This is a genomic window from Rheinheimera soli (assembly GCF_031457405.1).
GTDB classification, from domain to species: Bacteria; Pseudomonadota; Gammaproteobacteria; order Enterobacterales; family Alteromonadaceae; genus Pararheinheimera; species Pararheinheimera soli_A.
In genome coordinates this window covers 978,520-1,036,190 of the sequence record NZ_JAVDWR010000001.1, presented here as the reverse complement: position 1 = coordinate 1,036,190, position 57,671 = coordinate 978,520, and the positions used below count along the sequence as shown (strand labels likewise).

46 protein-coding genes and 1 tRNA gene (1 of these 47 running past the window's edge) are annotated in these 57,671 nt (G+C 46.0%); 36 read left to right on the top strand and 11 right to left on the bottom strand.

Translation table 11 applies throughout. The annotated features are described in order from the left end of the window. The 4 genes from hrpA to J2W69_RS04670 all read left to right on the top strand — a co-directional run. Window positions 1-785, top strand: partial view of an ATP-dependent RNA helicase HrpA gene (gene hrpA / locus J2W69_RS04685; RefSeq protein WP_405047868.1) — the 3' portion only. It extends 3,136 nt beyond the left edge of the window; 785 of the gene's 3,921 nt are visible here — the last part of the coding sequence; its start codon lies beyond the left edge, outside the window; it ends in the stop codon at window positions 783-785. A 111-nt stretch (window positions 786-896) separates the two neighbouring features. Further along, complete coding sequence (locus tag J2W69_RS04680; protein WP_310275021.1) at window positions 897-1,283, top strand: response regulator; 387 nt, start codon at window positions 897-899, stop codon at window positions 1,281-1,283. A 134-nt stretch (window positions 1,284-1,417) separates the two neighbouring features. Next, on the top strand, window positions 1,418-1,717 hold the full coding sequence (locus tag J2W69_RS04675) for a PilZ domain-containing protein (protein ID WP_310275019.1): 300 nt from the start codon (window positions 1,418-1,420) through the stop codon (window positions 1,715-1,717). 270 nt (window positions 1,718-1,987) lie between these two features. Continuing rightward, window positions 1,988-2,638 (top strand): hypothetical protein, encoded by a 651-nt coding sequence (locus tag J2W69_RS04670; RefSeq protein WP_310275018.1) that lies wholly within the window; start codon window positions 1,988-1,990, stop codon window positions 2,636-2,638. Window positions 2,639-2,718: 80 nt separating this feature from the next. Here the strand turns inward: J2W69_RS04670 and J2W69_RS04665 are convergent, their stop codons facing one another. Then, on the bottom strand, window positions 2,719-3,294 hold the full coding sequence (locus tag J2W69_RS04665) for a YceI family protein (RefSeq protein ID WP_310275016.1): 576 nt from the start codon (window positions 3,292-3,294) through the stop codon (window positions 2,719-2,721). A 75-nt stretch (window positions 3,295-3,369) separates the two neighbouring features. Then, a complete protein-coding gene (locus tag J2W69_RS04660; RefSeq protein WP_310275014.1) occupies window positions 3,370-4,560 on the bottom strand; it encodes a class I SAM-dependent rRNA methyltransferase in 1,191 nt (396 codons plus the stop codon). A gap of 87 nt (window positions 4,561-4,647) precedes the next feature. Here J2W69_RS04660 and J2W69_RS04655 point away from each other — a divergent pair, with 87 nt between their 5' ends. Continuing rightward, entirely contained in the window at window positions 4,648-5,658 is a 1,011-nt protein-coding gene (locus J2W69_RS04655) for an NAD(P)H-quinone oxidoreductase (protein WP_310275012.1), read from the top strand. A 146-nt stretch (window positions 5,659-5,804) separates the two neighbouring features. On the opposite strand, the gene J2W69_RS04650 is transcribed toward J2W69_RS04655, so the two are convergent. Both J2W69_RS04650 and metG read right to left on the bottom strand, forming a co-directional pair. Further along, complete coding sequence (locus J2W69_RS04650) at window positions 5,805-7,205, bottom strand: MFS transporter (RefSeq protein WP_310275010.1); 1,401 nt, start codon at window positions 7,203-7,205, stop codon at window positions 5,805-5,807. Between the two features lie 55 nt (window positions 7,206-7,260). Next, complete coding sequence (metG, locus tag J2W69_RS04645) at window positions 7,261-9,324, bottom strand: methionine--tRNA ligase (protein ID WP_310275007.1); 2,064 nt, start codon at window positions 9,322-9,324, stop codon at window positions 7,261-7,263. A gap of 144 nt (window positions 9,325-9,468) precedes the next feature. On the opposite strand from metG, the gene apbC reads away from it, so the two are divergent. From apbC to J2W69_RS04615, 6 genes are all read left to right on the top strand, one after another. Then, window positions 9,469-10,560, top strand: a complete 1,092-nt coding sequence (gene apbC, locus J2W69_RS04640) for an iron-sulfur cluster carrier protein ApbC (protein WP_310275005.1) — start codon at window positions 9,469-9,471, stop codon at window positions 10,558-10,560. Window positions 10,561-10,562: 2 nt separating this feature from the next. Then, on the top strand, window positions 10,563-11,153 hold the full coding sequence (gene dcd / locus J2W69_RS04635) for a dCTP deaminase (protein ID WP_008897353.1): 591 nt from the start codon (window positions 10,563-10,565) through the stop codon (window positions 11,151-11,153). A 224-nt stretch (window positions 11,154-11,377) separates the two neighbouring features. After that, the gene (locus J2W69_RS04630; RefSeq protein ID WP_310275002.1) at window positions 11,378-12,265 is read left to right on the top strand and encodes a DMT family transporter; all 888 of its coding nucleotides are present in this window, start codon (window positions 11,378-11,380) and stop codon (window positions 12,263-12,265) included. 203 nt (window positions 12,266-12,468) lie between these two features. Beyond that, window positions 12,469-14,031: a DUF3300 domain-containing protein gene (locus J2W69_RS04625; RefSeq protein ID WP_310275000.1), complete on the top strand. Its 1,563-nt coding sequence runs from the start codon at window positions 12,469-12,471 to the stop codon at window positions 14,029-14,031. Window positions 14,032-14,108: 77 nt separating this feature from the next. Next, window positions 14,109-15,035 carry a class A beta-lactamase, subclass A2 gene (bla, locus tag J2W69_RS04620; RefSeq protein WP_310274999.1) on the top strand — a complete coding sequence of 309 codons (927 nt, stop codon included), beginning with the start codon at window positions 14,109-14,111 and terminating at the stop codon, window positions 15,033-15,035. Window positions 15,036-15,108: 73 nt separating this feature from the next. Beyond that, the gene (locus J2W69_RS04615) at window positions 15,109-15,684 is read left to right on the top strand and encodes a glutathione S-transferase family protein (protein WP_310274997.1); all 576 of its coding nucleotides are present in this window, start codon (window positions 15,109-15,111) and stop codon (window positions 15,682-15,684) included. A 56-nt stretch (window positions 15,685-15,740) separates the two neighbouring features. Here the strand turns inward: J2W69_RS04615 and J2W69_RS04610 are convergent, their stop codons facing one another. Next, complete coding sequence (locus J2W69_RS04610) at window positions 15,741-17,582, bottom strand: ABC transporter ATP-binding protein (protein WP_310274995.1); 1,842 nt, start codon at window positions 17,580-17,582, stop codon at window positions 15,741-15,743. A 335-nt stretch (window positions 17,583-17,917) separates the two neighbouring features. On the opposite strand from J2W69_RS04610, the gene J2W69_RS04605 reads away from it, so the two are divergent. Beyond that, window positions 17,918-18,583 carry a hypothetical protein gene (locus tag J2W69_RS04605; RefSeq protein WP_310274993.1) on the top strand — a complete coding sequence of 222 codons (666 nt, stop codon included), beginning with the start codon at window positions 17,918-17,920 and terminating at the stop codon, window positions 18,581-18,583. Between the two features lie 45 nt (window positions 18,584-18,628). On the opposite strand, the gene J2W69_RS04600 is transcribed toward J2W69_RS04605, so the two are convergent. The 6 genes from J2W69_RS04600 to J2W69_RS04575 all read right to left on the bottom strand — a co-directional run bounded on the left by J2W69_RS04600 (window position 18,629) and on the right by J2W69_RS04575 (window position 22,219). Further along, a complete protein-coding gene (locus tag J2W69_RS04600) occupies window positions 18,629-18,955 on the bottom strand; it encodes a hypothetical protein (RefSeq protein ID WP_310274991.1) in 327 nt (108 codons plus the stop codon). Next, complete coding sequence (locus J2W69_RS04595; RefSeq protein WP_310274989.1) at window positions 18,952-19,443, bottom strand: hypothetical protein; 492 nt, start codon at window positions 19,441-19,443, stop codon at window positions 18,952-18,954. Before J2W69_RS04595 ends, J2W69_RS04600 begins: the two co-directional genes overlap by 4 nt. A gap of 2 nt (window positions 19,444-19,445) precedes the next feature. Next, on the bottom strand, window positions 19,446-19,796 hold the full coding sequence (locus J2W69_RS04590) for a hypothetical protein (RefSeq protein WP_310274987.1): 351 nt from the start codon (window positions 19,794-19,796) through the stop codon (window positions 19,446-19,448). Between the two features lie 286 nt (window positions 19,797-20,082). Then, entirely contained in the window at window positions 20,083-20,586 is a 504-nt protein-coding gene (locus J2W69_RS04585) for a cytochrome b (protein ID WP_310274985.1), read from the bottom strand. A gap of 530 nt (window positions 20,587-21,116) precedes the next feature. After that, window positions 21,117-21,193, bottom strand: a tRNA-Pro gene (locus J2W69_RS04580). Window positions 21,194-21,283: 90 nt separating this feature from the next. Next, on the bottom strand, window positions 21,284-22,219 hold the full coding sequence (locus J2W69_RS04575; protein WP_310274983.1) for a sodium-dependent bicarbonate transport family permease: 936 nt from the start codon (window positions 22,217-22,219) through the stop codon (window positions 21,284-21,286). A 96-nt stretch (window positions 22,220-22,315) separates the two neighbouring features. On the opposite strand from J2W69_RS04575, the gene J2W69_RS04570 reads away from it, so the two are divergent. The 24 genes from J2W69_RS04570 (at window position 22,316) to J2W69_RS04455 (ending at window position 57,597) form a co-directional block, all read left to right on the top strand. Beyond that, the gene (locus J2W69_RS04570) at window positions 22,316-23,278 is read left to right on the top strand and encodes a LysR family transcriptional regulator (protein WP_310274981.1); all 963 of its coding nucleotides are present in this window, start codon (window positions 22,316-22,318) and stop codon (window positions 23,276-23,278) included. 74 nt (window positions 23,279-23,352) lie between these two features. Further along, on the top strand, window positions 23,353-24,231 hold the full coding sequence (locus tag J2W69_RS04565; protein ID WP_310274979.1) for a DMT family transporter: 879 nt from the start codon (window positions 23,353-23,355) through the stop codon (window positions 24,229-24,231). Window positions 24,232-24,386: 155 nt separating this feature from the next. Beyond that, complete coding sequence (locus tag J2W69_RS04560; RefSeq protein ID WP_310274978.1) at window positions 24,387-25,652, top strand: endonuclease; 1,266 nt, start codon at window positions 24,387-24,389, stop codon at window positions 25,650-25,652. Window positions 25,653-25,796: 144 nt separating this feature from the next. Continuing rightward, complete coding sequence (astE, locus tag J2W69_RS04555) at window positions 25,797-26,849, top strand: succinylglutamate desuccinylase (protein WP_310274976.1); 1,053 nt, start codon at window positions 25,797-25,799, stop codon at window positions 26,847-26,849. 289 nt (window positions 26,850-27,138) lie between these two features. Continuing rightward, window positions 27,139-28,323 carry a thiamine pyrophosphate-dependent dehydrogenase E1 component subunit alpha gene (locus tag J2W69_RS04550; RefSeq protein WP_310274974.1) on the top strand — a complete coding sequence of 395 codons (1,185 nt, stop codon included), beginning with the start codon at window positions 27,139-27,141 and terminating at the stop codon, window positions 28,321-28,323. Then, complete coding sequence (locus tag J2W69_RS04545; RefSeq protein WP_008897370.1) at window positions 28,323-29,300, top strand: alpha-ketoacid dehydrogenase subunit beta; 978 nt, start codon at window positions 28,323-28,325, stop codon at window positions 29,298-29,300. The genes J2W69_RS04550 and J2W69_RS04545 overlap by 1 nt, the downstream gene beginning before the upstream one ends. Before the next feature lie 10 nt (window positions 29,301-29,310). Further along, the gene (locus tag J2W69_RS04540) at window positions 29,311-30,879 is read left to right on the top strand and encodes a dihydrolipoyllysine-residue acetyltransferase (RefSeq protein ID WP_310274971.1); all 1,569 of its coding nucleotides are present in this window, start codon (window positions 29,311-29,313) and stop codon (window positions 30,877-30,879) included. Window positions 30,880-30,984: 105 nt separating this feature from the next. After that, window positions 30,985-32,811: a protein kinase domain-containing protein gene (locus J2W69_RS04535; RefSeq protein ID WP_310274969.1), complete on the top strand. Its 1,827-nt coding sequence runs from the start codon at window positions 30,985-30,987 to the stop codon at window positions 32,809-32,811. A gap of 14 nt (window positions 32,812-32,825) precedes the next feature. Continuing rightward, the gene (locus J2W69_RS04530; RefSeq protein ID WP_310274967.1) at window positions 32,826-34,652 is read left to right on the top strand and encodes a M1 family metallopeptidase; all 1,827 of its coding nucleotides are present in this window, start codon (window positions 32,826-32,828) and stop codon (window positions 34,650-34,652) included. 69 nt (window positions 34,653-34,721) lie between these two features. Continuing rightward, window positions 34,722-35,402: an SIMPL domain-containing protein gene (locus J2W69_RS04525; RefSeq protein WP_310274965.1), complete on the top strand. Its 681-nt coding sequence runs from the start codon at window positions 34,722-34,724 to the stop codon at window positions 35,400-35,402. Window positions 35,403-35,509: 107 nt separating this feature from the next. Beyond that, window positions 35,510-35,983 (top strand): GAF domain-containing protein, encoded by a 474-nt coding sequence (locus J2W69_RS04520; protein WP_310274963.1) that lies wholly within the window; start codon window positions 35,510-35,512, stop codon window positions 35,981-35,983. Beyond that, window positions 35,980-36,288, top strand: coding sequence for a hypothetical protein (locus J2W69_RS04515; protein WP_008897376.1), 309 nt, complete (start codon window positions 35,980-35,982; stop codon window positions 36,286-36,288). Before J2W69_RS04520 ends, J2W69_RS04515 begins: the two co-directional genes overlap by 4 nt. 6 nt (window positions 36,289-36,294) lie before the next feature. Then, on the top strand, window positions 36,295-37,017 hold the full coding sequence (gene proQ, locus J2W69_RS04510) for an RNA chaperone ProQ (protein ID WP_310274960.1): 723 nt from the start codon (window positions 36,295-36,297) through the stop codon (window positions 37,015-37,017). 16 nt (window positions 37,018-37,033) lie between these two features. Next, a complete protein-coding gene (gene prc / locus J2W69_RS04505) occupies window positions 37,034-39,052 on the top strand; it encodes a carboxy terminal-processing peptidase (RefSeq protein ID WP_310274958.1) in 2,019 nt (672 codons plus the stop codon). Window positions 39,053-39,158: 106 nt separating this feature from the next. Further along, complete coding sequence (gene nhaC, locus J2W69_RS04500; RefSeq protein ID WP_310274957.1) at window positions 39,159-40,649, top strand: Na+/H+ antiporter NhaC; 1,491 nt, start codon at window positions 39,159-39,161, stop codon at window positions 40,647-40,649. 73 nt (window positions 40,650-40,722) lie between these two features. Next, on the top strand, window positions 40,723-43,305 hold the full coding sequence (pepN, locus tag J2W69_RS04495) for an aminopeptidase N (RefSeq protein WP_310274955.1): 2,583 nt from the start codon (window positions 40,723-40,725) through the stop codon (window positions 43,303-43,305). 1 nt (window position 43,306) lies between these two features. After that, window positions 43,307-43,528 (top strand): DUF2835 family protein, encoded by a 222-nt coding sequence (locus J2W69_RS04490; protein ID WP_310274953.1) that lies wholly within the window; start codon window positions 43,307-43,309, stop codon window positions 43,526-43,528. A 303-nt stretch (window positions 43,529-43,831) separates the two neighbouring features. Further along, window positions 43,832-45,982: a DUF1302 domain-containing protein gene (locus J2W69_RS04485; protein WP_310274951.1), complete on the top strand. Its 2,151-nt coding sequence runs from the start codon at window positions 43,832-43,834 to the stop codon at window positions 45,980-45,982. Between the two features lie 20 nt (window positions 45,983-46,002). Beyond that, a complete protein-coding gene (locus J2W69_RS04480; RefSeq protein ID WP_310274949.1) occupies window positions 46,003-47,364 on the top strand; it encodes a DUF1329 domain-containing protein in 1,362 nt (453 codons plus the stop codon). Between the two features lie 76 nt (window positions 47,365-47,440). Beyond that, window positions 47,441-48,460: a WD40/YVTN/BNR-like repeat-containing protein gene (locus J2W69_RS04475; RefSeq protein WP_310274946.1), complete on the top strand. Its 1,020-nt coding sequence runs from the start codon at window positions 47,441-47,443 to the stop codon at window positions 48,458-48,460. A 1-nt stretch (window position 48,461) separates the two neighbouring features. After that, entirely contained in the window at window positions 48,462-50,780 is a 2,319-nt protein-coding gene (locus tag J2W69_RS04470) for an efflux RND transporter permease subunit (RefSeq protein ID WP_310274944.1), read from the top strand. A gap of 237 nt (window positions 50,781-51,017) precedes the next feature. Further along, entirely contained in the window at window positions 51,018-55,853 is a 4,836-nt protein-coding gene (locus tag J2W69_RS04465; RefSeq protein ID WP_310274942.1) for an NAD-glutamate dehydrogenase, read from the top strand. Window positions 55,854-55,955: 102 nt separating this feature from the next. Next, window positions 55,956-56,969: a quinone-dependent dihydroorotate dehydrogenase gene (pyrD, locus tag J2W69_RS04460; protein WP_310274940.1), complete on the top strand. Its 1,014-nt coding sequence runs from the start codon at window positions 55,956-55,958 to the stop codon at window positions 56,967-56,969. A 109-nt stretch (window positions 56,970-57,078) separates the two neighbouring features. Then, entirely contained in the window at window positions 57,079-57,597 is a 519-nt protein-coding gene (locus tag J2W69_RS04455; protein ID WP_310274938.1) for a cell division protein ZapC domain-containing protein, read from the top strand. The last annotated feature ends 74 nt before the right edge of the window (window positions 57,598-57,671 follow it).

Genomic DNA, 57,671 nt, shown 5'->3' with positions numbered 1-57,671 from the left:
AAATCAAAGCTTATCCGGCCTTGGTGGATAACAAAGATTCGGTATCTATTAAGTTATTGGATAACGCCGAACAAGCGGCTGAACAAAGCAAACTGGGTTTGCGCCGCTTAGTGCTGTTAAACGTGCCATCGCCAGTCAAATACCTGCAGGAATCCTTGCCGAACAAAGCCAAGCTGGGTTTGTACTTTAATCCTTTTGGCAAAGTGCTGGAGCTGATAGACGACTGTATTGCCGCTGGTGTCGATCAATTGATCAGTGAGCAGCCCTGGCCTGAAACAGAAGCTGATTTCACCTCAGTGAAGGAAAAAATTCGCGCAGAACTCGGTGAAACAGTGCTTCGTATTGCATTGAAAGTAGAGCAGATTTTAACCCTGGGCCACGAAATTCAGAAAAAACTTAAAGGTAAAGTTGAGTTAAAACATGTGCAAGGCCAGGGGGAAATCAAGCAACATCTGGATTCCTTATTGTTTAAAGGTTTCGTCAGCACTCATGGTGCGGCACGTCTGGATGCTATTTTGCGTTATTTACAGGCACTGCAAAAACGTCAGGAAAAACTGCCTGTGGATCCAAACCGCGACCGATTAATGTCACACGAATATCAAAAGGCAGCAGATGCTTATCAGAATTTACTGGGGAAGTTTGCCGGCCGCAGTATTCCGGAGCCGGTGCTGGCTATTCGCTGGATGCTGGAGGAACTTAAAGTGTCGTTACATGCTCAGACTTTAGGCACACCTTATCCTGTGTCGGTAAAACGTATCTTGCAGGCCGTTGCAGAGTTAAAGTAAAGTAAATTTTTTAGAAAAAAATGTGGCTGTTTTTTGGCAAATCGCTAAATAAGCCATACACTTAGTTCAGGCGCATCGATGCGTTGGAATGGAGACACAAGGATGCAGACAATGGAACTGAAGCAAAAAAAGGTCATGATAGTGGACGACGAAGACTTTATGTTTCGCCTGCTTGAACTGGCTTTGTCGCCTTTTTACCAACTGTGTTATGCCAAAAGTGGAGTGGAAGCTTTACAACTGGTGTTGCAACAACAACCGGATCTGGTAATGATGGATATCTGTATGCCGGGCTTAGATGGGTTGGACACCTGCCGCTTATTGAAAAACGCCCCTGAAACCGGTCATATCCCCATTCTGATAATGTCGGGCCTGGATACTCCACGCGATGAAATGATAGCGCTGGATGCCGGAGCCGACGCTTTTGTCAGTAAGCCTATCAGTGCCAAGCATATTCAGATGCTGGTGGATGATTTACTCTGCAGCCATATGCATAAGTAAGCTGAATAAAAGCCTTTACACTGGCCTGTTGCCGATCTATAAAAGATATCAATTCAAAACATTAGACCCAAAGTAACTGGAATTGCAGCAAAACAGCTGTGGCTTCGGCTACGAAGGGGAGGCAGTAAAAGTTTATGTTAGGCCACAGTGATAAACGCAACTACTACCGAATGATGGTGAATGCTCAGGTGCAGTTAATGATTAACGATCCTGAATCTGGCCGGGTGATTAACGCCATTTGCCGCGATTTAAGCTCCACTGGTATGTCGCTGGAAATAGACGAACCGCTGGAAATGGGCATTTTGCTCTACATCAAAATGGAAAGTTCCAACCCCAGTTTCCCCCCTTTATCCGCCCACGCTAAAGTGATGCGCTGCGCTCAGGAGCAGGAAGATTGCTATCAGTTGGGTGTGCAGATTATAGAACTGAATTAATAGGGCCGATGTTTTTTAGTAGTATTTGCAGCTGAAACCTATAAACATTACTGCTGCTATTGTAAACTCCTCTCAATGTTAAACTTGATTGTAGAAGGATGGAATATGTTTGATCTTCAGACTTCGTTGGACGAAAGACTGGCTGATTTAAAGTTCAAGAGCAAAAAAAAAGAACTCACCCCAGAGGCACGGGAAAAAATTAAGCAGTCGTTGAAACGGTCAGGAATACTTAACGCTAGCGGAAAAGTAATCAACAGAGTCATCTCATAAATGTATATTTCTCCTGGCTTAGTTGTCGGCTTTCATGGCTGCGATAAGTCAGTTTTTGACGGTGTTGTCAAAAATGGAGAAGTCCTGGGTAGTAGTGAAAACGCCTATGACTGGCTCGGGCATGGTATCTATTTTTGGGAAGGGAGCTATGAACGTGCACTTGAATGGGCAAAGGACAGTAACAAAGTTAAAACTCCCGCTGTTATTGGAGCTTTTATAAAGCTAGGATATTGTATTGATCTTCTTGATTCCGCCGATGTCGCAAAAGTCAAAAAAGCTTATGAAATTCTGAAGTTGGAACTGCAAACTATAAATAAAACGCTCCCCGTGAATCAAATTGTCCAAGACGGTATAAATATGGTCAGAGAACTTGATTGCAAGGTTATGATGCATCTCCAGCAAATCAATAATGAAGCTATCGCCAAGGAGCTTGGTCTTGCAGATACCTCAGGAACAAACATTCGAAAAATAAGAAATCATCAAAGCTTCATTGATTCTGTCCGTGGAATGTTTCCTGAGGGGAAGGATCTTTATCCAAATGCCGGATTCCGGGAAAAAAATCACATTCAACTTTGTATAGTGAATCCCAATTGTATCTTGGGTTATTTTGACCCCAGACAACGCAATGTGAATTATAAAAAAATCGTTTGATGATCAGCTTCTACATTTGAGGCGAGGATAAAACAGCCACCAAACGGTGGCTGTTTCACAAATCAAACTAAACCAAAAACCTACTTCACCAATACCAGACTAAAAGTAGTGGGTACCATGGGGCTGATGCTGTTCAGGCCTGCCAGTTCACGTAGTTTTTCTACACCGGCGTTTAATTTGAATTTATTTACGTCCAGCATAATTGGCGCAACAGTTGTGACTACCAATTGGCTGTCTGACACTTTGGTCACTTTTACTTTGGCCATCAGGCTTTGGCTTTGAGTGAGTAAGGTCAAATCTAACGATTGATCCACAACAACGCTGTCACCGGTTTTTAAGCCAGCTAACACTTTATTGTCTACTTTGCCTTTGGCATTGATAGTTGCGTATTGTTTGGCCGCTAACACATGCTCCAGAATACGTTCGTTACGAATTGGAATGATGGTGTCTATGCTCATGACCGGGATCGCCACTGAAAATTCACCTGCTGACGTCAGCTTGCCTGTGAGTTCTTTAAAACTGTGGGTTTCGGCTACTACTTCATTTTTCACAGACACAAAAGTCAGGCTGGATTGCTCGCTATTGACAGACCAGTCGGCCGCAGCGGAAAAACTTAAGGCCGCAGCCACTACTAAAGCTAATTTTTTTATCGTCATCGAACACTCCTTAGTTGATGGACTGGGGCAAAAGCCCCAATCAGAATACTTTTTAAATACCATTCAAAGTACGGTTCAAAATACCTTGCAGACTAAACCTTTCAGATAGCGACCTTCAGGGTAGAAGCTGGCAATAGGGTGGTCGCTGGACTGACTGAGTTTCTCGATAAACAAACAATCTTTGTTCGCATCCAGTGCTGCGTCGGCCACTATTTTTTGAAACAGCATTTCTTCCATTAAGCCTGAGCAGCTGAAGGTCAGCAACAAACCACCTGGTTTCACCAACTGCATAGCCACACGGTTGATGTCTTTGTAACCACGGGCAGCTTGCATCAGTTGGGCTTTGCTGTCGGCAAATTTTGGTGGGTCTAAAATCACCATATCAAACAACTTGCCTTGCTCTTTGTATTCGCGCAGCAGTTTAAACACGTCCTGTTTGACGTTGCTGGTTTTATCCAGTTCCATATCATTAAGGGCTAAGTTGCGTTCTGCCGTTTTTAAGGCTAAATCCGACATATCGACGTTAGTCACATGCTCTGCACCACCTTTTAAGCAGGATAAAGCAAAAGTGCCGGTGTAGCTGAAGCAGTTCAGTACGGTTTTGCCTTTAGCCAGACGGCCAGCAGCAGCGCGTGAATCGCGTTGATCCAGATAAAAACCTGTTTTGTGGCCGTTGATCACATCCACCAGAATCTTCATGCCGTTTTCCAGAATGACCACTTCGCCGCTTTCACGAGGTAAATGCAACCAGCCTGTGACAGGTTTTAAGCCTTCTTTTTTCCGTACATCCACATCTGAACGCTCGTAAATGCTGACATCAGGGAAAGTTTGTTTTAATGCTTCTACTATTAATTCACGGTTTGCATCGGCACCAGCGGATAACAGCTGACAGACCAGCACATCAGCGTATAAATCGACAGTGACACCTGGTAAACCGTCAGATTCAGCAGCTACTATACGTAAACCGTTGGTTTGCGTTAGGTCGTACATATCCTGGCGCACAGACCAGGCGCGCTGAATACGGCGGGTGAAAAAGGCCTGATCGATCTGTTCTTTTTCGTTAAAGGTCCAGGCGCGTACCCGAATTTGCGAGTCGGCTGAATAAGCACCGCGGCATAACCATTTGCCATCGTGGGTGAGTACATCTACAGTTTCGCCCGAATCTGGTTTACCTTTGACCTGCAATACCGCTTTAGAAAATACCCAAGGGTGGCGGCGTCTTAAGGATTTTTCGCGTTCGGGTTGTAAAATGATACTGTGAGACATAGGTCAACTCTGTAGATGGGCAAGGGGCGCTATTTTAGTGAAGAGCGCGCAAAAGCTAAAGCAAAACTATGAAAAGGACTCACTAAATTGATACAAAACCATGTTGTACCCAGTCAGATGATGGCTATTGAGGTGATTAACCCCGGTTCTCAAAGCCAGTTACAGCAGGTAACGGTGGCTGTTCCTCAGGTAAAAGCAGGGCAAGTGCTGGTCAAAGTGGCCGCTGCTGGTATCAACAGGGCTGATTTGTTGCAGCGCACTGGCTTATATCCGCCGCCACCAGGTGAATCCGATACCTTGGGTTTGGAAGTCGCGGGCACTGTAGTAGCTGTGGCTGATGATGTTTCAAAAGACTGGCTGGGTGAGGCTGTATTTGGCTTAGTGCCTGGCGGTGGTTATGCCCAGTATGTGGCAATGCACTCTGAGCATTTAATTAAAAAACCAGCAACTTTAGGTATGGCCGAAGCTGCAGCCTGCGCCGAAGTGTTTTTAACTGCCTTTCAGGCCATGCGTGTTGTCGGGCATTTGCCGGATCAAGGCGCGTTATTAGTGCATGCAGGTGGTAGCGGTGTCGGAACTGCAGCTATACAGTTGGGCAAAGCTTCAGGTTGTTTTGTGGCTGTCACTGTAGGTTCAGATGAAAAAGCCAAAGCCTGTTTAGCCTTAGGGGCGGATTTTGCTGTGAACTATAAAACCCATGATTTTGCTGTGGAGTTAAAAGCAGCACGGCCACAAGGTTTTGATTTGATAATCGATCCTGTCGCAGGCGATTACATAGTTGAAGATATTCAGCTGTTGGCACTGGATGGTCAGATCATTGTACTTTCTATGCTCGGTGGCCGTATGACCCCGGAGCTGGATTTAGGCCTGATGCTGAAAAAGCGTGGTCAGCTGCTGTGTTCAACACTTAGAAACCGGACTGATGGCTACAAAGCTGCATTGATCAGCGATTTTAATCAGCAGTTTGGTAAGGCTTTGGCTGAAGGTAAAATTAAGCCTGTACTGGCGCAAAGTATGGACTGGTCGGAAGCAGACAAAGCGCATCAGTTGTTGGCGTCCAATGCCGTAGTAGGCAAACTGGTACTGACACTGTTTTAACCCCTTCGTACTTGAAGCTGCAGCTTTGTTACCTGCGCGCCTTCGCCCCAGTCACATAGGTAAACTATGCTCCTGGGGTCTCAAGCACTTGTCGCCTAACTGCAACTCCAATTACTTTGGGTTTACTTTAGGTAAAGCAAGACTACTTATGCCGGTTTGTTTTTATCTGGCTCAGCTTCGGCTACTGCTTCCACTTCAACAGTTTCAGTGTCTGCAACAACTTCACTTTCACTCTCCATACTGCTCAATTCCTGATCCGCAGTTGGTAAGTCGGCTTCATGCAGATGAGGTTGTACCATCTGTTCCTGCACCATTTGCTCGTCAACCCGGGGATCTAAGGCTGCAGCTAAAGGAGAGGACATTAAGTCACCGGACGCCATGACATAATCTTGTGGCACTTCTTTATTCTGTTGTTTCTGCTGATAATTGACATGAGTTAAACGTAAAAACAGCAGCAGGGTACAAAGTGCCATAAAACCATACAACATGCTGTTACCCACCAGTTGCATAAAGCTGGACGCTATTAAAGGCCCTATACAAGCGCCCATACCAAAGGTCAGCAAGATAGTGGCGGACAAAGCGACCCTATGTTCCTGCTCCACATTCTGATTGGCCAAAGCTGTTGCCAGTGGGTACAAGGTAAAGGCCAGAATACCAAAGGCAAAAGTGAAGATAAGCTGCAAAATACCGCTTAACGGCAATATGGCAATACAAAGCACAACTATGCCTAACAACACTGTATTAGTGCGGATTAAACGGCTGCGTTTGATTTTGTCTGACAACCGGCCCATAGGCCACTGCGCCACTAAACCTGCAACCACAGTAGTGGCCATATAAGCTGCCACTTGTTCTGTACTGGCACCGCTATGGGCTATATAAGCCGGAGCCAAACCATAAAAGGAGCCAACAATAACGCCAGCCATCGCAATAGTGGTGAGCGACTGCGGTACTTTTTGCCAGAATAGTTTTATTTTCAGCGGCGCTGGCTGTAAAGGGGCAGGGTGAATACGGCGTGTTAAGGCCAAAGGCACAATACAAAGCGCAAAACACATAGCCACTATCAGCAAAGGTTTTAGTGTCAGTTCCGGGTTTAAGCTAATGGCCAGTTGGCCCAGCACTAAACCTAAATAAGAGACAATCATATAACTGGCAAAGACTGTGCCGCGGTTTTTGCTGTCGGCTTGCTCGTTCAGCCAGCTTTCCAGCACCATATACATGCACATCATGCCCATGCCGACCATCAGGCGCAGCACCAGCCAAATAGCTAAATCGTCTATCAGGGCATGGCCAAGCGCGCTTGCTGTGGTAATACCGGCGCTGGCAACAAAAGCACGGATATGACCAACACGGGCTATTAAACGGTGACCAATTTTAGAACCTGCGACCAAACCCAGATAGTAAGCCGACATCATGCCGCCTATCCAGATTTGGGCAGCCGAGTCTGCGGCAAGGCGTAAGCCTAAATAAGTGGTCAGTACCCCAGAGGCGAGTACCATCAATAAAGTGGCAAAATACAACGAAGAAAACGAACGCAGAATGTTAGACATGCTTTTCCTTGTCACAAAAAAGGCGGGCGATTTACATCTGACCCGCCCGTATTTTCTACTTAACGCGCATACCTGGTGTTGCGCCATCATCTGGAGTTAACAGGAAAATATCACTGCCACCAGGGCCAGCGGCCATCACCATGCCTTCAGACAGACCAAAACGCATTTTACGTGGCGCCAGGTTGGCAACCATGACTGTCAGACGGCCTATTAACTGCTCTGGCTGGTAAGCCGATTTAATACCTGCAAACACCTGACGTTGCTCGTTGCCTAAATCCAGTTGCAGTTTCACCAGTTTGTCAGCGCCTTCCACATGTTCAGCGTTGATAATGCGGGCAACACGTAAATCCAGCTTGGCAAAGTCGTCAATATTAATGGTTTCGCCTATAGGTTCGATAGCGCCATCTGCCGGAGCAACAGCAGCTGCTTTGCATTCTGCCACAACAGCCTTAGCGACCGGAGCCGCAGCTGTTTGCTGCAGGTTTTCTTTCGAGCTTTCGACCATAGCTTCTACCTTTGTCATATCTACACGTTGCATCAATGGCTTAAACACATTGATGCTGTGATTAGTTAATGCGGTCTGATAAGTCGACCAGCTTAATTCGTCATTTAAAAACAGTTCCACTTCTTTCGCCATAGCTGGCAGTACTGGTTTTAAGTAATGCATTAAAACGCGGAACAGGTTAATGCCCATGGAACAGACCAAATGCGCTTCGGTTAAGGTCGCTTCATTTTTTGCCAGCACCCAGGGCGCTTTGGCGTCTATATACTGGTTGGCTTTATCAGCCAGCGCCATAATTTCACGGATAGCACGGGCAAATTCACGTTTTTCAAAACTGTCGGCAATGGTTTCGCCAGCAACTGTGAACTCGGCCAATAAAGCGGGTTCTGCAATCTCGGCTGTTAACTTGCCATCGAATTTTTTGCTGATAAAGCTGGCGCAGCGACTGGCGATATTCACCACTTTACCTACTAAATCTGCATTCACTTTTTGCGCAAAGTCTTCCAGATTTAAATCCAGGTCGGTGATATTGCTGGTGAGCTTGGATGCAAAGTAATAACGCAGATACTCCGGGTTTAAATGCTCAAGATAAGTGCGGGCTTTGATAAAAGTCCCCTTAGACTTAGACATTTTTGCACCGTTGACTGTGACAAAGCCATGAGCATAAACAGAGGTCGGTTTACGGTAACCTGCACCCTCTAACATAGCCGGCCAGAACAGGCTGTGGAAATAGATAATGTCTTTACCGATAAAGTGGTAAATCTCAGCCTCTGAGTCTTTTTGCCAGAACTGGTCAAAGTTCACGCCTGTTTTATCACAGTAGTTTTTAAAGCTGGCTAAATAACCGATAGGAGCATCCAGCCAGACATAAAAAAACTTGCCTGGAGCGCCTGGAATTTCAAAACCAAAATAAGGCGCGTCTCGGCTGATATCCCATTGTTGCAGGCCTTCAGTAAACCATTCCTGCAGTTTATTCGCCATTTCGTCCTGCAATGAACCACTGCGGGTCCAGTCTTTTAGCATTTGCTCAAAAGCAGGCAAGTCGAAGAAATAGTGTTCGCTGTCTTTTAATACCGGAGTGGCACCTGAAACCACTGAACGTGGGTTTTTAAGTTCCACCGGGCTGTAGGTTGCGCCACAGGAATCACAGCTGTCGCCGTTTTGATCCAAAGCACCACATTTAGGGCAGTCGCCTTTAACAAAACGGTCCGGCAGGAACATTTGTTTTTCCGGGTCAAACAACTGGCTGATGGTTTTGCGTTTGATATAACCACCCTGGTCCAGCTTGGTATAGATATCGCTGGCAAACTGGCGGTTTTCTTCGCTGTGGGTGCTGTGATAGTTATCAAAACCTATTAAAAAGTCCGCGAAGTCGGCCTGATGCTCTTGTGAGGTTTGGGCAATCATCTGCTCAGGGGTAATACCCAGCTGTTGAGCCTTGAGCATAATAGGGGTGCCATGAGCATCATCGGCACAAACAAAATAACACTGATGACCACGGGCTTTTTGGAAACGAGACCAGATGTCAGTCTGAATATGTTCCAGCATATGACCTAAGTGAATGGGGCCATTGGCATAAGGTAAAGCACTGGTGATAAGAATTTTGCGTTGTGTCATCGATAACTCATAGATATATCACTGAAAAAAGTGGCTTAATGATACAATAGCGCGCGTTAAAGCGCACCAGTTCAAAAGCAGCAAAGCGCTGGATCGGTAGCAAAAAACAGAGTTTTTACTCTGTACAGCAGATTGAGTGACACGATGTGGTTTAAATGGTTTAAAAAATCAGCAGAACAGCAACCGTCCAGTGATGGTATGCCGCAAATTTTAGCTAAAACTTTGGCGGAATTTCAAAGCAGCGAATTTCCTATGCCGCTGGATAGTTTAATTCAGCAGGCACTTTTTAATGCTAAACAGAATAGCCTGAGTTTAACGCTGAAATTCCCATGGGCTTCTTTGGCTGATGAATTATTACCTGAGCTGCAGCAGGTGCAGCCGGGTGTTACGCTGGAACTTCAGCATCAAAACACCGCAGAGCCAGCGTATCGCAACATCAAGCAAGTGATTTTGGTGGCATCGGGCAAAGGTGGGGTAGGTAAAAGCACTACTGCCGTCAATCTTGCTGTGGCTTTAGGTTTAGAAGGTGCAAAAACAGGGCTGCTGGACGCCGATATTTATGGTCCTTCTATTCCCACTATGTTGGGTTTAAAAGACGCCAAAGCTGAATCACCTGATGATAAGCATTTATTGCCTAAAGAAGCCGCTGGTATTTATCTGCAGTCGATAGGCTTTTTGGTTGACCCGGAAAATGCCTCGGTCTGGCGTGGCCCTATGGCCAGTCAGGCGTTGTTGCAGCTATTAAACGAAACCTTGTGGCCTGACTTAGATTATTTAATTGTCGATATGCCACCAGGCACAGGCGATATTCAGCTGACCATGTCACAAAAATTGCCGGTGACAGGGGCTTTAATAGTCACTACGCCGCAGGATGTGGCCTTGGCCGATGCACAAAAAGCCATTGCTATGTTTCGCAGCGTGAATATTCCGGTGCTCGGATTGGTAGAAAACATGAGTTTTTACCAGTGCAGTCACTGCGGTGAAATCGATGATATTTTTGGTACCAACGGTGGCTTAGAGTTAGCAGAACGCTATCAGGTGCCTGTACTGGGTCAGCTACCCTTACAAAAACAAATACGCCAGTCTTGTGATGCCGGAACGCCAATTGTGCTGAACCCAGCCGAAAGCGGTACTGGTTTTTACCGGGCTATAGCACGACAACTGAGCTTTGCTTTATATTGGAACTCCCAGCATCAGCAAGCAAAGCAACCCGAAATTATTTTTACGGATGATTAACCATGAGATTGTGTGACCGCGACATTGAAGCCTATTTAGATGAAGGCAAGATCCAAATTACGCCACGGCCAACACCAGATATGATCAGCGGTGTCAGTGTGGATATTCGTTTAGGCCATAAATTCCGCACTTTCCGTGCTTATGCCGCTGCATTTATTGATTTAAGTGGTCCACGCGAAGAAGTGGATCATGCGTTAAATTCAGTAATGAGTGATGAAATTGTATTAACAGATGACGAAGCTTTTTTCCTGCACCCGGGCGAACTGGCTTTGGCTATTACGCTGGAATCCGTCACTTTGCCAGCGGACATAGTCGGTTGGTTAGATGGCCGTTCTTCATTGGCACGTTTGGGTTTAATGGTGCATGTGACTGCGCACCGTATCGATCCGGGCTGGTCTGGCAATATAGTGCTGGAATTCTATAACAGTGGTCGTTTACCGCTGGCGCTTAGACCCAATATGAAAATTGGTGCTCTGAATTTTGAAACTATGACAGGCGAAGCTGCCCGTCCTTACAACAAAAGACTGGATGCGAAGTATCAACAGCAGACAGGTGCTGTGGCCAGCAGAATAAGCCAGGACGATCAGAGTTAGTAGTTAATCTGGCCCAGAAATGAAAAAGCCCATACAAAAGTGGTATGGGCTGAAGCAATAAAGCAAAAATGAAGCGGGGTAATTATGCAGTATATCTGCATAGCTTCGCAACCCGGCTTTTTTAGATTTTTTCATCTTTTTGCGTTTTAACTGCATATTTAAGTAAAAAATCAAAAAAATTTTCAATTCAAAGTTCAGCAGCCCATGATTTACAGGAGTTTTTAATGCAGCCTGCCAGTTTTATTCGTCTGTTCAGTTTGGCCGCTATTTGGGGTTCCTCGTTTTTATTTATGCGTATTGCAGTCGGAACTTTAGGACCTGCGGCTTTGATGACGGGCAGGGTGTTATTTGCTGCTGTGTTTTTAGCAGGAATGGGCTGGTTACTGAAAAAGCATCAACTGGATCTAAAAAACAACTGGAAGCATTTTTTTATTCTGGGCTTTTTTAACTCGGCATTGCCATTTTTACTTTTTGCTTATGCCGCTCAAACCTTAACTGCTTCTGTGTTGTCTGTGCTCAATGCCACAGCTCCTATCTGGGGCGCTTTGATTGGTATTCTGGTCTTCAGGCAAGGTCTGAATTTACGTATTCTGCTCGGATTGGTATTGGGTATTAGTGGTGTCGCTATTTTGGTAGGTTTTGATCCTGTAGTGTTGGAACCAGGTGCTTTAGTGGCAGTATTTTGTGCTGCAGCTGCGGCTTTTTGTTATGGCATAGCCACTCATTACACCCGACTGGCAAAAACTGTCGCACCTTATACCAATGCACATGGCAGTATGTGGACCTCCACTTTAATGTTGGCGCCTGTAATGCTGTTGTTTCCTGTGCAAGCGGATATCAGCGTCAATGTGGCTTTTGCTGTGCTGGCGCTTGGCGTGATTTGTACCGGTGTGGCTTATTTATTGTATTTCCGCTTAGTACAGGATGAAGGTGCTACTCCGGCTTTAACCGTCACCTTTTTAATTCCGGTATTTGGCGTATTCTGGGGTCATGTGTTTTTAGATGAAGCCTTAGGCTGGCATACTTTTGTAGGAGTGGCTGTGGTGATCACCGGCACCTCTCTGGTGACAGGCTTTAAACCTTCAGCACTTTTCAGAGTCAAAGCTTCATAACCTGATAGTCAGTACAAGTCCGGTCTAAGTTTTACATGCTTCGCCTGCATATAAAGAGGCAAAGCTCATTCAGAAGCTGTTCAGGCATTTATTGCTATAACCTCAGGCAAGCTGGTGATAAAAGCATCAGGCTAAAACGAGTTTTTAGAGTGTGGCGTCGGATCTCGCGACACTTTTATCCGTAGATCCGAATTGTGGTGGCCATGGCTATAACGTGGCAGGAGCGTACTATGCATGCCTTGATGAAATGCTTACCTTTGCTTTCAGTGGCTTTATTCCCAGCCTTGTTGGTTGCTCCTGTTGCAGCACAACAAACCGCCAGTGCAGGCAGCACAGTGCAAAGTTTTAGCCAGGCTGAGCTGGACGCTATGCTTGCTCCTGTGGCTTTGTATCCGGACACAGTGTTGTCGCATGTGTTAATAGCGTCAACCTATCCACTGGAAGTGATTAAAGCCCATCGTTGGGTGGAAGAACACCCTGGTTACAGTGCTGAAAAAGCACTGGACGAAGTGGAAGATATGGACTGGGATCCAAGTGTAAAAGCTTTGGTACCTTTCCCACAATTGCTGCAACGTATGAGTGATGACATTGACTGGACTCAACGTTTAGGTGATGCTTTTTTAAGTCAGGAAGCGCAAGTGATGACCAGCATCCAGACGTTACGTACCAAAGCCTATGCTTCAGGTAATCTGGATAAGCAGCAACATATTAAAGTGGTGAGGGAAGAAAAAACCATCATCATTGAATCTGCTTCACCAAAAGTAGTGTACCTGCCTTATTACGATCCACAAATTGTCTACGGACCATGGTGGTGGCATAGCTACCCACCTGTCTATTGGCATGTGCCTGCAGGTTATGCTGTGCATCGTGGGTTTTCCTGGGGTGTGGGTATTCATATTACTCCGGGATTCTACTTCAGTAGTTTTCACTGGCCGCGCCGGCAAATCGTTGTGATCGATCATCGTCATCATTGGCGTGATCCTTATTACTATCGTAGTCATCAGATTGTGCATCATAAAAAGTCACATCACTGGCGCCATAACCCGCATCACAGACGCGGTGTCAGCTACCATGCAGGCTATCAGCCAACCCGTGAGTTCAGCGGCAACCGTAGCTATCAAAACAGAGAGCAGCAACGTGAATGGGCGGCTCAAACCCGTGAAAATAAAGGTTATGCACCGGATCGCAAGTTTAATAGTGAAAAAGCTCAGCGCTTTGATGACAAAGAACGCAAGTTTGCGTCTGAACGCCCGGCAGACAGGTCGGTAATAAAGGATAGAAATGGAACTCAGTCACTGGATCATGAACAGCGCAGACGTATGGAGTTAACCCGGGATAAAGCTGGCGCCCCGGTTTTTAATGCTGACCAGAGAGCACAAAGACAAGAAGTGCAGGCCCGGGTTGACAGACCCTACAGCGGGGATGTTAAACAACGACCAGATTCTGCAGTGGTAAGGGAAAGGATTAAAGAACAACATTCGCAGCCTGTTGCAGTGAAGGCAGAGAGGAACTATCAGACACCTCGTGCCGAGGAGCAGCCCAGAGCTGAGCGCAGCTACCAGGCACCCCGGGTTGAACAGCCTCGTATCGAGCAACCCAGAGTTGAACGCAGTTACCAGGCTCCCCGTGTTGAACAGCCGCGGAGCGAGCAGCCCAGAGTTGAGCGCAGCCACCAGGCACCTCGTGTTGAACAGCCTCGTGCAGAGCAACCCAGAGCTCAGGTTCGGGAGATGCGCAGTTCGGAAGGCCGCAGGCAAATTGAATAATTAGTCATGGTCAGAATAAGAGGGCAGCTGCGGCTGCCTTTTCTATAATCAATAGAAAGTATAATAAGGATAGCCCTATGAACTTAATAGCAAAACCGGTTTTGAAGGTCACAGCTGTGTTGGTCCTGACGCTGAGTTCATTTGTTGTTTCTGCACAATCCCCTTTGTTAAAAGAGCAAATTGAAACCATAGTGACAGGCAAAAAGGCCACAGTAGGGGTTGCGGTGTGGGGGCCTGATGATCTGGAGCCTTTGCTGGTGAATCCTTTTGAAAAGTTTCCGATGCAAAGTGTATTTAAGCTGCATTTAGCATTGCTGGTGTTACATCAGGTGGATCAAGGCAAACTGGAATTGAGCCAGTCAGTGGCAGTAAAACGTGCAGAGGTATTACAAAATACCTGGGCTCCTATGATGAAAGATTATCAGGGCGACGAATTTACCGTCACCATTGAGCAACTGCTGCAGTATTCAGTGTCGCACAGCGATAATGTGGCCTGTGATCTGTTGTTTGAACTCATTGGTGGGCCTGCGGCTCTGCATGCATATATTCAGTCTTTGGGGATCGCAGAAACTGAAGTTGTGGCCAATGAAGCACAAATGCATGCTGACGATCAGGTTCAATATCAGAACTGGACATCAATGAAAGCTGCCGCCCGGATCTTAAAAAAGTTTCAACAAAAAAAGCTGTTGTCTGAAACCTCTCAGGCCTTATTGTGGAAATGGATGGTTGAAACCACCACAGGGCCAGCGCGATTAAAAGGCTTGTTGCCTGCAGATGCAGTAGTAGCGCATAAAACCGGTACTTCAGGTGTCAGAGTTGGAAAAACAGCAGCAACCAATGATATGGGGGTCATTATGCTGCCCGATGGCCGGGCTTTGCTGGTCGCTGTTTTTGTGAAAGATTCAGCCGAATCAAACAAAATTAATGAAGCTATTATCGCGCAGGTAGCCCAAGCCGCCTATCAGTTTGAACTGAAAAAGCTCTCTGCAGTGAGTCCAAATTAAGCCTGGATCAGGGCTATCGAAGCCGGTTGCTAAGGTTGTACACTAAAGCCCTGATCTGAAAATGGAGTAGGTTATGCAGTTATTAGGTTCTGTGGCTTCGCCTTTTGTGCGTCGGTTACGTTTAGTGCTGGCTGGTCAGCCTTATCAGTTTGTCGCCTTAAATATTTTTGAATCGGAAGGACGTTCTGTACTGGTGAAACATAATCCGGCCCGTAAAGTGCCGGTGTTGGTTGACGGTGAGCAGGTGATTTTCGATTCAGCTGTGATCTATCGTTATTTAGCGCAAAAGTTAAATTTCAAACCATTAAGCTGGGATCAGGAAAACAGCCTGACCACTATTAACGCTTGTACAGATTCGTTGGTTGAGCTGTTGCTTTGCACGCGTTCAGGTTTTGATGTGAATGAAGACAAACTGTTTTTTAATTTGCAGCACGAGCGTATTCAGGCCACGCTGGAAGCGCTGGAGCAGCAGATCAAAGCAGGGCAGTTTGGACAGTGGGACTACACAGCTATTAGCTTGTATACCCTGGTCGACTGGATATTATTCCGGGATTTAGTAGATTTAAAACCTTTCCCGGTGTTACTGCAGTTCAGAAGTGAACACTTAAAGCAGCCTATGGTGGCCGAAACCGATCCACGCTTAAGCTAATAAAAATGGGGTCATATCACATTGTTAACTGTTAACAATGTGATATGACCCCATTTTTATTCCACTCCAATAAAACCGCCGGTTTGGTGCGCCCATAACTGAGCGTAAATTCCACCTTGGGCTATCAGTTCCTGATGGCTGCCTTGTTCAACTATACGGCCCTGATCCAGCACTATCAGTCTGTCCATCGCTGCAATAGTAGATAAACGGTGCGCTATAGCTATTACAGTTTTACCTATCATAAGCTGGGTTAAACTTTGCTGAATAGCCGCTTCTACTTCAGAATCCAGCGCTGAAGTGGCTTCATCCAGAATAAGAATAGGGGCGTTTTTCAGTAACACCCTGGCTATAGCAATACGCTGACGTTGACCGCCAGACAATTTAACGCCACGTTCACCCACCTGAGCATCATAACCACTGTTGCCTTTCAGATCGGTCAGTTCCTGAATAAAAGTATCAGCTTCAGCTAAACGCGCGGCTTCCATCATTTCTGCTTCAGTAGCACCAGGGCGACCATACAGAATGTTTTCCCGCACTGTGCGATGTAATAAAGAAGTGTCCTGAGTGACCATGGCAATATGAGCGCGTAAACTTTCCTGTGATACGGTTTTAATGTCCTGGCCATCTATTAAAATCTGGCCTGAGTTGACATCGTAAAAACGCAGCAGCAAGTTCACCAGCGTGGATTTTCCGGCACCGGAACGGCCAACCAAACCAACTTTTTCGCCAGGTTTAATAGATAATTCCAGGCCATCAATCACAGGACCCTGTTCGCCGGCTACTTTGCCGTAATTAAAGTTCAGCTGTTTAAATTCAATCTGGCCTTGTGCCACCTGAATAGGCTTGGCATCAGCTGTATCGACTATTTGCTGAGGTTGCGAAAATGTGGCAATACCATCAGCCACAGTGCCAATGTTTTCAAACAAGGCACTGACTTCCCACATGATCCACTGTGACATACCGTTCAAACGCAAAGCCAGACTGACGGCTATCGCAATAGAACCTACAGTGACAGCGTTTACAGTCCAGAGCCAAATGGCCAGAGCTGCAATAGAAAACACCAGCAAGTAATTCAGGCACTGCACACTGACATTCAGCCAGGTCGCTAAACGCATTTGCTTATAAACAGGCACCAGAAACAGCTGCATACTGTCGCGGGCATACTCTGACTCGCGGCTGGTATGAGAAAACAGTTTAATGGTGCTGATATTGGTGTAGCTGTCGACAATACGGCCTGTCATTTCTGAACGGGCGTCGGCCTGTTCTGTAGCCACCTGCTTCAGGCGGGGCACAAAATAAAATTGCAGGCCAGTGTAGAGCACTAACCAGGCCAGCATAGGCAAGACCAGACGCCAATCTGAATCTGCGATCAGATACACCATAGCGCCAAAATACACCACCACATACACCATCACATCTAAAAGCTTGGTAGCAGTTTCACGCACGGCCAAAGCGGTTTGCATCACCTTGGTTGCAATACGGCCGGCAAATTCATTCTGATAAAAACCCAGGCTTTGTTTCAGTAAATAGCGGTGCGCCAGCCAGCGAATGGACATAGGGTAGTTGCCCAAAATGGTCTGGTGAATAAGTGCCGAGTGTACAAACACTAAAACAGGCAAAACCACCAACATCACTACTGCCATAGTGATCAGGGTATCTTTTTCTTCCTGCCAGAAGGTTTCAGGATTTTTATTCACCAGCCAGTCCACCAACTGCCCCATATAACCAAATAAGGACACTTCCAGCGCTGCCAGTAAAGCGGTCGCTATAGACATCAGGATCAGAGGCAGCACCATACCTTTGCTGTAATGCAGGCAAAATGCAAACAAGCCCGTAGGAGGTTGTGTGGGTTCGTCATCAGGGAAGGGTTTGGTTAATCGTTCAAAAAAGCCCAGCATAAAAATCCTCGGAGGCGACGAAAAAGGCGGCTATTGTACGTGAAAGTATAAGCAACAGATGTAACTATTTGATGAAAGCCTGTTTTACCGCGATGGCTTTATTCAGGCAAATTCAATGCTGTTCCTTTTTTGTTTTCATCACGGGCCTTGAGTTTCTAAAATATATACAAAAAAAATATGAAAAAACCAAAAGTATGGATCGCTCAGTAACTCAGCAGCTTATATTTTAAATTGAACCTGTAATGGGTAAATATCTGAAAATTTATAACTTAACCCTTGTTTTACTGGCTTGCAAAGACGAATAAGCTTCCTACACTCAACCTAAAGAGTACCTGATGAAAGGTGTTGTCTCGTACCAAAGGAGTGTTGAAATGGATGCCAAAGAAATACTGTTGCATGTAAAGCAAGCGGAATTGCAATGTGAACTGATTGTCGAGGCTGGTCAGGAACTGGACAGAGCCATCAAACAATTACAGGATTGGTCTGAAGACTGGGACTGCCAGCGTCGTGCCTGCGAAGACATGTACGATGCGGTGCATTTAATCCTGATCCACAGCTATCAGTTATCCAGAATTTTCTGGCCAGCGAAATGTTGTGGAGAATTAGGTCTGGATTTGTGCCACAGAGCCATGACGTTACGTAGTGAAATCAACCTACCTGATCTTCGTCATCCTTTGCGTAATGAGATGTTATGGCGTCATGCCGCTGAACTGGACCATTCGGTACGGGATACGGGGGCGATGCGTCGTTACAACGCTCATCACTTAACCAGCTTTAATCAGGTGATCACCTGGATGGACAATGAAGCCATGTTTTGCTGGCTTGAACCAGGCAGTAAAACTTTTGTTTTCCACACCGAAGAATTTGCTCTGTCAGAACTGCTGGATGCGGTACTGCAACTGCAACAGGATATTCAACACTACATAAAGAAGCAGCATCAGCCAAACCTAAGTCTGGCAAAACCTGCGTTTTATCAGTATGAAAAACAGTGGGCCAACTAACATCAGGCAATTACAAAGAAGTGACTAAATAGCGTTCAGAGAAGGCTATTTAGTCAGCCTTATAAAACCATAACTTTGAATATCCCGCACTTTATTCTGTTGCAGGCTTTCAGCCACTTCAGCCTGAAAGTCTTCAACATACAGATGCAAGTCGTCCTGAAACTGCTCCTCAAGCTTATTGCGTTCATCCATTTGACGGGTTCTTTGCACATAAAAAGCCTGCATACAAAGCTTATGAGCTCTTTGATCCATTTGCTGCGAAACTATTTGTTCTATTTCACTGACGGTCAAGTTACGACAGGTCTTCCTGTAAAAGAAAATACCGCAGGCCAGCAATACAGTGAGAGTTATCAGCGATACAATCTCAATCATAAGACGATTCCTTTTCTGATTGCCGCTATTTCCTTTGCTAACCAAAGTGCGGTCATGGGTACTACAGAGATATTGATGGCAACTATCCCATATTTATACATGGCAGAAAGCAAGTCGGTTTCAAAAACTATCCTGTCTGCAAAACGGAGCAACTGCATTGAACATAAGGCTAAAAAACAGATCATAATGTAGCGGGTTAACTTGCTGGCTGGGATCTCATGCACAGCGTGGACTTTATAGATACCCCACACACATAATATCTCAATGGTTCCCCATGTAAGATACCAAAAGGAAGAGCCTAGTATTACGTGATTGGTCGATACAGCCATCACAAAAGGTTGAATCAGGTCCATAAACAAATTGCCTACAACCCACACTGTTAAGGCAATCCGTGAAGACATATCCAGCTTGTAAAATACAGAGACAATCAGCAGTAAAAAAGTGCCTACCCAGAATAGTTTGTCTACAGTGTATGCAAAATCCCCCACTGTTATTGCACCTGGTCTTTACCTTTGTCGCCTATAGGTGGTTCATTACCAGAACCGCTGCCAAAAGTGCTGATAGGAGGCTCGTTACCAGAACCGCTGCCAAAAGTGCTGATAGGAGGCTCGTTGCCAGAACCGCTGCCAAATGTTCTGATAGGGGGTTCATTACCTGAACCACTACCTAAAGTCCCGAATTCAAGCTCCGCTGCAAGTTTAGCTTTCGCTTCTGCGGACAAGGTGACGGTATCTGCTGCAGAAGGGGTTGTAGCAGTTGTCGTTTTGGCTGGAGCAACTGGAGCCACTGGCGAGGCTATTGATGTTCCTGCTGCAGTTGGGGTATTCAAATTGACTTGCATAACGGTTCCTTACTGTTGTCACTAAATCAAGTACGAATGTACACGAACTATTTATTAAAAATCCAATATTTTTTTACAATTGAACAGAATTCAGATCCGAATATAGCCGAAAGCTGAAATGCTACGGACCTTATGCTCTTTTCATCACAGAGCCAGCTCCGCCTGATAGTCCTCAACCTATAGATTCACGTTACCCACCATTTGCTGGAGAGGTGTCTGGAGTTTTGGAATAGGGGTGATTGTGGTACTCGTTAGCGTGAGGAATGCAGAACCTATTGGGCCTGATTTACCGTTTCGCGTACATAGCTCCAGCAACATGCAAACCAATAAGCCACCAAAATACTGAAATAAAAAACAGATGAATTTCAAGTAGCTGACTGTATTGTTTAATATTTTTATGGTCTGGCGAAGAAAGCTCCACACCCAACAAATGTAGTGAAAGTTCACTTTCGCCTGCCATCATCACTCCCGAGACGGCTAATGCAAATACGACTGCATAAAGCAGAAACTGGATGGCTGAGATAAAGCTGTTATGGAGCTTATTCTGTATTAAATTCCTGGGGATCTGAGCTTTGAATAGTGTGGCCCAAACAATTCTGAATACCAGCACAAGCAGCAGTATAGCTCCAACCAAGGCATGCACTTCAATCGCATCTTGCCTGTGCTCCATTTGGCCTTTGACACGATAATCCAAAAGATGGATCTGAGACCCCATATTCAAAAGCATAAACAGGATCAACAAGGATGATATCCAGTGAAGCGCTCTGTCTACGATATAAGCTTTTGTCATTGTTCGTCCCTGGTGTTTTTTGTGTTTTGGTTTTGGCCTATGTCATGACCTTTCCAGCAACGCTTTAATCTATTACTCGATCAATGGTCAGTTGTGGGTATCATCAAATTTTTCGGGATAACCAAAGCATAATATTTAATAAAAACGCTAAGATTTTCAAAGCACATCCTTGTTTTGGAAAAATATGCCACTCGTTATGCATCGCTATTTACAACCCAACAGCAATGCTTTGACGGTGTTACTTGCGTCACAATTTAAGTTTTTTTGTTTTTGAATTCAACAACGTTTGAGAAATTACTTCAGAAAGTGAAAAACTATGCAGAGACTTTGGAGTGTCATTTGAAAAAGTTGCTCACACAGAACAAAGTTACAATTCTACATAGAGCAAGGCCTCATGGCCCAAGCGTTTAGGGAAAGTCAAATGTCACTATCGAAAGTCAATCAACAACATTTCAAAGCAGTGGAGATATTCAATGAACGATACAGAGTTTAAAAACACATATAACTCATCGAATGAAAGGGGAATTTAATGGTCGGTACGAGAGGATTTGAACCTCCGACCCCTTCACCCCCAGCGAAGTGCGCTACCAAGCTGCGCTACGTACCGACGTTGGGCCTTATAGTACTGCTTTAACCCATAAATGCAATGCCCCTTGGTGTGACTGCGTTTTTTTTGTTCGCTTTACAGCACCTTAGGTTAATTTCCAACCGCCAATTCCACCCAATGCTGGTACACAGGGATAGCCAAAAGTACATTGACAGGGAAAGTGATGCCTAAGGACGCCATCATCGCCAGACCTATATTGGCGTCAGGTATACTGGCCCGCACTGCGGCTGGTGCTGCTATATAAGAAGCACTGGCGGCTAAAGTGGTCAGAACCAACAAAGTGCCCTGAGGTAAATCCAGTAGTAAGCCAAAAGCTAAACCTAAAGCTCCTAAAGCAAAAGGGGCCAGTGCTGCAAACAACATTAAGCGCCAATGTTGCAGCGGTAGCGGGTTACAGACTTTGGCAGTGCACAGGCCCATTTCCAGTAAAAACAGCGCCAGCATGGTTTTAAAACCACCAATAAGGGCAGGAGCTATAGGCTCTAAACCTTCAGGCCCGTACAAATAACCAATCAATACGCCACCACCGAGCAGTAATACGCCACGGCTGGTTAAGGCTTCGCGCCAGATCTGAGCTTGTTTACCCTGACCTTTTAAAGCGCCGTATAGCCCTAACATAATGACAATGGCCGGTAATTCCAGCATCACCAGATATAAAGTGGTTTCAGGTAATAATGGCATGCCGGATTTTTCTGCCAGAGCCAACACCACAGCAAAAGTACCGGCGCTGACAGAGCCGTAATGGGCGGCAATACTGACGGAGTCGGAATTATTCAGTTGCACCAGGTAACGTAACAGCGGGTAACACAAAAGCGGAATAATTAAACCTAAAGCACCCACAGCCAACAGATCAGGCAGCATACCGCTATGGGCCTGACCATGCAGTGCCATACCTCCTTTAAGGCCCAGCACCAGCATCAGCAAAATAGATAAGGTTTCGTAAATAGACTGAGGAACCTTTAAATCTGACTTTAATAAGCCCGCAACAAGGCCAAAGGCGAAAAACGCAATCACAATATCCGGCATAACCCAACTCCGTAGCTGTTATTGGCTGGCGATTGTGCCTGCCTTTGGGTATATTGTATAATTAATTGTTTACTAGTTTGGTATTGATGATTATCTATGGATGTGCGGCATTTAAGTTTCAGATTACTGCAGGTTTATGTGCAGGTGGTGCGTCTGGCGTCTGTGTCGGCGGCCGCGCGTTTATTGCATTTAACCCAGCCTACTGTCTCCTTACAGCTTAAAAAGCTGGCCGATGAAGTAGGGCAACCTTTGCTGGAATACCGGGAAGGAAAAGTGCATACCACTTATATTGGGGATGCGTTGTTTCAGGCGGCATCCGATGTATTAAGCCGCTTTGATGACTTTTCCTCTTTGTTGGAGGAGGCCAAAGGCGGGCGTAGTGGCACTTTGAGTTTAGGCATAGTGACCACAGCCAAATATGTCATGCCCATTATTCTGGGTGCTTTTGATAAAACCAACCCCAAAATTGAAGTGACCTTAAACGTAGGCAACAGGGCTCATATTCTGAACCGATTTGGCCATCAGGATGATGATTTATATCTGTTTAGCCAACCGCCAAGCGGTGAGCTGGTGCAGGCATGCCGTATTATTAAGAACCCGCTGCAACTGATAGCGCCTGCGGATCACTGGGCATCCCGTTATTGTGAAGAAGGCGGTGAGCTTGATTTTGCAGAACTAAAAAACGAGCGGTTTTTAATGCGTGAACCAGGCTCTGCCACCCGTATGCAATTTGAGTCCTGGTTGAGCAGTCAGGGTGTTGAGTTGTCTAAAACCATGCAGATTGAAAGCAACGAAGCCATACGACTCAGTGTCGCCAGCGGTTTAGGCCTTGCGGTGTTATCTGCCTATACTTTAGGCCAAAGCAATGAGCAGTTTAAGGTGTTGAAGGTGAGGGGTTTTCCGCTGAATAGCCATTGGTATCTGGTGGCGCGCAAAGACAAAAGACTGAGCGCTTCAGCACGGCGTCTGATCCAGTTTATGGCAGCACATCTGACCGACTGCATTGAAACGCAGTGGGTGGTTGAAGATATCGCTTTGCTAGATGAGCATTTCAGCTAAAACAGCGGGTAAAAGCTTTGCCTTCATTCTCTGAACAAGGCATCATTTTGTTTTACTGATTTTTGGAAGTCTGCATGTCTTTATGGATCTTTTTTACGCTGCTGGCTGCTTTTATGCAGGCAATGCGTAACGCCTTACAAAAACAACTGAGTAAAGACGTACCAGTGATGGGCGTAACTTTAGCGCGGTTTATTTATGCCGGGCCTTTAGCGCTGCTGTATTTAATTGGGCTTTACCAGTGGCAGGACTATGCCATACCAAACTTTAGTGTCTGGTTTGTGTTTTATGTGCTGGCAGCGTCGACCATGCAAATTCTGGCAACAGCCTTGATGGTGGTGCTGTTCCGGCTAAAAAACTATGCCATAGGGGTAGGACTTGCCAAAAGCGAGGCTATTTTGGCTGCTATTGTTGGGGTGATGTTTTTTGGTACCTACATCAGTCCTTTAGGTTGGGTCGGCGTTTTTATTGGTGGTGTCGCAGTGTTTTTGCTGACCGGAGCTACCAGCATTCATTCTTTATCTGCTAAAACTCTGGCCCTGGGTTTGGGCAGTGGTTTAGCCTTTGCGCTGACCTCTTTGTGGGTGCGTGAAGCCAGTCTCACCCTTGGTTTGCCATTTTTGCCAGCAGCTGCCTGGGTACTGTTTTTTGTGATCACAACCCAAACCATAGTTTTATTGCTTTATCTGGCTCTGAACGACAAAACCACCTTAGTCAAACTATGGCAAAGGCCACAACTGACGTTGGCCACCAGTTTTACCAGCTGTTTAGGTTCCTTAGGCTGGTTTACTGCGATGAGTCTGCAGGCTGTGGCTTACGTGAAAACACTGGGGCAGGTTGAAATACTATTTACATTGCTGATTTCGGTGCTGGTGTTAAAAGAAAAATTAAAACGTCAGGATCTGCTGGGCCTGGCGTTCATTGTGCTGGCTGCTGTGCTGGTGATGTGGGCTTAGTGCTCTAATGATCAAAAAGTAAACATTTTGTGTTGAATTTAAGCAATTTGTCATATACCTGAGCTAGTCTTGTTTGTGCTCTGACGGAGAAGCAGAGCCTTTTTGGGGGCAGGAAGCATAACCTCACACCATAACAAGAACTTACAGGATCACTCATGAAACAGATCACAACCTTGTCACTGCTTGCTGCAGCCTTTTATTGCAGCAGCAGTTTTGCCAGTTTGCTTATCACCGAAGTACTGTACGATGCCCCCAACAATGACGCTACTGAAGAGTTTGTTGAGCTTTATAACAACAGCTGCACAGCCATTAACCTGCAAGGCTATAGTTTGCAGGACAATGGTGGCAGCTTTAATTTATCCGGCACTGTAGCGCCACGCAGCTATTTTCTTGTGGCGAAAAATACTGCGGCTATGCAGGCCTTGTACGGGGTCACACCGCATTTATCCGGTTTGACCCTGGCATTTGGTAATAATGGCGATTATGTCAGACTGAAAAACGGCAGTACCGAAATTGATGCTGTGGGCTGGGAAAATGGCTTACCCGGCTGGTCGATCAATGCCGTGGATAAATCTATTAGCCGCAATAAAACCACAGATAATAATCTTGTGTCTGATTGGGTTGTGTCTTCCAATTATGGCAATCCTGGAACAGGAGTCTTTACTGCAACTTGTAGTGGCGGTGGCACAGGCCCTGTGATCAATCAGCCTACCTATTATGCTGCTGCTGCGGGGAAAACCGGCAGCGAACTAAAAACCGCACTGAACTCTATTTTACGTGGGCATCTGCGTTTAACTTATAGTCAGGTGTGGGATGCGTTGTCTTATACAGACGAAGATCCAAACAATACCAACAATGTGATTTTGTTGTATGCAGGTCGCTCTCAGGCTAAAAGCTTCCGTGCTGGCTTAAGTAATTCACAAGATGCCTGGAATCGTGAGCATGTCTGGCCAAAAAGTCATGGTTTCCCAAGCGAAAGCCAATATGCTTACACTGATATTCATCATTTGCGGCCTGCTGATGTGTCTATTAACTCCAGCCGTGGCAATAAAGACTTTGATTTAGGTGGTACGCCACTGACTGAAGCCCCGGAAAATAAAACCGACAGCGACAGCTTTGAACCCCGTAATGCGGTCAAAGGTGATGTGGCCCGTATGATGTTTTATATGGATGTACGTTACGAAGGGGGTGACGAAACGGGCACTCCCAACCTGATTTTACGCAACTATATTCCAGCCAGCAGTGCCACCACTGAAATGGGAAAACTTTGTGTATTGCTGCAATGGCATATTCAGGATCCGGTCGATAGTTTTGAAAGCCGTCGTAATAACCGTATTTACGAATGGCAACAAAACCGCAACCCCTTTATCGATAACCCACACTGGGCTCAATCAATTTATGGCGCCAGCTGTGGTTTATAACAACAGGCTGTAAGTCCGGACAAAGCTGCTTTGTGATAAAAAGCAGCTTTGTTTTTCTGGTCTGCTTTTGGCCTGCATTGCTTTGGGTATAGAATAGGGCGCATTAAAAAACAAAGCGTTTAAGCGCTAGCCTATGGAGCATCTATGAAGCCTGAAGAGTTGCAGCAGCAATTGCAGCACCACCCTGATTTTTTAAAACTCACCTTAGCCCATCCCAATTTTTTACCTTTTGCCCGCTACCAGCTAAAAAACGGCACAGATATTCAAATCTGGGATACAGGTGTGATCTATTGCCAGCCTAAGCAGTTCGGCCAGCAGGATATAGTGCTTTCAAGCGGTGTGCACGGCAATGAAACCGCACCGGTGGAGCTTTGCTCTGAATTGCTCAATAACGTATTGACGGGGCAGTTGCAACTAACAGAACGTGTGTTGTTTTTATTTGGCAACCCACCGGCTATGAATGCGGGGGTGCGTGAAATTCAGGATAATTTAAACCGCTTGTTTTCAGGTCATCACAGCAAAGAACCTGGTGTACAAAGCGCTGAGCGCGAGCGAGCGAAAAAGTTAGAGACCTATGTGCTGAAGTTTTTTGAAGATGCGCCAGAAGGTTTACGCGAACGTAAACTTTATGATCTACATACGGCCATTCGCGGTTCACGTTTTGAAAAGTTTGTGGTCTATCCGTTTTTGCATGGTGAAAACTGGAGCAAAAACCAGTTTGAGTTTTTAAAAGCCTGTGGTGCCAACACAGTGCTTTTAATGCAAACACCGGCCAGCACCTTTAGTTATTTCGCCGCCCAAAGCTGTAAGGCGCATGGTTTTACCATCGAGCTGGGTAAAGCCAGGCCTTTTGGTGAAAATGATATGAGCCGTTTTGCTGAAGCAGCGGCGGCTCTAAGAGCTCTTATTTCCGGCGGAAAGCTTGCCACCACTGAGTTTAACGAAGCGGACTTTAATCTGTACGAAGTACGTCGTTCTATCAATAAAACCACTGAAGCCTTTAAGTTGCATTTTGCCGACAATATTGAAAACTTCACCAGTTTTGATGTCGGCACTGTGCTCGCCAGTGACCAGGACGTGGAATACAAAGTGGAAGTGGAAGGCGAAGCCGTTATTTTCCCTAACCCAAAAGTAGCCATTGGTCAGCGCGCTATACTGATGGTTAAACCTGTTTCTGTGGCAGGAAAAGTGAGTTGAGGCTTCGTCAGAAAGGGCTTTAGAGTAAAAAATGGCTGACAGCTGGTGCATCTTCACTACATAGACCAGCTGTTTTTATTTGTGCCTCTGGTTGCAATGCAGTTTACGTAAAGGTAAAGTTGCGGCCGAAAAATAGAAGAAAATAGCGATACTGATTAAAACACGTAAAACAAAAAATAATGGTCAGGGCAAACGGGGAAACGCAATTCAGTTACCACGAGTGGTCACCAAGCCACCAGGCGTTTAAACCTTTGTCACAGTCTGACGGATACAACCAAAAGAGACACCTATGACTAACCCCAATAACGCAACCATCTCTACAGTGCACACAGCTGAGTTTACCAGCGGTCACGCGTTACAAATTCCTACGCTGCGTATCCTGCAGGATGACGGCTCTATCTACCCTGGTGCAGAAGTACCGCAGCTCGACCAAGCCACAGCCCTTAAAATGTACGACAGTATGCAGTTTATCCGCATATTGGACGAACGTATGCTGGCTGCACAGCGTCAGGGCCGTATCAGTTTTTATATGCAGTGTTTAGGCGAAGAAGCCGCTACTGTCGGCAGCGCAGCCGCATTGGATGATAAAGACATGATCATGGCGCAGTACCGTGAACAAGGTGCCTTGCGTTATCGTGGTTTTAGTCTGGAACAGTTTATGAATCAGCTGTTTTCCAATGAAAAAGATTTAGGTAAAGGCCGTCAGATGCCAGTGCATTACGGCAGCCAGGACATTTATTACATGACGATTTCATCACCACTGGGCACACAAATTCCTCAGGCCAGTGGTTACGCTTACGCGCAAAAGTTACGCGGACTGAAAAACACTACCATTTGTTATTTTGGTGAAGGTGCAGCTTCTGAAGGTGACTTCCATGCCGGTTTAAATATGGCAGCAGTGCATAAAGCGCCAGTGATCTTCTTCTGCCGTAACAACGGTTATGCCATTTCAACGCCTGCCAACGAGCAATTTAAAGGCGATGGTATTGCCTGTCGTGGTGTGGGTTATGGCATGAAAGCTATTCGTGTCGACGGTGCAGATATTCTGGCGGTATACAAAGCCACGCAAATGGCACGCGACTATGCCTTAGAGCACGAAGAGCCGATTTTAATTGAATCTATCGCTTACCGTTTAGGTGCGCACTCCTCTTCAGATGACCCAAGTGGCTATCGCTCCAAAGAAGAAGAAGAGCTGTGGCGTAAAAACGATCCGATTTCCCGTTACCGTTTATGGCTGGTCAAACAAGGCTGGCTGAATGAAGACGAAGATAAAGCCAAGTCGGATGCTTTGCGTCAGGAAATTTTGGATGCGTTAAAAGTGGCAGAAAAAGTGGCAAAGCCTGGTATTGAACATTTGATGTCAGACGTGTACGAAACACCTATACCACTTTTGAACGAGCAATTAGAAGAGCTAAAAGCACATATCAGAAAGTACCCGGATGCCTATCCGGTGACGGCGGGGAGATTTGAATAATGGCTAAAATGAATATGTTGCAGGCGATCAATAACGCCTTAGATTTAGCCATGGCCAAAGACGATGGTGTTGTTTGTTTTGGTGAAGACGTCGGCCACTTTGGTGGTGTATTCCGTGCCACCAGCAAATTGCAGGAAAAGTACGGCAAAGCTCGTTGTTTCAATACGCCTTTAACTGAGCAAGGTATCGCTGGTTTTGCCAACGGTATGGCAGCTCAGGGTATGAAACCTGTGGCTGAAATTCAGTTTGCTGATTATATCTTCCCGGCCTTTGACCAGATTGTGAATGAAACAGCCAAGTTCCGTTACCGCTCAGGCAATGAGTTTAATGTGGGTGGTTTAGTATTCCGCACACCATACGGTGGTGGTATTGCCGGTGGTCATTACCATAGCCAGTCGCCAGAAGCTTATTTCGCTCATACACCAGGTTTAAAAATTGTAGTACCACGCGATCCTGCTCAGGCCAAAGGTTTGCTGTTAGCTTCTATTAACTGCCCGGATCCGGTGATTTTCTTTGAACCTAAGAAACTGTACCGCGCCTCTGTAGGCGAAGTATCGGAAGAGTATTATGAAATTCCATTAGGCAAAGCCGAAGTGTTGCAACAAGGCAAAGACGTTACAGTGTTAGCCTGGGGCGCGCAGATGGAAACTATTCAAAAAGCTGTGGATATGGCTCAGGCCGAAGGCATTTCCTGTGAAGTGATTGACCTTCGTAGCATTCAGCCATGGGATGTCGACACTGTGGCAGAGTCGGTAATGAAAACCGGCCGTTTAGTCATTAACCATGAAGCGCCATTAACGGGCGGTTTTGCCGCTGAAATCGCATCTACTATCCAGAAAAAATGCTTTCTGCATCTGGAAAGCCCGATTGAACGGGTTTGTGGCTTAGACATTCCGTACCCGCTGGCACTGGAAAAAGAATATGTGCCCGATCATCTGAAAACTTACGAAGCGATAAAACGCTCGGTTAATTTCTAAGGATAGCCAGATGAAAAAAGATTTTATTCTGCCGGATATTGGCGAAGGTATAGTCGAGTGTGAAATCGTGGAATGGCTGGTGAAAGAAGGTGATCGTATCAGTGAGGATCAGCCTGTTTGTGATGTGATGACCGACAAAGCTTTAGTACAAATTCCTGCTGTGTACGACGGTGTGGTCACCAAACTCTATTACGCCAAAGGCGATATCGCCAAAGTGCATGCGCCTTTGTTTGAAATGGACACAGAGGGTGCAGCTCCAGCTGCTACGCCTGCTTCAGCTCCGGCTCAAACTCCTGCTGCTGTAGCTACTGGCAAACAGCTGGAAGACTTTATTCTGCCTGATATAGGTGAAGGTATTGTTGAGTGCGAAATTGTGGAGTGGCTGATCAAAGAAGGCGATGTGTTGGCTGAAGATCAACCAGTCTGCGACGTCATGACTGATAAAGCCTTGGTGCAAATACCTGCCAAATACGCTGGTAAAGTAGTCAAGCTGCATTACGCCAAGGGTGAAATTGCCAAAGTACATAGCCCGCTGTTTCAGCAGGAAATTGCCGGTACTTCCACTTCTGCTCCGGCAGTTGTTGCAACGCCAGTCTCTGCACCTCTGTGCGCTGCAAAAGCAGCCTCTGTTGCAGCCGCGTCAACATCAGCTCCGGCAGGCAATGGCAAAGCTTTAGCCAGCCCTGCAGTGCGTCGTTTAGCCCGTGAATTAAGCATAGATCTATCCTTAGTGCCAGGTTCTGGCGACAAAGGCCGGGTTTATAAAGACGATGTCAAAGCTTATGCCAATGGTGGAGCTGCGTCTGGTGTAGCCAAAACCGCTGCAACTCCAGTTAAAGCCACTGTGGCTGCAACTGTTGCCACCAGCACTGGCGGCAGTCGTGTTGAGCCTATCAAAGGCATTAAAGCGGCTATGGCGCGCCAGATGCAGGATTCGGTATCAACCATTCCGCATTTTACCTACTGTGAAGAAATTGATTTAACAGAGCTGATTGCACTTCGGGGTCAGCTAAAAGATCAATATGCCAAGCAGGGTATTAAACTGACTTTGATGCCGTTTTTTATGAAAGCTATGTCGCTGGCCATTAAGCAGTTCCCTATTATGAACAGTCAGGTGAATAGCGATTGTTCAGAGCTGACCTATTTTGACGATCACAATATTGGTATAGCGGTCGACTCCAAAGTGGGTTTACTGGTGCCGAATATCAAAGGCTGTCAGAACAAGTCGATCGTGCAAATTGCTCAGGAGCTGACGAAATTAACAGACGCAGCCCGTGAGGGCCGTGTTAGTCCGGCAGAGCTCAAAGGTGGCACTATCACCATCTCTAACATTGGCGCTATTGGCGGCACTGTGGCCACTCCTATTATCAATAAGCCAGAAGTGGCGATAGTAGCCCTGGGCAAAACCCAGTTGTTGCCACGTTTTAATGCCAAAGGCGAAGTCGAAGGCCGCTCTTTGATGCAAATCAGCTGGTCTGGTGATCACCGCGTGATAGATGGTGGCACCATAGCCCGTTTCACTAACCTGTGGAAAAGCTATCTGGAACAACCGTCATCTATGTTGCTGTCTATGGTCTAAGCCATTGACGAAGCGCTGGTAATTGGTCTTGTTCTTTGCTACAAAACCCGAATGATCGTACGATCTTTCGGGTTTTTCGTTTTAAGGGTATTTGTCTAAGGCCATATGGATAAACATCAGCTTCGCAACTTCTATATTCCCGAAGAGCAGTCGGTTTACCTGCTCAACGCCAACGATGCAAAAAAACTCAAAGACTGGGTGGCGCTTTGTATCTCTGAATTGGAAAAACTGGGCTATCGCCAAATTGAGCTGGTGGGCAAGGGCGCTTATGGTTTTGTCTTTGCTGGCCTGGATCAAAAACAACAGGACGTAGTCTTTAAGTTTTCCCGTATCAACTTACCACCTCATATTCAGGAGCGTCTGGCCGACGAAGGTTATATGTTGTCGCAGGCAGCGCATCCAAACGTACCGCCGTTTTTTACCTATCAGTTGGTAAAAAAGCAGGGCATTTTAATGATGGGCCGGGCTAAAGGTATGGATTTGGAGCAATACAGCCTGAAACACGGCCGTTTGCCGGTGCGGTTACTGCTCGATATAGCCACTCAGCTTGCAAGTTTATTACTGGCATTACGGCAACATAAAAAAGACGGCGAAATAGCGCCCATAGTGCATGGCGATATTAAACCTTCGAATATTGTTTATGACGAAAGCACTAATCAGATCAGTCTGGTGGATTGGGGCTCTTCAGTGTTTGCTCAGCTCGACAGTGAAGGCCATTATATTGGCAACAATGTGATGCAGCTGATGTCGTCGGATTTACAAACATCCAATGCCCGTTTAGGTGATGTGTATTTTATTGGCCCGGAGCAGCGCACTGGTGCTTTATCCAGCCCACGTTTTGATGAGCAGGGCGTCGCCAGTACTTTGTATGCGTTGGCATCCGGTCAGTCCTGCCGTTTTGGCCGCAAAGCTATACCTGCACGAAGCCTGGCTTTACCTATGGAATTCGCCACTATGCTCGACAGCATGCTGGCGGATGATTTGTTGTTGCGTCAGCAGGCGGGTGATTATTTCTTAAAATCTATGCCCAGGTTACATCATCTGGTGACACCTGACTTGCCGCTGTTAAGTACAGATCCGGTATTGCCGGTCTGGACCAGTGAAAAAGCACAGGAGCTTGATACTGTGGTCTATTCATCGCGTAAATCCTTTTTACGGGAGCACAGCGATGAAGAAGGCATTCAGTATATAGATGACGTGCAGCTGGAACGTTATTACAAAAACTACCTTGAGGGCATGGGCGAAACTGAAAAAGCTTTTGTGGCTGCAGTCAGTCGGTTAGGCCGTTATCCTGTGGTCGGTGGTATTGCCATCCATTGGCAAAGCAGTGGTGTTTATATCGACTCCAGCCTGAATTTGTTTGACGAGCGCCTGCAAAAAGCCTTTGCGGTGGCGGTGAATAATGTAGTGCAACTGGCACGTTGTATCGCCAAAGTGGGTATTTTTAAAGCCTGTTTATTTGATGCCCGCCAGACTATTCACATAGCGCGTGACAGCACAGAGCTGCCTTTTGTGGTGCCTCAAGGCACAAAGCTAAAATATGAGTTGGGTCAAAATCAGCTGGATGATCGCAGCGCTCAGCACAGTTACTTTGAAGATGGTAAAGATCCTGACGAGCAACTGGTGTTGCCAGACAGCATTATGGATGACTTAGCTTCACTGAATTTAATTCGTCATACCGGCTGTATCATTTTTGAAGTCACGCCTTTGTATATGAAAATACATAACTATTACCGCTTGCTGGAACCTGCTGCCGAAGCACAATTTGCTGCTTTACTGCAAAGCATTCTGACAAAAGTACCTTTGATTAGTGGCGAAGGCGTGGGTGGTTTTATGAAGCTGCCCCACAAAGATACCAGGCATTTCCGCCACCAGAGCCAGCAGGAACTTTGTTATTATCCTGCCAATCCTATGAATTACAGTAAGAATTAGTGTCGGAGAAAAAAATGCGTGTTGTGATGCTGTTGCTGGTTTTATGTTGCGCCAGGGTTCAGGCTGCCGATCCTCATAGTTTCAGCAACTTTGCTTTCGTCAGCCACCCGGAGCTGACACTGGATTTAACGGCCGATTTTGACAAGCAGCAACTTCATGGTTTTGTCGAGCTGAAACTGGACTGGCACCATCCGGATACAAGGCAACTGGTGCTGGATAGCCGTGATCTGAGCATTGAAAAAGTACTGGGTCAATCTGCAGAAGGACGTTGGGTGACGCTTAGCCACAGCTTTGGCGAGAAATCATCTACTCACGGCCAGGCACTGCGAATTGAATTTCCGGCTCAATTCGCTAAGGTGCGTATTTATTACCACACCAGCCCGCAAGCGTCCGGCTTGCAGTGGCTGAGCAAAGAGCAAAGCAGCGAAAAACAACAGCCTTTTATGTACAGCCAGTCGCAGTCTGTGCATGCCCGCAGCTGGATCCCTTTGCAGGACACACCTGCAGTACGGTTGAATTATCAGGCTCGCATTCGTACACCCAAAGAGCTGCTGGCTGTGATGGGGGCGGATAACAGCGCCAATAGTGACAAAGACGGCGATTATTTTTTCCGTATGCCTCAGGCTATTCCTACTTATCTGATTGCTCTGGCAATAGGGGACCTGGAATTTAAAGCCATGTCCGATCGCACAGGCGTTTACGCCGAAAAAGCCTGGCTGGATAAAGCTGTGGCTGAGTTTTCTGATACGGAACAGATGATGCAGGTCGCCACCGCCCTCTATGGCGACTATCCATGGGGACGGTATGATTTACTGATTTTGCCAGCCAGTTTTCCTTTTGGCGGCATGGAGAATCCACGTTTATCTTTTATAACCCCTACAGTAATAGCCGGTGATAAAAGTCTGGTCAGTTTAATAGCGCATGAGCTGGCGCATTCCTGGTCTGGTAATTTAGTCACAAACGACAGCTGGCACGAGCTCTGGCTCAACGAAGGTTTTACCAACTATGTTGAAAACCGCATTATGGAACAAGTTTTTGGGCCAGAACGTGCTCTATTGGAACGTCAGTTGTCGGTGCAGGATCTGGAAAATGATTTGCTGCAGCTGGATGCCAAAGATACCTTGCTGATCACCGATTACACAGGCCGGGATCCGGATGAAGCCTTTACCCAGGTGCCTTACATCAAAGGTATGTTGTTTCTGCAGTTTTTAGAACAACGTTTTGGCCGTACCGTATTTGACCCTTTCCTGAAAAACTATTTTCAGACCTTTGCTTTTCAAAGCATGAATACTGAAAAATTCCTGCGTTATATGCGTAAAACCTTGCTGAATGACCCGGATATTGTCTCTATGGGTGAAGTACTGGAGTGGTTGTATCAGCCTGGCCTGGCCAGTACTTTTGTTGCGCCTGCCTCTGATGCCTTTAAACAAGTGGATCAGCAGCTGGCCTTATGGCAAAAAACCGGCAATCTGACTGAATTACAGACAAACAGCTGGAGCATTCACCATTGGTTACATTTTATCGGTCAGTTGGCTGCTACTGTCGACAGTGCTCAACTGAAGCAACTGGATGAGGCTTTTCATTTAAGCCAAAGTCAGAACGCTGAAGTGGCAACAGCCTGGTTTAAAGTAGCCTTGGCAAAAAACTATCAGCCAGCATTGCCTGCACTGGAACAGTTTTTAATGCAGGTAGGGCGGCGTAAATTTGTGGTGCCTTTGTATCAGCTGCTTAGCCAAAAGCCGGAACATCTGGAGCGGGCTAAACATCTGTATCAGAAAGCAAGGCCGGGTTATCACCCTTTAACTCAGTCTGCTGTTGATAAGGTATTGAAGATTAATTGAATTTTAAGTAACGGTTCAGCTTGGCCGGGTAATCTGTGCTGAACAGATAGTGTTTAACAGGATTAAAAAATGAAAACAAAATTAGTAGCTCTTATGGTCTGTTGTCTGAGTTGTGTTGCTTTGGCTGATACAAAAGCAGTAAAAACTGTCACCGTATCAGGTTCAGCCATCATGCAGGCTAAACCTGACGCTGTGCGTTTAACCATGCAAATTCAGCAAAGCTCTGAGAAGGTTAGTGATGCCAAACAAAAAGTCGATGATCAGGTGGCAGCTTTAACCAAAGCTTTGCGTAAACTGGGTGTAAAGGATGATCAACTGAACAATGCACCTTTGCGCATTCAACAGGATTACCAACACGACCCAGAGCGTAAATTACCCCAACGTTATCAGGTCAGCCGTGACATCGTGGTGTCGTTAAATGATTTATCACTCTATGGCACTGTACTGCAACAGGCTGCAGATTTGGGTGTGACTCAGATGAATCAGGCCGAGTTTCTGGTCAGTGGCTCGGATGAGTTGTATCAAAAAGCGCTGCAACAGGCTTTTACTCATGCCAAAACCAAAGCCTCTTTATTAGCTCAGGCCAATGGCTTAAAGCTGGGGTCAGCCCAAAAAATTAATGAACAAGGTTATGCTCCTGCCCCTGTGATGAAGATGGCCAGAGCCATGGCAGACAGCGCTGAAGTCAGCTTTGGACAGACCGATATCAGAGCAGAAGTGTCAGTTGAGTTTGAAATGAACAGCCATTGATTATTTATTAAACAAAAGCGGCTAAATCTTTTTGTAGCAGAGGTTTAAATTTAGCGACAAAACAAGTAATGTAGGGACCTTCGTAGTAATGGTAGAACCTATATTTCATGCGTGAGCAAAAATCAGAATTTTATCAGCTGCTGCAACAGCAAGCTCAGTCTCTGATCGAAGACGAAACAGACCTGATTGCTAACATGGCAAATCTGAGTGCGTTGCTCTTTAATGAAATGCCTGATCTGAATTGGTCAGGCTTTTATATTTTAAGGGATGACGTTTTAGTGCTGGGGCCTTTTCAGGGCAAAGTGGCTTGTGTGCGTATACCGGTAGGCAAGGGCGTCTGTGGCACAGCTGTGGCAACAGGTGACATCCAACTGGTTAAAGATGTGCACGAGTTCCCCGGTCATATCGCCTGTGATGCCGCCAGTAACTCTGAAATTGTGTTACCAGTGCGCCATAGTGGCAAGATTATCGCTGTTTTGGATATCGACAGTCCAAGTCTGGCCCGCTTTGATTCAGACGACCAGCAAGGTTTAGCTGGATTGGTCCAATTGTTTGAACAGCATCTGGCCCGGACTTTATGAAAGACTTAGTCAATATTCAGGATTATTTATTCCAGGTCACTGATGTAGGTGATTGGGAAGGTGAAGAAGAGATCATCGCTGATCGCATCAACGCCATTTACCACGCAGTCTGGCGCCGTTTTCCAGATGATATTTTACCAGCCGAAATAGACCATTTACTCAATGCGATTTGGAATGAACTACGAGGTAGTTTTGTTTTATTAGAAGCAGATGAAGATGAATTGGTCGACTGGGCTATCTGTTACGTCAATAACCAATTAGAAGAAGGCATTAAGTTAGACGATGCCGCTGATGAAGAAGAGTAATTTTGCATGACAACCCCAACTGAACAAATTCAAGCTCAACCCGCAGGCAAAGATGTGAAACAAATCCTCGCCGAACTTAGCGAAAAGTTTCCTCTGTGTTTTAGCCAAAGCGGTGAAGCTAAACCTCTGAAAATAGGTATTTTTCAGGACTTAGCCCAGCGGTTGTCTGAAGAAGATGGCATCAGCAAAACGCAAATTCGTCATGCCTTACGTTTGTATACCTCCAGCTGGCGTTATCTTGCCGGCGTCAAAGTGGGCGTTGCCCGTGTTGACCTGGACGGTCAGGACGGTGATCTGATCGACGAACAGCAAGCAGCTCACGCCGCTGAAACCTTAGAGCAAAGCAAAGCCAAAGCGGCTGAAGTGCGCAAAGCGAAAGCAGCGGCAGAACGTGCTAAGCACAAAGAGCAGCAAAAGGACCAGCCAAAAAATCCGGCTTCAGACAAAGCTGCTTACAAAAAATCTCAGCCAAATAAGGCCACAGTGGCAGCAAAAGCAGCCAAACTTCACTCTAAGCCTCAGGCCACAGAAAAAGTGGTTCCAGAGCAAGCAGTTGAACTTATTGCATTAAATACAGCCACATTAAAAGTTGGCAGTGCTGTGCAGTTAAAAGTTGGCTTAAAACCTGTGCCTGCAACTGTGCTTGAAGTAGTTAAAAATGATGTTGTGGTACAGCTTGCCTCAGGTATGGTGATTAAGACCCAAGGGGATAAGCTGTTCCAGGCTTAACAGAGATGAGTGTTCAATGAAAAAAATTTCCAGCTTAGCGGCGTTTTTTCTGGTGATCGGCAGCAGTGTGGCTGCGCCGGTTATTTCTCCTGTGCCAAATCTGGTGCAGGAACCACAACATGCAACGGCCAGTAAACGAATTACCAATTACTTTACCCGGGAGCATTATTTAGGCTTACGCATTGACGATGAGTTATCGTCCAAAGTCTTCGACCGCTACCTGAAAAGTCTGGATTTTTTCCGTAACGTTTTGCTCAAGTCTGACGTGGACGGCTTTGAGAAGTACCGTACCGAATTTGATAACGGTTTAGCGAAAGGCCAGTTTGATTTTGCTTTTCAGATGTTTAATTTAAGTCTGACCCGCCGTTTAGAGCGTTATGACTACGCCATCAGCCTGCTGGACAAGCCTTTTGATTTCACTCAAAAAGACAGCTATGAGTTTGAGCGTGAAGACGCCCCCTGGGCTGCCGATGTAGCTCAGTTGAATGAGCTGTGGCGTCAAAAGGTGAAGTTTGATGCGCTGAATCTGAAGTTAGCCGGTAAAACAGCAGAAGAAACGACAAAACTGTTAAAAAAACGCTACGAGAACGCGAAAAAACGTTTGTTGCAAACTGAAAGCGAAGATGTGTTTCAGATCGTAATGAACTCATACGCCCGCAGCATTGAAGCTCATACCTCCTATTTATCACCACGTAACGCTGAACGTTTCCAGCAGGAAATGAACCTGTCGCTGGAAGGCATAGGGGCTGTACTGCAAAGTGATGATGACTTTACTGTCATTATGAGTCTGGTGCCTGGTGGCCCTGCTGATATGACAAAAAAAATCAAACCTAAAGATAAAATCATTGGTGTGGCGCAGGGTGAAGAAGAGTTTGTGGATGTGGTCGGCTGGCGTTTGGATGACGTAGTGGATCTGATCAAAGGCCCGAAAGGCTCCACTGTGCGTTTACAGGTGCTAGTGGGCGGGGATGCGTCCAAAGGCGTTCCTACCCAGATTTCTATAGTGCGGGATAAAATCCGTTTGGAAGACAGAGCAGCAAAAGCTGAAGTGCTGGAGCCTAAATTAAGCCCGCTGGGTAAAAAGATTGGTGTGATTAATATCCCTAGCTTTTATAACAACCTGACCGAAGATGTGAAAAAAGAAATTGCCAGCTTAAAGCAGCAAAATGTGGACGGTATTATTGTCGACTTGCGTGGCAACGGCGGTGGTTCTTTACCTGAAGCAGTGTCCTTAACTGGTTTGTTTATAGAAAAAGGCCCTGTGGTACAAATTCGCGAAGCAGGCAATCGTATTGGCATCAGTCAGGATCAGGACGCCAGTATATTTTATGACGGCCCTTTAACTGTAATGGTGGACAGATACAGTGCTTCGGCTTCTGAAATTTTCGCTGCAGCTTTGCAGGATTATGGTCGCGCTTTGATTGTCGGTGAACATACCTTTGGTAAAGGGACTGTGCAGCAGCACCGTGGTTTAGGCCGTGTCTATGATATGTTTGAAGAGTCCTTAGGTTCTGTGCAATTTACTATTGCCAAGTTTTATCGTATCGACGGTGGCAGTACACAGCACAAAGGCGTGACTCCGGATATTTTGTTCCCTTCACCTATAGAACCAGGCGAGTGGGGAGAAAGCAAAGAAGAAAACGCTTTGCCATGGGACAGTATTCCGGCTGCTAAATACAGTGCGTCAGATGAGATTAAAAAGGCGTTGCCTCTGTTACAGCAAAAACATCAGGAACGATTCAGCAAAGAAACTGAATACAAATACCTGATGGACGATATAGCGCTCTATACCAAAGAAAAAGATGAAAAAACCATCTCGTTAAACGAGCAGGAGCGTCTGAAGAAAAAAGACGAAAACACAGCCCGTGATTTACAACGAGTGAATGAACGTTTGACCCGACTGAAGTTACCAGTGGTAAAAAGTCTGGATGACTTGCCTGAAGTGCTGGAAAAGCTGGACCCATTACTGGAAGAAACTGCTCAGATCACTGCAGACATGTTAAGTCTGGGTCATCTGGCAAAACGCGCTCACTAACATAAAAACGAAGGGGTCAGAGTGATTGGTTGCACGCAACCCATGACTCTGGCCCTTTGCTCATTACAACAGAAACTGGCTGAAGCCAGTCGTGAAGAGAAGCCCCATGGAACAAAAATCTGCACCACGCCTTATTAAAGCCCCCAGTTTTTTAGATGCCAGCATACCTTTAGTGGTACTGGTGGTTTTACTCAGCCTGTCGGTTTACCTCTATGGCAGTGATTCGTCTTATGGCGCCAACCAGATAGCTCTGTTTGTGGCTGCTTTTGTTGGCGTGATTATAGGTTTGAAAAATGGTTATGGCTGGGCTGATATTGAACAAGCCATGGTCAAAGGCATCGCCTTGTCTTTAGGTGCCTTGTTAATACTGTTTTCTGTAGGTGCTTTAATTGGTACCTGGTTGTTGGCCGGTACTGTGCCTACATTGATTTATTATGGTTTGCAACTGCTGGACCCGTCCTGGTTTTATGCTGCAAGTTGTATCTTGTGTGCCATTGTTGCCATCAGTATCGGCAGTAGCTGGACTACAGCTGCCACTATAGGTGTGGCTTTGATAGGTGTAGCTGCAGGCTTGGGGATGTCGCCTGCAATCACAGCTGGCGCTATAGTTTCAGGCGCTTATTTTGGTGACAAAATGTCACCTGTCAGTGAAACCACAAACTTAGCTCCAGCAGTTGCTGGTTCAAACTTATTTGACCACATTCGCCATATGACCTGGACCACTGTACCCAGCCTGATCCTGGCTTTGATTATTTTTGCTGTGATGGGATTTAACGCCGACGCAGCTGCGGATGACACACAAATTCGTGCTATCAGTGAATCTTTGCAGCAACATTTTAATATCAGCCCTGTAATGTTGGTGCCCTTGTTGGTCTTGATGGCAATGGCTGTGAAAAAAGTACCGGCTTTCCCGACCGTATTTATCGGCGCTTTATTAGGTGGCCTCTGGGCTGTGTTATTCCAGCCAGAGTTGGTGGCCAAAATGGCTGATCCGGCGCTCAATGGTTTTCTTGCCACCTTAAAAGTAGTCTGGAGTACTTTGCACGGAGGTTTTGTTATCGAAACCCAGAATGCTCAGTTGGATAAGCTGCTAAATGGCGGTGGTATGGTGAAAATGCTCAACACCTGTTGGCTGATTTTTTCGGCCATGATGTTTGGCGCTGTGCTTGAGCATATAGGTTTATTACGTAAGTTTGTTGAAGCGATTTTGCATAAAGCGCACAGTACAGGCTCATTAATTGCCAGCACTATTGCCACTTGTATTGCGACTAATATTTTAACAGCCGATCAGTATATGGCCATTGTGATGCCAGGCCGGATGTTTAAAGAAGAGTACGAGCGTCGGGGTTTAGCGCCGGTGAATTTATCCCGTACTTTAGAAGATGGCGGTACTATTACCAGCCCGTTGATCCCATGGAATACCTGTGGCGCTTATATGCACGGTGTATTGAACGTGAATCCGCTGGATTACGCCATGTATGCATTTTTTAACCTGATTAATCCGGTTCTGGCCGTGATCTATGCGTATATGGGCATTAAGGTACTAAAACTGACACCACCAGATACGCCAATCACAGCGGCCGTACAAGGTAAATAACAGAAAAGGCCAGTTGAAGAACTGGCCTTATTTTTGATGATTAAAAAGCCAGAGTTAAAAGAGAGAGTTTGTGATGAGCCAGGTATCGAGCCGTCAGGCAAAAAAGCTTAGTGACTATAAAGCACCAGAATTTACTATTACCGACGTTGAGCTGAGTTTTGAGCTGAACCCACAAGCGACAAAGTTAACTGCGGTATACCAGTTGAAGTCAGCCAGTGGTAAAGCAGGCACTTTGATACTGGATGGACAAGAACTGAAGTTGTTGTCTGTGTCATTAGATGGACAGTTGTTAAATGCTGATTGTTATCAGGTCACTGCTGAGCAGTTGATCCTGCCCGGTATGCCAGCCAAAGCACAACTTGAACTGAACATAGAGCTCAATCCTCAGGCTAATACGGCGCTCGAAGGTTTGTATTTATCCAATGGCGCTTATTGCACTCAGTGTGAAGCCGAAGGTTTTCGCCGCATCAGTTATTACCTCGACAGACCTGACGTCTTAGCCCGTTTTACCACTCATATTATTGCTGACGATACAGCTTATCCGGCGTTATTAAGCAACGGTAATCTGGTCAGCTCCACACTGTTGCCTGATGGCCGTCGCCATGTCACCTGGGTGGATCCATTCCCAAAACCAAGCTATTTATTTGCCTTGGTAGCAGGGGACTTTGATTGCTTAAAAGGTAGCTACACCACAGGATCTGGCCGCGAAGTAGCACTGGAATTTTATGTCGATAAAGGCAATAAAAACCGTGCTCAGTTTGCTCTGGAATCACTGCAACGCGCCATGTTGTGGGATGAACAAAGATTCGGTCTGGAATACGATCTTGATATCTATATGGTGGTGGCTGTCGATTTTTTTAATATGGGTGCTATGGAAAATAAAGGCTTAAACGTCTTTAACAGCAAGTATGTGCTGGCCGATCAGCAGTCCGCTACAGACACAGACTTTTTTAATATCGAATCTATTATTGGCCACGAGTATTTCCACAACTGGACAGGCAACAGAGTCACCTGTCGTGATTGGTTTCAGCTGAGTTTAAAAGAAGGTTTAACAGTATTTCGCGACCAGCAATTCAGCGCTGATATGGGGTCCGCTACCTTAAATCGTATTGATGCGGTGAAAACTATTCGTACAGCGCAGTTTGCTGAGGATGCCGGCCCTATGGCGCATCCGATCCGGCCACAACAAGTGCTGGAAATGAATAACTTTTACACAGTCACAGTCTACGACAAAGGCGCTGAAGTCATTCGTATGCTGCACACCTTACTGGGTCAGGACGGTTTCAGAAAAGGTATGGATCTGTATTTCAAACGCCATGACGGTCAGGCCGTGACCTGTGATGATTTTGTCAACGCGATGCAGGATGCCAATGGCCGTGATTTAACACTGTTCAGCCGCTGGTATCAGCAATCAGGCACTCCAGAACTGAAAGTTCACAGCCAGTTTGATGCAAAAAAACGTGAATTTAAACTTTTGATGCAACAGCACACGCCTGCCACTGCCGATCAGGCCGATAAAGAGCCTCTGTTACTGCCTGTACGCGTTGAATTGCTGGCGGAAGGGGCAAGCCTGCCTTATCTGCTGGAAATGACGGAAACGCAGCAGGAGTTTAGTTTTGCTGTCAGTCAAAAACCTGTGCCTGTACTTTTGGCTGATTTCTCAGCACCAGTAAAATTACAGTATCAGTACAGCATGGATGAGTTGTTGCAGATTGCCCGTGATGCCAAAGATGGGGTTGCGCGTTGGGATGCCATACAGCAGCTATGGCAAATTCAGGTGAAAGCCGCTATTGAAGCAAATAGCTCAGGAGCTGAGTATCAACTGCCAGCTGCTTTGTTTGAGTTTTACCGGCAACTGTTAGTCAAACCTTTGGACGATTTAGCCTTTACTGCAGAACTATTAACAGTCCCTGCATACGATATGGTGGCAGAACAGTTCGACGAAATACCAGTTCAGACTCTGGTTGTAGCTTTGCAAAGCTTTCAGCAGCAATTGGCCACTCAGCTGGCAGAGCAGTGGCAGCTCTGTTACCAGTCGTTGCAAGCAGAAGCTTATCAGTATCAGCAGCAACAGGTTGCTAAACGTGCTTTGCGTTCAGTCTGTTTGCATTATCTGGCTTTTGTTGCTGGTAAGGATGAATTATTACGTCAGCAATACAACAGCTCAGACAATATGACCGATCAGTTGGCTGTGCTGCGAGCCTGCCGCAGTGCCTCGCATCCGCTATTTGCTGAACTAATGAGTGCCTTTGAGCAGCGTTGGAATAAAGATGTATTGGTGCTGGATAAATGGTTTAGTTTGTCGGCTTCTTATCCGCAGCCTCCGGTATTTAATACCTTGGAGCAGCTGACAGCACATCCACAATTTAGCTGGCAAAACCCGAACAGGGTACGGGCTGTATTTGGTGCTTTTTATCAGCAAAATCCGGCTATGTTTCACTCTGAAGATGGTAAAGGCTATCAGCAGCTTGCCGATGTTGTGCTGAAAATGGATGCTATTAATCCCCAGGTCGCATCCCGTTTAGTGACCCCTCTGTTGTCGTGGAAAAGGTATCAGAGTGCACGACAGCAGCAATTAAAAGCGGTATTACAGGCTATGCTGACAAGGGATCTGAGTAATGACTTGTATGAAAAAGTGAGTAAGAGCTTAAGCTGATATGCGAAAGTACAAATTCAGACTGGTGCTGGATGTTGATCAATGTCTGGCTTTTTATCAGGGCTTGTACACCGACGTGGTGGTGCAGGCCGATAATGGCCAGACAGTACAGCTGCCGCTGCGGTATTTCCGGCCTTACATCAGCCATGCCGGAGTGAATGCGCGCTTTGTATTAACCTTAACCGATCAGGGCAAGTTCAGCAGTTTAGAAAAAATAAATTAGAGTTATTACTTAAAACGCTAACTTAAAACAAAACAGGCAAAATCTGCCACTTTAGCTATTATTTTCATTCAGTTAGATGATCTTCACTCAACTGGTCAAACCGGATTGAGTGGCAGTAGGGTACTTTAAGCAGGGCAAAGGGAAAAAACTGAATAAAAATCAACAGATTTGACTGTTCGCAAGCCTTGCGCCACGATCAAAATGATGTAATGATTTCTTCGATACAAGCTGACCTCCGAGCAGTTGGTTGGCTCAAAATAAAAAATAACAAAATACCTGCAGGGACAGGGGGGGAGATAACGAATGAATACTAAGCCAGGTGCCTTCGTCAGAAGTACTTTAGCTCTGGGTGTTGCTTCTGCACTATTGGCCTTGTCGGCCACCAGTGCTCAGGCTGCCACCTTTGATTTTGATGATGTGAAAGTTGTATTTGACTCTACGTTTGCATACGGCGCCAGCTGGCGTGCTGAGGATCGAGACTGGGACACCATCAGTAAGGTGAACCACCCACGATTCAACTGGACAAATTACAGTGCTTTTAGCAATCCTATTTACACAGGTGCACAAATTTGGGCTCAACCTGGCGCTTATTCCAGTAATGGTGATGCCGGCAACCTGAATTACGACCGCGGCGATATGTTCTCAGAAGTGTTCCGTGGTACTCATGAATTATCTATAGCCAAAGATGATTTTGGCTTTTTTGGTCGTTTTACTTACTTCTACGATTCTGCCTTAATGGACAAAGATGGGGCTTATACCAACCCTATTTCAGGCAACAGAGTAGACCCTTGTGCTGATGACGATGCAAAAGCTTTGGCGTGTCGTGATCTACGTTTATTAGATGCCTATGTCTATGGCAACTTTGCCTTAAACGATGGCGCAAATCCGTTATCTGTGCGGGTAGGTAATCAGGTATTAAGCTGGGGTGAAAGTACTTTTATTCAGCATGGTATTAACATTACTCCGATTGACGTCGGTGTAGCACGTAGCCCAGGCGCTGAATTAAAAGAAGCTTTTATTCCTGTCGGCATGGCATGGGCTTCTTTGGGTTTAACTGATAACCTGACCGTTGAAGCGTTTTATCAGTACGAATGGAAAAACAGTTACTTGCCTGTGCCTGGTACCTATTTCTCTACCAACGATTTTGCTGGTAAAGGCGGTTACAACCAGAATATTCAGTTAGGTTTTGCCGGTAACCCGGATATCGATCTGGATTTCCTGGTCAGCGAAATGAACTTAATATCACAAAGTGCACCGGCCTTACTGGCAGCACTGGCTAATCCTGCAGCTACAGCGGCTCAGCGCGCTGCGGCTGTAAACGCTATGCTGGCTTATTCCACTAAAGTCACCTTAAGACCGCAGGGCTCTGCAGGTGAAATTGAACCTGAAGACGGTGGTCAATACGGTCTTAAGCTGGAATATTTTGCATCAGAGCTGAATGACACTGAGTTTGCCGTTTACCATATGAACTACCATAGCCGTACTCCATTGATCTCTGGTGTTGCTTCAAACTTTGGTACTAAGGATCCGGTGACAGGCGCTCCACGTCTGGAAGGTATAGTACAGTCTTTGCAATACCTGGCGGCGAACGTAGGTGGTATTACCAAAGAAAATATTGGCGATATGTCGGTATTTTCCAAAGGTTTGATTGAATATCCTGAAGATATTAAGCTTTATGGTTTCAGTTTTAACACTACTGTTGGTGGTACTTCTGTTGCCGGTGAATTGTCATACCGTCAGGATGAACCTCTGCAAATTGATGACGTGGAAATTCTGTACGCTGGTATGCCAGAACAGTTAGCCAACGCAGGTTTGCGTGGTGAACTGGAAGGTATCAGTCAAATTGGCCGTTTTAATGGTAACAAAGTAGGACCAGGCGAATTTGCGCAGGGCTACATTCTGTCTGACACCACTCAGGCTCAGGTCACTATCACTCACTTGTTTGGCCCAACCTGGATCGCCGATAACTTCTCTATGTTAGCTGAAGTAGGTGGTATCAAAATTAACGATATGCCGGATCCATCGGTATTACGTTTAAATGGTCCAAATACAGACCGTAGCGGTGGTCCTTTGATGGGCACAATCAATGGTGGTCCTCTGGTGAATAAAGATGGTGTGCATACCGCATTATCTAATGGTGCCGAAACTAACCCTTTCCCAACTGCATCAGCCTGGGGTTACCGTTTATTAGCAAAAGCTGATTTCAACGACGTGTTTGCTGGTGTCAATATGTCACATCGCTTGGTGTTCTCACATGACGTGAACGGTATTACCCCTGATCCACTGTTTATGTTCTCCAAAGATAAAAAATCTGTGGGTTACACTGTTGCTTTTGATTATCTGAACCGCTGGTCATCTGAGTTTTCTTACAATGCCTTTTGGGGTGGTGTAGGCACAACCAACAATACAGCTGACCGTGATTTTGTATCTTTTAACATTAAATACTCTATTTAAGGGACGAGGCGAAAACCATTATGAAAAAACTCACCCTGATTGCATCCACTATTGCGCTGGTTCTTAGCTGTGGTGCTATTGCGAAGTTAACACCGGATCAGGTGGCCCGTCTGGGGGCTGATCTGACGCCGCTTGGCGCGGAAAAGGCAGGTAATGCTGATGGCAGTATTCCGGCATGGGAAGGTGGTATTACAGCTGCCCCTGCGGGTTACAAACCAGGTGATCACCACCCGGATCCATTTGCAGGCGACAAAGTACTGTTTACTATTGATAAGTCCAATCTGGCTCAATACAAGAACATGTTGAGTCCCGGACAAATCAAACTGTTTGAAGCTTACCCAGACAGTTACAAAATGAATGTGTACCAAAGCCGCCGTACCGCGTCTTACCCACAGTATGTCTATGATGCAACAAAGAAAATTGCAGCAAATGCAGAACTGGTTGAAGGCGGTAACGGTATCATTAATGCAGCCATTGGTATTCCTTTCCCAATTCCTGCGAACGGTTTAGAGGCTATCTGGAACCATATTTTACGTTTCCGTGGTGTCGCAGCCAGCCGTAACGGCGGTCAGGTTGCACCTACAGCCTCTGGTGACTACGTGACCATCGGCTTTGATGAACAAATTATGTTCAAGTATTCAGCGCCTGATGCGACAGTTGAAGCGCTGGAAAAAGAAAATATTCTGTTCCGCTTTAAGCAGGCTGTGACTACACCAGCTCGTCTGGCTGGTACAGCGCTTTTAGTGCATGAGACTATGGACCAGGTAAAAACACCTCGTCAGGCATGGACCTATAACACAGGTCAACGCCGTGTACGTCGCGCACCAAACGTCGCTTATGATGCACCAGGTACAGCGTCAGATGGTCTGCGTACTACAGATGACTTTGATATGTTTAACGGTTCACCAAACCGCTATGACTGGAAGTTAGTGGGTAAACAAGAGCTGTTTATTCCTTACAACAGTTATAAACTGCACAGCAAAGACGTGAAATATGCGGATTTGATTAAACCAGGTCATATCAATCCAGAGTACGTTCGCTGGGAAAAACACCGTGTTTGGGTGGTGGAAGCCAACCTGAAAAGTGGCACCAGCCATGTGTATGGCAAACGAGTGTTCTTTATCGATGAAGACAGCTGGCAGGTTCACGTAGCTGACTTGTATGACAACAGAGGCGAGTTATATCGTGTTGCTGTGGCTCATGGTCTGAACTACTACGAAGTACCAACACACTGGAGTACGCTGGAAGTTTTCCACGATCTGAATACCCGTCGTTATATTGCGATTGGTTTAGACAACGAAGACAAGATGTATGACTTCTCTGTGCCGTTAACAGACAACGACTTTACCCCAGCGGCCTTACGCCGTGAAGGTACACGTTAATCTGTCAACATTGAATAAACGGTTGGCTTTATGCCAACCGTTTTTGTTTTTAAATTGATGCTGAGTGAAAACTCTAATGAAGGTTAAACTTTTATCCTCTGTCACAGCTTTGCTGCTGACAACTCAAATTCACGCTGCCTCTGCGGCACCAACGCCTTCTTACATGATGCCTTTGGCTGAAAAAGCTGTACTGACGGATTTAATCCGCGTCAATGACCAGCTTTTTGTTGCTGTGGGCGATCGTGGTCATGTGTTGGTCAGTAAAGACAGCAGCCACTGGACTCAAATTCAGACCCCTGTACAAAGCTTGTTTACTTCAGTCTATTTTTCCGATGACAAGCACGGCTGGGCAGTGGGGCACGACGCTACTATTATTGCCACGCAAGACGGTGGTCAAAGCTGGCAGTTGCAGCAATTTAAACCAGAGACGGACAAACCTCTGTTTGATATTTTATTTGCTGATGCCAACAATGGCATAGCTTTAGGTGCTTATGGCATGTTTTACCGAACCACTGATGGCGGTAAAAGCTGGTCAGATGAATTTCATCTGGAACTGGTTGGCACTGAGGAGCAGGAGTATTTAAAAGAGCTGCAGGAAACCGATCCTGAAGCATATTTAGATGAACGCTCATCTGTATTGCCGCATTTTAACCGCATCTATCAGCACAACAATGTGCTGTATATAATTGGTGAAGCGGGCTTTTTTGCGACCAGTTCAGATTTTGGTAAAAGCTGGACCCGTCATCCACAATTTTACAATGGCTCTTTATTTGGCCTGGCTATGACTGCAAAAAACACGCTGATTGCAGCAGGTTTACGCGGCAATGTGTTCAGAAGTACGGATCTGGGCCAAAGCTGGCAAGAAGTACAACATGGCCAAAGCAGCACATTAAACAGTGTGTTGACTGACGCAGACACTATTTATCTGACGGGTAATGCAGGTACTTTGTTAGTCAGTCAGGATGATGGTGTCAGTTTTACCTCTGTGCCAACACAAGACAGTAAAGCCATTTTGAATGCCGTCGCAGTCAAGGATCAGCTGGTATTAGTGACCGAAGCTGGAATTCGAACCTTAGCAATCAAGAAGCCGGAATAACATGAGTCTGAACCGAATTGTAACCAGCTGCGAGACGGTATTATTCCGTCACAGACCTGCTGTGATTGTACTTTTTGTACTCGCCACTTTGTTTTTATTATTTAAAGCCAGCCAGATCAAACTGGATGCTGCTTTTACCAAGAATATCCCGCTGCAGCACGAATATATGCAGACTTATATGCAACACGCCAAAGATTTTGGCGGAGCAAATAATATTCTGGTGTCGGTTTGTGATGCTAAGGGCAACATTTTTAACCCGGATTTTTTTGCATCTTTTAAAAAAATCCATGATCAAATTTATTACCTGCCGGGAGTAGACCGTAGTCTGGTGAAATCTTTGTACAGCCCCAGCACGCGTTTTGTTGAGGTGGTAGAAGATGGGTTTGCCGGTGGTCCTGTAATTCCTGCGGAGTTCGCCCCTACGCCAGAAGGCTTGGCTGTGGTTAAATCCAATGTGGAGAAAGCAGGTATTGTTGGCCGTATGGTGGCTGACGATTTCAGCTGCGCTATGGTAACAGCGCAGCTACTGGACGTAGACCCTGATACCCAACAAAAACTTGATACCATCAAATTTGCTGCAGAGCTTGAACAGCAGGTGCGCGGTCAGTACCAAAACGAAAATCTGACCGTGCATATCATAGGTTTTGCCAAAATGGTAGGTGATGTAGCTGACGGTGCTAAAGGCGTATTGGCCTTTTTTGCTGTGGCCATCGTTATTACCACTATTATGGTGTACTTGTTCAGCGGCTCAGTAATGCTGACTTTATTGCCGATAGTTTGCTCATTGATTGCTGTGATCTGGCAAATGGGGACCCTGACCGTCTTAGGTTTTGGTATTGACCCTATGTCGATCCTGGTACCTTTTCTGGTGTTTGCTATAGGTGTCAGTCATGGCGTGCAGATGATCAACGCCACAGGTAAAAACGTCGCTTTGGGTATGGATGCAAAAACTGCAGCTCAGGCCAGCTTCCGTAAGTTGTTGATCCCAGGCGGTATTGCGCTGTTATCCGACACAGTTGGCTTTTTAACACTGTTGATTATTGAAATTGGTGTGATTCGTGAGCTGGCTATTACGGCAAGTTTAGGTGTGGGTATTATTATCCTGACTAACCTGATCTTATTGCCTGTGTTGATGTCCTATGTCAAATTCAGCGACAAGTACAAGCAGAAAGTACAGACGCCTCATCCTCGTATTGAAAAGTTCTGGTACAACTTATCGGCCTTTGCTACGCCTAAATATGCTGTAATCATTTTATTAGCTACGGCTGCGCTCTTTGCTTTGGGTTGGCAGCAAAGTTCCTACCTGAAAATTGGTGATTTGCACCCTGGTGCTCCTGCCTTGCATGAAAGTTCAGTCTATAACCAGGACACTTTCCTGATCACAGACCGTTATGCGATTTCAGTGGATTACATCAATGTCATGGTGGAAACACCAGCCAATGGCTGTACTTTCCATGATGTGATGAACAGGGTGGATCAGTTCCAGTGGCAAATGGAAAACGTGCCAGGAGTGCAGTCTGCTGTGTCGCTGGCTTCCGTGTCCAAGTCCATCAATGCTGCCTATAACGAAGGCAATATGAAATGGAAAGTATTGCCCCGTACCACAGAAAGCCTGGTGCAGTCCTCCAGCAGGGTAGAAACCAGTACGGGGTTACTGAACGGTGACTGTTCTGTAATGCCGGTGATCCTGTTCTTAAACGACCATAAAGCCGAAACCATAGAAACTGTGGTCGCTGCTGCGAAAAAAGCGGGCGCCGAACTCAGCACAGATGAAGTGAAGTTTAAGTTAGCTTCAGGCCCTGTAGGTGTTATGGCTGCCACCAATGAAGCGGTCGCTGCGGCCCAGACGCCTATGATGTGGTATGTCTATGGTGCAGTGATAGTGCTGTGTTTAATCAGCTTCCGCTCTGTCAAAGCCACTGTTTCCGTCATAGTGCCGCTGTATGTGGTATCGGTGCTGGCTACCGCACTTATGACCAAACTGGAAATAGGTTTAACTGTATCCACTTTGCCGGTGATAGCGCTTGGGGTAGGTATAGGTGTCGACTACGGTATTTATATCCTGTCGAACATGACACAATTGCTGCGTGATGGTATGCCACTGCGTCAGGCTTATTTCACTGCATTAAAAGAAACGGGCAGTGCGGTATTGTTTACGGGTGTTACCTTAGCTATTGGCGTCAGCACCTGGGTATTCTCAGCGCTGAAATTCCAGGTGGATATGGGCATACTGCTGACCTTTATGTTTTTAGTGAACATGTTGGGTGCAATTTTGGTATTACCAGCGCTTGCAGCCTTTTTCTGGCGAAAAAATAACTAGTTTTTTTTATGTAAAAAGTTGCATGTTTAAACAAGAAAATGGCCGTAAGGCCATTTTCTATTTACAGCGGATGAATAACTTGTCAAATCAGCTATTTTTACTCTGGTACAACCAGTAACAAAGACATAAATAAAGCTCGAAAAGCCCGTCAATACTCAATAAACTTCGCACCTGACACGCTCTGTATGTAAGTAAACCCGGTATCAACAGGCCGAGGTTTCAAAAAAGGATACAAAAATGGCACTGATAGACGGTCAACCTTCTGTACTACTACAAAATGTAAGTAAGCTTATTCGTTCTAAAGTCAAAGATCAGGTCGAACTGGTCGAAAAATTTGCCCACACTCTGTATGGCAATATGTCTCATGAAGATTTGTTTGGTCGTAACGACAGCGATTTATATGGCGCTGCGCTTAGCTTATGGCAAAGCTTTAATGGTCATACCGGAGGGACTGCACTGATCCGGGTATTTAACCCTGAAATTGCAAAACACGGTTGGGAATCTAAACACACTATCGTAGAAATAGTGGTGAAAGACAGCCCGTTTTTAGTGGACTCTGTTCGTATGGCGTTAACCCGTCAGTCCATTACCACTCATTTGTTGTTGCATTACCCATTACAAACGCTCCGTAACGATAAAAACGACATCACGGACTTTTTTAAGCTGGGCACTGTAGAGCAAGCCAGCGCAGAACAAACTGTGTTCCATATCGAAATTGATCGCATGACAGACAAGGCAGCTGTAGAAGGCTTAACCTCTGAACTGCAGTCTGTGATGGAAGATGTGTCTTTAGCTGTGCAGGATTGGAAACCTATCCGTGCAAAATTGTTGCAGGTGATAGCTGACTTGCCAAAACAAGCGTCGGTGAATGCAACTGAACTGGATCAAGCCGTCGAATTCTTAAACTGGATGGCAAAAGACAATTTCACCTTACTGGGCTATCGTGAATATCGCATCAAAGCGGTGGAAGGCGATCATAAAATTGAAAGTGTCAACGACAGCGCTTTAGGTTTAATGCGCCGCTCTACGTCACGAGATTTAATGTTGTCTGATTTACCAGAGCAGGCGCGTAAACAAGCTTTAAATGCTTCGTTACTGATCCTGACCAAAACCAATAATAAATCCCGTGTGCATCGTCCTGCCTATATAGACTATGTCGGTATTAAGCGTTTTGACGACAAAGGCCATGTGATAGGGGAAGACCGTTTTATTGGTTTGTATTCATCTTCTTTATACAACAACAGCGCTGCTGATATTCCGTTATTGAAGAACAAGCTGGCTAAAGTGATGGGCAAGTCTGGTTTTGCTCAGGGTACCCATGCTTACAAAGCACTGCTGAATATTCTGGAAACTTATCCACGTGATGAGTTGATCCAGGCGACCACAGACGAACTGTTGGATGTGTCGACAGGCGTACTGCAAATGCAGGAACGTGACATGACACGTTTATTTGTACGCAAAGACGCCTTTGGCCGTTTTGTGTCAGCTATGGTGTATGTACCCCGTGAGCGATACAACACTCAGCTGCGTAAAGTCACGCAACAAATTCTGGCGCAGTCTTTGGGCAGCACTGAAGCAGTAGAGTTCACTACCTATTTTTCTGAATCTGTGTTGGCACGTACCCATTATTTCGTTCGGATCAACGATAACAATATCGAGTTTAATGTGAAAGAAATTGAACGCAATTTAGTCGAAGCGGCCCGTACCTGGGAAGATAAGCTGGAAGCTGCGCTGGTTGGGCATTATGGCGAAGCCCGTGGCCGTGAACTGGGTCGCAAGTACCTGACCGCTTTCCCTTCGTCCTACAAAGACGAAATGTTGCCAAACGATGCCTTGGTTGACATTGAAAAAATTGAGTCGCTCAACGACGAACACCGTCTGGACATGCTGTTTTATCGTCCACAGGAAGAGCGTAACGACAGCAAAGCTGTGCGTTTGAACCTGTTCCATAAAGATCACCCAATTCACTTATCTGATGTATTGCCTATTCTGGAAAACTTTGGCTTACGTGTGATTGGCGAAACCCCTTATGCCGTGCGTTGCCCGGATGGTTCTGTCAGCTGGATCTTAAACTTTGCTATGGAAGTCAACGGCGCTATGCCAACGGACTTCGAACAGGCGCAGTTATCTTTCCAGGATTCTTTTGCCAAAGTATGGAAAGGCGATCTGGAAGACGACGGCTTTAACCGTCTGATTTTAGGCGCTGGTTTAACAGGCCGTGAAGCCTCGTTATTACGTGCTTATGCTAAATACAAACGTCAGATCGGCGGTACTTTCAGCCAGTCTTATGTAGAAAACGCTTTTGCCCGTTATCCAAAACTGGCGCATTTGTTAGTGCAGCTGTTTAACACCAAGTTCGACCCGGAAAACACCGGTGATGCAGCTGCTATCGAAGCCATTGAAAAGCAGTTAAACGAGCAGTTAGACAACGTAGTGAACCTGGATGATGACCGTATTATCCGTCGTTTTGTTGCCATGATGTCGGCGACCTTACGTACTAACTACTTCCAGCCCAATGCACAAGGTCAGCAGAAGAGCTACATCTCCTTTAAGGTGAAGTCGTCTTTAGTGCCGGATATGCCATTACCAGTACCAGCCTTTGAGATTTTTGTGTACTCACCGCGCGTCGAAGGTGTGCATTTACGCGGCGGTAAAGTAGCCCGTGGTGGTTTGCGTTGGTCAGACCGTCGTGAAGACTTCCGTACAGAAGTTTTGGGTTTGGTAAAAGCTCAGCAAGTAAAAAACACTGTGATAGTACCGGTCGGTGCTAAAGGTGGTTTCGTTTGTAAGAAATTACCAGAAACAGGCGGCCGTGATGCCTTCTTAAACGAAGGTAAAGAATGTTACCGCACCTTTATCCGTGGTTTATTAGACGTGACAGACAACATAGTGCAAGGCCAGATAGTTCCGCCTAAATCTGTGGTGCGTTTGGACGAAGATGACCCGTATTTAGTAGTTGCTGCCGATAAAGGCACAGCGACTTTCTCAGATATTGCCAATGCGATTTCTGCTGAATACAACCACTGGTTAGGCGATGCCTTTGCATCAGGTGGTTCTAACGGTTACGACCACAAAGGTATGGGTATTACAGCCCGTGGTGGCTGGGAGTCGGTGAAACGTCACTTCCGTGAAGTAGGCATTGATTGCCAGACCACAGATTTCACTTGTGTCGGTATAGGTGATATGGCCGGTGACGTCTTTGGTAACGGTATGCTGTTATCCAAACATATCCGTCTGCAGGTTGCATTTAACCATATGCACATTTTTGTTGACCCGAATCCTGATGCAGCTAAAACCTTCGTTGAGCGGGAACGTTTGTTTAACCTGCCAACTTCTACCTGGGATGATTACGATAAGTCGTTGATCTCAGAAGGTGGTGGTTTGTTTGCCCGTAGCGCCAAGTCCATCAAGCTGACTCCACAAATTCAGCAGATGTTAGGCACTACTGCAGTCAGCCTGACGCCTAACGAATTTATCCGCGCCGCCTTGATGATGGAAGTGGATCTGATTTGGAACGGTGGTATCGGCACTTATGTCAAAGCCACTGACGAAACTCATGCAGAAGTGGGCGACCGTGGTTCAGAAGCAGTTCGCGTTAACGGTAAAGACGTGAAAGCTAAGATGATAGGCGAGGGTGGCAACTTAGGTACTACCCAGCGTGGCCGTATTGAATACGCTAACAATGGTGGCCGTATCAACACCGACTTTATTGACAACGTGGGTGGTGTGGACTGTTCAGATAACGAAGTAAATATCAAAATTCTGTTAAACGCTCTGGTGGCCAGCGGTGATATGACGCTGAAGCAACGTAACGAGTTATTGGCAGCAATGACCAGCGATGTGGCCGACATTGTTATTAACGACTGTTACCGTCAAACTCAGAGTATTTCTGTGTCTTCAGTGCTGGGCGCTGAGCAGATGAAGGAATACACCCGCTTTATCCATGCACTGGAAAAAGATGGCAAGTTAAACCGTGAACTGGAGTTTTTACCTTCAGACGAAGCCCTGGCAGAACGTACTGCTAAAGGTCAGGGTTTAACCCGACCTGAGCTGGCCATTCTGACCGCTTACGGCAAAATGGTGATGAAAGAGTGGCTGGTATTGCCGGAAATTTATGAAAACAGTTACTTCAAACGCCATCTGTTTACTGCATTTCCAAAAATGTTACAGCAGAGTTATGCCAAAGAAATGGAAACTCACCCGTTAAAGGCTGAGATCATCGCCACCAAACTGGCAAACCTGATGGTCAACGATATGGGCGCTAACTTTGCTCAGCGTATGATGGAAGAAACAGGTTCTTCTGTGGCTGAAGTTGCAGTTTGTTACACCATAGCCCGCGATTTGTTTGATGTGGAAACGGTGTGGACCAAACTGGAAGATCTGGACAACGTCATTCCTGCTGCATTGCAAATTAAATTGTTCCACCAGTTACGCCGTACTATGCGCCGCACCACGCGCTGGTTCTTACGTCACCGTAACAAAGCGCTGGATATCCAGCAGACTATTGATTTCTTCAAACCTGCTTTTGTTGAAATCAGCAATAACCTGCAGAAATTGCTGGCCCCGGCTGAAGCAGAGCAACTTGCAGCCAACGAGCAAGCCTTTATTGAACAAGGCGTACCTGCTGATGTTGCCCGTTATTTAGCTCAGCTGAGTACCTGTTTCTCTGTCATGGATATTGCTCAGGTGGCTGATGCGGAGAAAAATTCTCTGCTGTTAAGCGCAGAAATTTACTTCAAGCTGGGTGATCGTTTGGATCTGCACTGGTTCCTGGAGCAAATTACTCAGCAACCTGTGGCAAACCACTGGCAGGCTCTGGCCCGCGCTTCATACCGCGAAGAGCTGGACTGGCAACAACGTGCTTTATCTGCAGTAGTAATACGTGGTTGTGCAGGAGCTTGTGATGCAGAAGCTGTGATCGGCAGCTGGGTCACTGAACATGAACCAGTACTGACTCGCTGGCGCCATATGCTGGCCGAGTTCAAAACCACGAAGAGTCATGAATTTGCTAAATTCTCTGTGGCACTGCGTGAGTTGATGTTACTCAGCCACCACTGTGACCCTGTGAAATAATTCAGGTTCCAGCCAGAATACACCGGCTCTTTTTAGGGCCGGTGTTTTTTACAGCACACTATGGTATTTGCCTTCCCCCTTTACTGATAAAAGCAGGTTGTTATGTTCTATTCACTGGCGCGTTCTTTAATGTTTTGTACAGATGCTGAGTTTTCACATCACCTGGCCCTTGGCAGCTTAAAGCATTTAAAAAATACCCCGGCATCACTGCTGTGGCGTCAGGATTTACCAAAAAAACCTGTCACAGTAGCCGGTATTCATTTTGATAATCCAGTAGGTTTAGCTGCTGGCCTGGATAAAAACGCCGATTGCATCGACGCTTTTGGCCAGATGGGTTTTGGTTTTATTGAAGTAGGTACAGTGACACCCCGGCCTCAGGTTGGTAATGACAAACCTCGGTTATTCCGTTTACCTGAAGCTAACGCCATTATTAACCGTATGGGGTTTAATAACAAAGGTGTGGATTATCTGGTTGAGAACGTTAAAAAATCCAGCTACAAAGGTGTGCTTGGCATTAATATTGGCAAAAACAAAGACACGCCAAACGAGCAGGGCAAAGACGACTACATTGCCTGTATGCGTAAGGTCTATGCTCACGCCAGCTATATCACGGTCAATATTTCGTCACCTAATACACCGGGTTTACGGGATCTGCAATTTGGTGATGCGCTGTTTGATTTATTGCAGGCGGTGAAAAATGAGCAACTGGATTTACAGGCTCAGCAAGACAAATATGTGCCAATTTTTGTCAAAATAGCGCCTGATATGGACGAAGTGGCAGTGCAGCAAGTGGCTGAAACTTTGCTTCGCAGCAAAATGGATGGCGTAATTGCGACCAACACCACGTTGGATAAAAGCTCAGTGCAACACCTGAAATATGGCAATGAAATGGGCGGTTTAAGCGGTTTGCCAGTGCAACAAAAAAGTACAGAAATTATCCGCCAGTTCCGCGCTGCATTAGGCCCACAACTCCCTATTATTGGCGTAGGTGGTATAGATTCAGCCAAAGCTGCACAGGAAAAAATGGACGCTGGCGCTAACCTGGTTCAGGTCTATTCTAACTTTATTTACCAGGGACCTGCTTTGATCAAAGAGATCGTAGAAAGCCTGAAATAGCCCATATACCGATCAATTTTGGATCCCTGAATCTTAGTCCAAAATAATCTTTAACAGGCGTTAGAAACAAGTGTAGAAAGGCAACATCTTGAATTCACAAGGATTGAGTATGTTGTCTTTATGCCCTGACTGGTGCTGGCAGTATTGCGATGAGCAAGACCGTTTGGTGTTGCAGTTATCAAACAGCCACCATATTCAAACGGCCTTTAGTGCCAAAGAATTGAAAATGTTACCAGAGCAGCAGCGCCTGTGTATGGAACAAGCCCAGCTGCTGATGGATTTTGCTGAAGCTTTGGAAGGCTTATTGCCGGATACTGAACTCTTGACAGTAGCTGCTCAGGCCGTGGCTGCTCTGAGTTTTGTCAAAGCTCCTGTGCAAAAAAGTCACTTGTTTAACTTCTCCGGTATCGAATGTCACACCAACTTAATGAGTATCGCCAAACTTGAAGGTGCAAGCCGGGCTAAAGTGTTGTTGGTGGCCAAAGCTGACCCTATGGTGGATTGCCTGCTGCTCGAATCGATGGAGTTGCTAAACGGCAAGCAGTTAGCTGCAGGTCAGCTGGTTCGCGTGCAACAAAACCGTTTAATGCCGGTGCAATTTGCGCCTCTTTACGCTCTGACTGCCTGATTTAAAGAAAAGTGCCTAATAAAACATCAACTGCAAAGTGATCGGGCCAGATTGCTCTGGTGATCCGTCTGACA

Excerpts from the sequence above, each read along its gene's own strand:
- J2W69_RS04680 (WP_310275021.1), top strand. The coding sequence starts at position 897 with ATGGAACTGAAGCAAAAAAAGGTCATGATAGTGGACGACGAAGACTTT.
- J2W69_RS04675 (WP_310275019.1), top strand. The coding sequence starts at position 1,418 with ATGTTAGGCCACAGTGATAAACGCAACTACTACCGAATGATGGTGAAT.
- J2W69_RS04670 (WP_310275018.1), top strand. The coding sequence starts at position 1,988 with ATGTATATTTCTCCTGGCTTAGTTGTCGGCTTTCATGGCTGCGATAAG.
- J2W69_RS04665 (WP_310275016.1), bottom strand. The coding sequence starts at position 3,294 with ATGACGATAAAAAAATTAGCTTTAGTAGTGGCTGCGGCCTTAAGTTTT.
- J2W69_RS04660 (WP_310275014.1), bottom strand. The coding sequence starts at position 4,560 with ATGTCTCACAGTATCATTTTACAACCCGAACGCGAAAAATCCTTAAGA.
- J2W69_RS04650 (WP_310275010.1), bottom strand. The coding sequence starts at position 7,205 with ATGTCTAACATTCTGCGTTCGTTTTCTTCGTTGTATTTTGCCACTTTA.
- metG (WP_310275007.1), bottom strand. The coding sequence starts at position 9,324 with ATGACACAACGCAAAATTCTTATCACCAGTGCTTTACCTTATGCCAAT.
- apbC (WP_310275005.1), top strand. The coding sequence starts at position 9,469 with ATGTGGTTTAAATGGTTTAAAAAATCAGCAGAACAGCAACCGTCCAGT.
- dcd (WP_008897353.1), top strand. The coding sequence starts at position 10,563 with ATGAGATTGTGTGACCGCGACATTGAAGCCTATTTAGATGAAGGCAAG.
- J2W69_RS04630 (WP_310275002.1), top strand. The coding sequence starts at position 11,378 with ATGCAGCCTGCCAGTTTTATTCGTCTGTTCAGTTTGGCCGCTATTTGG.
- J2W69_RS04625 (WP_310275000.1), top strand. The coding sequence starts at position 12,469 with ATGGCTATAACGTGGCAGGAGCGTACTATGCATGCCTTGATGAAATGC.
- bla (WP_310274999.1), top strand. The coding sequence starts at position 14,109 with ATGAACTTAATAGCAAAACCGGTTTTGAAGGTCACAGCTGTGTTGGTC.
- J2W69_RS04615 (WP_310274997.1), top strand. The coding sequence starts at position 15,109 with ATGCAGTTATTAGGTTCTGTGGCTTCGCCTTTTGTGCGTCGGTTACGT.
- J2W69_RS04610 (WP_310274995.1), bottom strand. The coding sequence starts at position 17,582 with ATGCTGGGCTTTTTTGAACGATTAACCAAACCCTTCCCTGATGACGAA.
- J2W69_RS04605 (WP_310274993.1), top strand. The coding sequence starts at position 17,918 with ATGAAAGGTGTTGTCTCGTACCAAAGGAGTGTTGAAATGGATGCCAAA.
- J2W69_RS04600 (WP_310274991.1), bottom strand. The coding sequence starts at position 18,955 with ATGATTGAGATTGTATCGCTGATAACTCTCACTGTATTGCTGGCCTGC.
- J2W69_RS04590 (WP_310274987.1), bottom strand. The coding sequence starts at position 19,796 with ATGCAAGTCAATTTGAATACCCCAACTGCAGCAGGAACATCAATAGCC.
- J2W69_RS04585 (WP_310274985.1), bottom strand. The coding sequence starts at position 20,586 with ATGACAAAAGCTTATATCGTAGACAGAGCGCTTCACTGGATATCATCC.
- J2W69_RS04575 (WP_310274983.1), bottom strand. The coding sequence starts at position 22,219 with ATGCCGGATATTGTGATTGCGTTTTTCGCCTTTGGCCTTGTTGCGGGC.
- J2W69_RS04570 (WP_310274981.1), top strand. The coding sequence starts at position 22,316 with ATGGATGTGCGGCATTTAAGTTTCAGATTACTGCAGGTTTATGTGCAG.
- J2W69_RS04565 (WP_310274979.1), top strand. The coding sequence starts at position 23,353 with ATGTCTTTATGGATCTTTTTTACGCTGCTGGCTGCTTTTATGCAGGCA.
- J2W69_RS04560 (WP_310274978.1), top strand. The coding sequence starts at position 24,387 with ATGAAACAGATCACAACCTTGTCACTGCTTGCTGCAGCCTTTTATTGC.
- astE (WP_310274976.1), top strand. The coding sequence starts at position 25,797 with ATGAAGCCTGAAGAGTTGCAGCAGCAATTGCAGCACCACCCTGATTTT.
- J2W69_RS04550 (WP_310274974.1), top strand. The coding sequence starts at position 27,139 with ATGACTAACCCCAATAACGCAACCATCTCTACAGTGCACACAGCTGAG.
- J2W69_RS04545 (WP_008897370.1), top strand. The coding sequence starts at position 28,323 with ATGGCTAAAATGAATATGTTGCAGGCGATCAATAACGCCTTAGATTTA.
- J2W69_RS04540 (WP_310274971.1), top strand. The coding sequence starts at position 29,311 with ATGAAAAAAGATTTTATTCTGCCGGATATTGGCGAAGGTATAGTCGAG.
- J2W69_RS04535 (WP_310274969.1), top strand. The coding sequence starts at position 30,985 with ATGGATAAACATCAGCTTCGCAACTTCTATATTCCCGAAGAGCAGTCG.
- J2W69_RS04530 (WP_310274967.1), top strand. The coding sequence starts at position 32,826 with ATGCGTGTTGTGATGCTGTTGCTGGTTTTATGTTGCGCCAGGGTTCAG.
- J2W69_RS04525 (WP_310274965.1), top strand. The coding sequence starts at position 34,722 with ATGAAAACAAAATTAGTAGCTCTTATGGTCTGTTGTCTGAGTTGTGTT.
- J2W69_RS04520 (WP_310274963.1), top strand. The coding sequence starts at position 35,510 with ATGCGTGAGCAAAAATCAGAATTTTATCAGCTGCTGCAACAGCAAGCT.
- J2W69_RS04515 (WP_008897376.1), top strand. The coding sequence starts at position 35,980 with ATGAAAGACTTAGTCAATATTCAGGATTATTTATTCCAGGTCACTGAT.
- proQ (WP_310274960.1), top strand. The coding sequence starts at position 36,295 with ATGACAACCCCAACTGAACAAATTCAAGCTCAACCCGCAGGCAAAGAT.
- prc (WP_310274958.1), top strand. The coding sequence starts at position 37,034 with ATGAAAAAAATTTCCAGCTTAGCGGCGTTTTTTCTGGTGATCGGCAGC.
- nhaC (WP_310274957.1), top strand. The coding sequence starts at position 39,159 with ATGGAACAAAAATCTGCACCACGCCTTATTAAAGCCCCCAGTTTTTTA.
- pepN (WP_310274955.1), top strand. The coding sequence starts at position 40,723 with ATGAGCCAGGTATCGAGCCGTCAGGCAAAAAAGCTTAGTGACTATAAA.
- J2W69_RS04490 (WP_310274953.1), top strand. The coding sequence starts at position 43,307 with ATGCGAAAGTACAAATTCAGACTGGTGCTGGATGTTGATCAATGTCTG.
- J2W69_RS04485 (WP_310274951.1), top strand. The coding sequence starts at position 43,832 with ATGAATACTAAGCCAGGTGCCTTCGTCAGAAGTACTTTAGCTCTGGGT.
- J2W69_RS04480 (WP_310274949.1), top strand. The coding sequence starts at position 46,003 with ATGAAAAAACTCACCCTGATTGCATCCACTATTGCGCTGGTTCTTAGC.
- J2W69_RS04475 (WP_310274946.1), top strand. The coding sequence starts at position 47,441 with ATGAAGGTTAAACTTTTATCCTCTGTCACAGCTTTGCTGCTGACAACT.
- J2W69_RS04470 (WP_310274944.1), top strand. The coding sequence starts at position 48,462 with ATGAGTCTGAACCGAATTGTAACCAGCTGCGAGACGGTATTATTCCGT.
- J2W69_RS04465 (WP_310274942.1), top strand. The coding sequence starts at position 51,018 with ATGGCACTGATAGACGGTCAACCTTCTGTACTACTACAAAATGTAAGT.
- pyrD (WP_310274940.1), top strand. The coding sequence starts at position 55,956 with ATGTTCTATTCACTGGCGCGTTCTTTAATGTTTTGTACAGATGCTGAG.
- J2W69_RS04455 (WP_310274938.1), top strand. The coding sequence starts at position 57,079 with ATGTTGTCTTTATGCCCTGACTGGTGCTGGCAGTATTGCGATGAGCAA.